The following is a 57,671-nucleotide window of genomic DNA, read 5'->3' as shown; positions in this document are numbered from 1 at the left end:
TAAAGTTGGCGATGACCAGTACACGCTGTTCATCCGTATAGCGCAGATAGATGTATAATAGCTGATCGAAGCCGGGCTGATGCTCATTGGCCATCATCAGCTCATAAAAAAGACCGTTGCTTAAAGCTTCATTTTCTATTACGGTGACCAATAATTTTTGATAGAAACCGCGCAGATTGTTTTGGCTTTCGGACAGGTTTGCTCCGTCAAATGCACCATTATTGAGCCATCTCTGATGCTCGGGCACACTACAGTAATCAAATATAGAGGTGCGACCATCATCACCGCTGAAACCCTGGTTGCCCAGGGCTGGTTCACCCACTTCCTGGCCCGAATAGATCATGACCGGACCGGTGTTCATAGTAGCCGTTACGATCATGCCGGGTACTGCCAGCCAGGCGTCGCCGGCAAAATAATGGGAGGCAATGCGCTGCTCGTCATGGTTTTCCATAAAGCGCAGCATGTGCTGATCGATGCCGTGGCAATGGGTATTCCATACGTTGTTAATTTCCCAGGTACTTGCGCCATAGTCGTTACACGTTAGGCGGCGAATGGCATCATACAAACCTACCTTATCATACAGGTAATCAAAGCCGCCCCTAAAAATATAGTCGCCGTATTTGTTTTTATCATAGGCTTCGCCGATGAATATGGTGCCGGGATAAGCCGCTTTTAACTTGGGGATAACCCAGGCCCAGAATTCGGTGGGCACCATCTCTACCATATCACAGCGATAACCGTCTACCCCTTTTTGGCTCCAATAGTTCAGGATGTCATAGATCTTGTTCCACAGGGGTGGTATGGGATCAAAATGGCCGTAGCGGCCGTTCATATAATCAACGCCGTAGTTGAGCTTCATAGTCTCGAACCAATCGTTGATAGACGGTCGGGAACTGAACACATCGTTACCGGTGGCCTTTGCGGGATTCTCGTCAAAATGCCCATCCTTCAGCGGACTGTGAAACTCATCCCCACCAGGGTTATAGCCCGACGGCACCACAAAAGGCTGACCGGGGATATAGTAAAAATCGTTTTTAGGATCGAAGGCCTTGTTCTTGTCATCATCCTGCCCAAAATCGCGTACATCAGTTGGTTTTACATCCGAGGCGTAGGTACGGGCCACGTGGTTGGGCACCAGATCCATGATCACCCTGAGACCATTGTTATGTGTACGTTGAATCAATGCCTCATATTCGGCTATGCGATTGGGCACATCAACAGCCAGATCGGGCGCTACGTCATAATAATCCTTAATGGCATAAGGCGAGCCTGCCCTGCCTTTCACAATATCCGGATCATCATTGGGTACTTCATGAGCAGTGTAATCGGTCATAGTGGCGTGTTCGATAACGCCTGTATACCATACGTGTGTAAAACCCATAGCCTTGATTTCCTGCAGGGCTTTGTCGGTAATGTCATTTAGCTTACCAACCCCATTTTCCTCAATGGAACCATTGACTTTGTTGAGCGTTTTTGTATTGCCAAACAGACGTGGCAGAAGTTGATATATGATGAGTTTGTTCATTTTTTAGTAGCAAGTAGTTAGTATCAAGTATCAAGACTTTTTTGGGGATTTTGTTTAAAGTAGTTATCTGTAGAGACGCAAATATGCGTATCTGCATTTTTATTTTTCTGGAAATCAATCTACTTTTCAATCAATACTTCGCCACCAGCTCCAATCACGTGCTCCCTGCTATAAACCACTACACTTACTTCTTTATCCGAAGCATTTTTGATCCGCACACCGTCCTTATTTACCTTAATATTCAGCAATGCTCCTCGGAAACCGATATGGAACGAAAATGAAGTCCATTTTGTGGGAATAAACGGTTGGAACGATAGCCTGCCATCGCGCACACGCATACCTCCAAGACCTTCCACTACCGACATCCAGGTGCCAGCCATCGAGGTGATGTGGCAGCCGTCCTCCGTATCATTATTATAATTGTCCAGATCCAGGCGGGCGGTGCGCAGGTAAAACTGATAAGCGCGGTCTTCGTCGCCCAGTTTAGCGGCTAATATAGCGTGCACACAAGGCGATAGCGACGACTCATGAACGGTGCGCGGCTCATAAAAATCAAAATTGCGGCGGATGGTTTCCAGATCGTACCTATCCTCAAAAAAGTAGATACCCTGCAGCACATCGGCCTGTTTGATATAGCACGACCGCAGGATCCTGTCCCAACTCCATTTCTGGTTCAACGGACGGTCGGCCGCGGGCAGGTCTTTTACCAGGATCTGCTCTTTGTCCAGATAGCCGTCTTGCTGTAAAAACACCTGCTGCTTTTCGTCGTAGCCATAGTACATCTTTTCGATGATGTGCCTATACCGCGATGTTTCGGTGGCTTCGTCGAAGCTTATCCTGGCTGCCAGGGCATCGTATTTAGCTTTATCTGTAGCTTTTACTTTTCCAATAACTTCTATAGCATATCCCATGCACCAGGTTGCCATGGTGCTGGTGTACCAGTTGTTATTGATGTTATTTTCGTACTCATTTGGCCCGGTTACGCCCAGCATTACATATTGCTCTTTAGCCTGCGACCAGCTTACCCTTTGCGACCAGAAACGAGAAATAGCAATCAAGACCTCTAACCCATAATCGGTTAAATAGGCCTCATCGCCGGTATAGCGCACATAGTTAAAAATGGCGTAAGCGATGGCCCCGTTACGATGGATCTCCTCAAAGGTGATCTCCCATTCGTTATGGCATTCAGTACCATCCATGGTTACCATCGGATACAGGGCAGCACCGTTTTTGAAACCGAGCAAGGCAGCATTTTCAATGGCTTTACCCAGTTGTTTGTACCGGTATAGCAGCAAATTGCGGGTTACTTTCTGATCGGCGGTGGCCAGGTAAAAAGGTACGCAGTAAGCCTCGGTATCCCAATAGGTGGAGCCGCCGTACTTTTCGCCGGTAAAACCTTTAGGACCGATGTTCAGGCGATCGTCCTCGCCGGTATAGGTTTGGTTCAGTTGGAATATATTGAAGCGGATAGCCTGCTGTGCGGATACATCGCCCTCAATAATAATATCATTATGTTCCCATTTTTGGGCCCAGGCAGCAGCTTGTTCGGCCAGTAGAGTATCAAAACCTTTGGCGGTAATCCGGTTAAGGATATTGTTCAAATGAGCTACCAGGTTTTCGGGTTTATGATTTTGGGAGGACAAGTTAGCCACGTATTTTATTAAGCTGATACTTTGCCCCTGCTGTGCTTGTACGGTTATAGCCGAAGCCACATATTTTTCTTTGGCGATGGTTTCTGCATTGACCGGTACTTGCTGGCCGTTTTGCAACAGACTAAATTTCATCCCCGTAGCTACCTCAAAACCCGTTTTTTTGGTACGCATCACTACATAGCCGCCATCAGGCTGGTTGGCTTTGCCTATCTCGTCCCAGAACTTTTCGTCGTAGTTGGAGTCTTTGTTTACCACATCACCATCGATGGCGGGTGTCAGCGTAATGGTTCCGCCGAAGTTTACCGGGGTGATGGTATATTTTATAGCGGCAGCCTCATCATCAACCATACTGCAAAAGCGGATGGCTTCTACCTTTACCTCTTTGCCGCCCGCTGTTTTGGCTGTGAAATTTCTTTTGAGGAAGCCTTCTTTCATATTAAGTTCCCGGCGAAAGCTGCTTACATCGCATTTAGCCAGGTCGAGCTGTTCGCCGTCCAGGCTGATGTCGATGATCGTCCAGTTGGCGGCGTTGAGTACTTTGGCAAAGTATTCGGGATAACCATTCTTCCACCAGCCTACGCGGGTTTTATCGGGATAATAAACCCCGGCTACATAGTTACCCAGTAGCGATTGCCCGCTGTAAGCTTCCTCAAAATTGGCGCGCTGGCCCATGCGACCATTACCCAGGCTAAATATACTCTCCGATATTTGATGATGATGCGGATCGAAGCCTTCTTCGATAATGCTCCAGGCGTCGGGTTTTATGTAGTTTTTCATTTGTTGCGATTTTCACAAACGTCATTGCGAGGTACGAAGCAATCTCTATACTAAACAGGGCGAACCTACTTATGTAGAGATTGCTTCGTACCTCGCAATGACGCTTTTTTATTATAATTTGTCCAAAGTCATCTCGTTAAGCCCACTCACCACCAAATCCGCTTCATGCAGCACCTTCGGGTCGCCTATGCCAATGGCTTTCATCCCGCCTGCTTTGGCAGCCTCTACACCGGCAATGGCATCCTCAAATACTACACAATATTGTGGCTCGATGCCCAGCGCTTCTGCTCCTTTTAAAAATACCTCCGGATCGGGCTTGGCTTTGGTTACTTTATTACCGTCGATAATAGCATCAAACAGGTTTACTATCTTTAGCTTTTCCAAAATGGTCATGGAGTTTTTACTGGCCGACCCAAGAGCGGTTTTGATACCTGCGTCGCGGCAGCTTTGCACAAACTCGCGTGCGCCGGGCAATATCTCGTCGGTGGTCATCTGATTGATCATTTCCACATACCAGGCATTCTTTTGCTCGGCTAACTGTTCCTTTTCGGCATCGGTTTTTGTTATCCCTCCGGCTTCCAGCACAATCTCCAATGATCGCATCCGGCTTACGCCTTTTAACTGTTCGTTCTGTTCTTCGCTAAAATCAAAACCCAGGGAGTTGGCCAGGCGCCGCCAGGCTTTATAATGGTATATGGCTGTATCTACAATCACACCGTCAAGATCAAAAATACAGGCTTTAATGTTGTTCATTTTATACTGTGTATGTGGACCCTAAAGTATTGTTTTTGAATTGCGGGAACAAAGATTTTTGGAGAAATGACAAAAGAAAAAATCCTTGCTCTTTGCTCCCAAAAACCCAAAATCCATTCTTTTCTACCTTCTTTGTCGTATGTTAATAAAAAATCAAGCGCTTTATTTGGATTAATTATAAATAATAATAATCTTTGTGCCCAAGATATGATTACCACCACTACAACAACTACGCACTGGACAGATGTTTTTAAAACATCGGCAGGAGCTATTTACCAATGCGACATCGAGCGCTGCTGGTATGTTGATTTTGGGGGTAAGGTGGCCAAATTCGATTATCGCTGCCTGTTAAAGCTGCGCAAGTCGGTTTATCATATCGATATTGAGCAAGCCCTGCTCAATACCACCAAAGATCCGGATGTGGAGATCATTTTCATCTGCGCCTGCGATCATTGCTATGTACTTTCTTTACTACAGATCATCGCGCTGAAAGAATTATTGGAAGGTACTTTTGTCATGCTTGAGTTAAATCATATTCTGCATGAACGTCTCTGTAGCATAGCTAGTTAACTATTTAGACTAATACTAAATTCATATTATTTTTAAATTATAGTTATATTAACTTATAGCACTATTATTGCATCATCATACCTGCAACAAGTTATTAATTTAATAAAACTATGAAAGATCTACTCCGCATAAAAAGCCTCATTTCAACAGAAATTGAAGGTCTTTTAAACCAACAAGTAAAAAAAGAAGCCCTGTCTTCATCTATATATTTATCAATGGCTTCATGGTGTAACCGTAATGGTTATGATTTCTCTTCTGATTACTTCTTTAAACAAGCCGAAGAGGAAAGACACCACCAGTTAAAATTTTACAAATATATCCTGGATATGGGCGGCAATGCTATATCTCCGGAAGTTACCGGCATTAAACAGGAGTATAACTCTTTCCGCGAAGTGTTTGAAGAAGCTTTGGATCAGGAGATCAGCGTTACACAATCTATCAAAAACATTTATGCCCGTTGCATGAAAGAGCAGGATTTTGTGACTATGGAGTTTCTGAACTGGTTCCTGAAAGAACAACGCGAAGAAGAATACAAAGCCCGTCGTGCCCTTGAACTGTTTGAAGTTATCGGCGAAGAAGGTACCGGCAGATGGCAGATCGACAAACACGTTGGTCAGATCAAATACGATAGCGAGGCGTAAGCCCCTCCCAACCCTCCCCATCCCGATAGCTATCGGGAGAGCGGGCTATAAAAAAGGTCCTTTTGCCAGCGCAAAAGGACCTTTTTATTTTCAGAAGTCTCCCTTCGGGGAGATTTAGAGGGGTCATATCAGATCCATCAGTTTCAATACATCCTTAGGGTGATATTCCTTCAGCCAGGTGTTACCTGGTTGGATACTGCATACGGGCGCGTACTTACACCTGTCGGTACATTCTGTTTCTATCACTTCTATTTCTTCGGGGCCGTGATGATGTTTGGCGTATGCTTTAGCCAGTTTATACATATCCTTGCCTCCCCTCTTTCCGCATTTGCTACCAACGCATACATATAGCACTTTGTCTGGTATGGTAAATTTCCCCATCAGGATACTTAATTTAGTGTTAACATTAACACAACAAAGATAAAACAATAAAGTTCCATTTGCGTAGCCGGAAGCCTATTGAAAGTTTTTTATATAAACAGCAAGTGGCTCAAGACCAACCTCCTGACGAAGTTTATCAACCCCTTTAGGGTCTTTTAATCGAAATGGTGAATACTTCCCGGTTTTAGTATTCCGCGACAGTTGCGTACCATAAATTTGCTTTTGATTTTTGTTAACCAGGATACGATCGGTTAGATAAGCATATTTCTCTTTGCTGGCATTATTTTTAACCATCTGCCGCTTCATCAAAGCTAATACCTGCTCCTGGAAAGGTATATCATCATCACAGTGCTGAATAACGGCCCAAAAGCTATCGCTCGAACTGCCAACCATGTCATAACCCGGGTAACCGTACTTTTTGATGATAGCTTTTGCTTTCAGTTCGTTAATACGATCGGCTTCCGTCCATTTACTTTGGATAGTTTCATCGCTGTAGGCCGATTTTTCTTTCCGGTACTTTTTAGTAAATTCTATACGCCAAAACTGATCGGTTTTAAACATGGAGTCGATCTGTGTTGTTAATGCAACATTTTGTTTAACAACCTGTGCAGAGGGCGTTATTGCGAGATATCCGCAGAGGAGTGCGATAATGAGCAGTGTTTTGATAACTAATATTCTCATGGGGTAATATTTTCATAGGGGCAATTAACAACTAAAGATATAGTTATTAATTCATTTATTCCAAATAAAAAAATCGATGATCTGCCACGTATTTAAGACCCGGCTGGTAAGGCTTTTTTAAACGCCATTGAAAACAAACAATCGCAAAAAAATCTGCACATTTGAAAAATGTTCAAAAAGTGTCACGCCTGCCTTCTCATCTGCCTCTTCCTGCTATGGGGTTGTAATCCCAAACCCGCTAATCAATACAAAGTAGTTAAGATAAAAGACGGTGACACACTGGGATTGCTGAGCAATGATAACCGGGAAATTACCGTTCGACTGGCCGAAATTGATTGTCCCGAAAAATCGCAGGCCTTTGGCAAAGCGGCCAAAAAATTCACTTCCGATCTTTGTTTTGGTAAGGATGTTACCCTGATAGGTAATACTAAAGACCGTTACGGCCGTACGGTTGCCATGGTCATTTTGCCCGATGGTACCAATGTTAATTATCAGTTGGTAAAAAATGGTTTCGCCTGGCAATACAAAGCTTATTCGCAAAACGCCGAATTAGCCAGCCTGGAGCAAAATGCCCGCGAAAATAAGCTGGGCCTTTGGCAGGATGCCAATCCTACCCCACCCTGGGAATACCGCAAAGAAGGCCGTTCATCAGGCTACGATAATAATCCTTATAAAAAACATTATAAGCGCAAACCAAAGCTTGAGGATGTATATTAAAACTGTAACTTTATGTCCAGTATCAAGTAGCTAGTATCAAGTATCGAGACCGAATAATACATCGATATATCGTGATTTAGCTACTATCAGGATTTCAGAAAACGTAGCTATAACAAAGCAGTCTTGATACTTGATACTAGCTACCTGATACTAAAAAACATATGAAGTTTACAAAAGCGTTTTTTTCCATCGCCTTTACCCTTGCGCTGATTTGGGCGCTGCAGCATAAATTTGGCACGGTACCGCCTCTTGGTGATTTTTTAAGTCCGGCTAATGGATTTTGGCAAAATGCCGAAAGTAAAAATATTTTACCGACCACCCATCTCATGCTGCCCGGCCTAACTGGTAAGGTAACCATTAAGTATGATGAGAACCGCATTCCACATATTTTTGCCGATAACGATCATGATCTGTACTATGCGCAGGGTTATATAACCGCTACGGAGCGCCTTTGGCAAATGGATATACAAACCCGCCAGGCTGCAGGCAGGCTATCAGAAGTGGTGGGCCCTGCGGCATTGGAGATCGATCGCTACCACCGTCGCATGGGCATGGTTTACGGTGCCGAAAAAACTTTGAAAGCAATGATGAGCGAGCCGGTTGTTCGCCAGATGATATTGGCCTATACCGATGGTATTAATGCCTACATCCATCGCCTGCACCCGCGTCAGTATCCCATCGAATTTAAAATGCTGGATTACGCGCCAGAAGACTGGAAACCTATCAACTGCGCGTTCCTGCTTAAACTCATGAGCGAAACCCTGGCCGGCGGCTCCAACGAGTTTGCCATGACCAATATCTTAAGGCGTTTTGGTGCTAAAACCACCAACGACCTGTTTCCGGATTATCCCATGCACGAGGATCCCATCATCCCCGTGGGTACCAAATGGGATTTTAAACCATTGCCTATCCCTCATCCATCGGCCAACTTTTTGGGCTTGATGAACGATAGTGTTAAACGCGCGGTAAAAGAAGAAGGGATTGGCAGTAATAACTGGGCTGTATCTGGCAGTAAAACGGCCAATGGCTACCCTATTTTAGCTAACGACCCTCACCTCGATCTTACTTTCCCCTCTATATGGTACCAGATACAGCTTACATCCCCAACTGTTAATGTTTATGGGGTATCCTTACCAGGCTCACCCGCCGTTATACTGGGCTTTAACAACAATATTAGCTGGGGTATTACCAATGTTGATGCCGATGTGCTAGATTGGTACCAGGTAAAGTTCAGGGATAATAAAAAAGAAGAGTATTGGTACAACAACCAATGGAACAAAACCAACAGGCGTGTAGAGGTGATCAACATTCGCGGCCAGGAGCCTTTGTATGATACGGTGATCTATACCCATCACGGCCCGGTGGTTTATGAAGATAAAACCAAGAAAACAGAAGGCTCGCATGATTTTGTACCCGTGGGTGACGCTTTGCGGTGGATTGCGCATGATGAATCGGACGAGCTGATGACCATGTACATTTTAAACCGCGGTAAAAATTATGCCGACTATCGTAAGGCGCTTACTTATTTCAATGCCCCGGCATCCAACTTTGTATTTGCCAGTAAGGATAATGATATTGCGATCACCCCCAATGGTAAATACCCTTTAAAGTATCGCGATCAGGGTAAATTTATACTGGATGGTACCGACCCTGCCGACGACTGGCACGGCTGGATTCCTTTTGACCAGAACCCCACAGTTAAAAACCCGCCGCGTGGCTTTGTAAGTTCGGCCAATCAATCATCAACAGACCCTACTTATCCATATTATATCAACTGGTCGTTTGCACCTTATGAGCGTGGTAAACGGATAAATGACAGGCTCAGCGTTATGCAAAAAGCTACGGTTGATAGTATGCGGATCCTGCAAACCGATACCTATAGCATCCGTGCACAGGATATTTTACCAACCATGTTAAAATACGTCGACGCCTCCAAACTGGATCAACCCCAATTAACAGCGCTCGGCATTGCAAAAACTTGGAATAAAGATTTCGCGGCTAATTCAGTCGGGGCAACCATACTCGGTAACTGGTGGGCCAAGTTGTATAACATGATCTGGAGCGATGAATTTGCGGCTAAGGACCTGCAGGAAAATTATCCATCTGTTGACAGAACAGAACAACTCTTATTGAAAGAGCCAAATTCTAAATGGTTTGATGATATCCGCACACCAGCCAAAGAAACCTGTACCGATATAGTAACCCAGGCTTTTAAAACCGCAATTAATGAACTAAGTAAACAGTACGGCAAACCTGGCAAAAGCTGGGAATGGGGTTCGGTTAAAAAAATGGAGGTCGTGCACCTTACCCGTCAGGAAGCATTCAGCTCGGGTAATTTTGCTACAGGCGGTACCGGTTCAACCGTGAACGCCTTAACCGGCGGACATGGCCCATCATGGCGCATGGTGGTTCAAATGGGTCCAGCAGTAAAAGGTTACGGCATTTTACCAGGCGGCGAATCGGGCAACCCAGGCAGTTTTTTTTATGATGATATGTTAAAAACCTGGCAAAAAGGCGAACTAAAAGAATTGCTGTTCCTGCAATCGCCCGATGAAATGTCAAACCGTATTAAAACAACATTAACAATAGGCAGTAAATAAATTTAGTATCAAGTAGCTAGTATCAAGTATCACGACATCAGCATTTTTTCGTAATTTCAAAAATCTTGATACTTGATACTATCTACTTGATACTCTAAAGAAAATAAGATCATGTTATTCCTCATCATACTCATATTATCATTTGCAAGCGGTTTCTTTTTGCCCTGGTGGGTAGTGGCCATAGCGGCGTTTTCCGCAGCGTTTTTTATCGGTAAAACATCGGGCCAGGCATTTTGGTCGGGCTTTTTGGCCGTATTTATTGTATGGATAGTTTTAGCATTGTTCAAAAGCATTCCCAATGAACATATAATGGCCAAAAAAATAGCTGTGCTATTTCATTTACCAGGCTGGGGTTATTTGCTGGTGATCACCGGGATAATAGGTGGACTGGTAAGTGGCTTCGCGGCGCTTTCGGGTGTATTGCTACAAAAGGCCTTCGGAAAAGAATAGGCACCAATTACACGAATGGCTTCGAATTAACACAAACAAAAATTGAACTATTCAATTGGTGTAATTCGAAGCCACTCGTATGTAATTAGTGCCTGATTTTAGAACGCGCTTACAGCCTCTTTCAACGTTGCTACACCCTCTTTATCGCTTTTGGCCGAAGCAAAGATATCCTGAGAGGTTGATTTATCGCCATAAAAATTAGCGATCGCCGTTTTATCAATAGCCAGGTTTGAACCATTAATGGTTATACCGGCAAATAAGCCACGGCTGCGCGAATAAGAGTAAACTTCGGCTTCCAGTTTATAATCGGTACTGGCCGAAGAACTACGACCAACCGGACCTGCGGCAGCCGAAATATCTCCGCCGATAGTAAAATCGCCATTTTCAACCTTGGTTAATACACCTTTATGATGGAATACCAGGATCAGATCCACAGATTGTACACCTATTTGCAAACCAAAGCTACCGCCGGTTAAGGTTACAAATACCGGATCGCTCCATTTGCCACCAGCCAGTTTCACCATAGCAACGCCTCTTCCGCGTTTACCGCCAATACCAAAACCGGCATTGATCATTTTAGGGATAATAACAATTCCTTCCGACTGCTCCATTAATTGATGCGGAATAGTCTCCTTCATTTTGCCAAACTCTTTTAATACGTTTGCAGCATTATGTACGCGCTCCGTTTCCTTATCGCCTGCCTTGGCCGATATTAGCACAAAAAACAAGCTTAGGATCAATGGGAACTTCAAAAATTTTAATGTTTTCATGGGGTAAAATTACAATTTGTACAATGTTATATATAACTACTAACCCCCAAAACGCATACTTGTTTACATAATTGTGCAAGCAAAGAGTCATTTGTTTTTTTGTCGGAATCAGAATTAACTCCGTCGAGGGCTTCGCCGTTTACAGAATTGATGAATTCTCAGAATTATTTTTACTCAAAATCTGCACATCATCATATTTGCACATTTCAAATCCGCACATCAATATGCTTATCTTTGCACGCAATGAACACACCGGATAAACAACAGGTATTTTCTATCAACAACACTCACGATTTTGATCGGGCAACCCTGCAGATCTTTCGGCACCAGGCCAAAAACTGTGCCGTTTACCGGCAATTTATTTCGGGGCTAAGGATTGATGCAGATAAAATTACATCGGTTAAACAGATCCCATTTTTACCTATAGAGTTTTTCAAATCGCAGCGGATATTGAGCACGGATGCTCCAATTGAATTAACTTTTACCAGTTCGGGTACCACAGGTATGATTACCAGTAGCCATTTAGTGAGTGATAAAACCTGGTACGAGGATAGTTTCCGAAACGCATTTCAATTATTTTATGGCGATATCAGGGATTATACTGTGCTGGCCCTGTTGCCATCGTACCTGGAACGTGAGGGTTCATCACTCATTTACATGGTTGATGATCTGATCAAACAATCCCAATATCCAGACAGCGGTTTCTTTTTATATAATCACGACGAATTATATCAGCAACTCCAAAAACAACAGCAAGCCCAAAAGCCAACACTTTTAATAGGCGTTACTTTTGGCCTGCTTGATTTTATCGAAAACTACCAGATCAACTTCCCGGAATTGATTGTGATGGAAACCGGTGGCATGAAAGGCCGGCGCAAAGAGATGATCCGCGAGGAGCTGCATGACACCCTATGCGAAGGCTTCGGTGTAAGCCATATTCATTCGGAATACGGCATGACCGAACTACTGTCGCAGGCTTACTCTAAAGGCGACGGTATTTTTGAATGCCCACCCTGGATGAAAATTATCATCCGTGATACTAACGACCCGATCAGTGCGTTAGCAAAGGGCAAAACAGGCGGCATCAATGTGATCGATCTGGCTAATATCAACTCCTGTTCATTCATCGCTACGCAGGATCTGGGTAAGATCAACAGTGATGGAGCCTTTGAGGTATTGGGCAGGTTTGACCAATCGGACATCCGCGGATGTAATTTGTTGATTGCTTAGCGTATTTTAGTATCAAGTAGTTAGTATCAAGTATCACGACATTTTCTGCATGATCATACCGGGTTTCAGAATCTTGATACTTGATACTAACTACTTGATACTAAAATCTTCACTCTTTTAACCGGTATTATTATTATTTTTGCACGCATCATAAATGCTAAAAACATGATTGAGAAATTTTTAAACGAGGAACAAGATCCTAAAGCAGTTGAAAAGGTGTACTCCCGCCTTGTGGATCTGCTGTCTTCTGGTGAAGAGATCATTTATATAGCGGTTCAGAAAAAGCCATTGGTAAACTTATTTCCGGATTGTATTGCCATTACCAACAAACGTGTATTGTTTTTTACCCCGGCTAACCTGGGCTTATCAATCAAGTTTGTTGATTTTGTTTGGAAGGATATTGTTGACGTGCACACCAAAGAAGAGATTATTGGCGCGGTATTCAGCGTAAAAACCACCAATGGCGCCGAAATGGCGGTTGATTACCTGCCCAAGATACAGGGTCGTAAATTATACCAATACGCCCAGGAGCGTAAAGAAATTGAACGTGAGGCCCGTCGCCAGCGCGATCTGGAACAAAAACGTGCCGAATCAGGGTCTATACAGTTTGATAACCCTGCGGCGGCCCGTACTGCTACAACACAGCAAGCTTTTACAGCCCCTGCACCGGTAGTTGTTGAACAGCCTGCGCCTGCCTCCATTGCTCCTCCAACACCAGCACCTGCACCAGTTGTGCATGAAGCTCCAAAGCCTGATGAGCTTACCGAAAAACTAAAAAAATTAAAAACACTGTTTGATAACGGCCTGATATCACAGGAAGAATACAACCACAAAAAGCTCGATCTGCTGAGCGATCTATAATAGTCATTCAGTCATTATAAAAAAGGGGCGATAAGTTAAAACTCATCCCCCCTTTTTTGTCATTAGGTCATTAAGTGTTTTTAGTAATGCCTTAATGACGATTTATCAAATGACCTAATGACCTTCATAATGATGACTAATTTAAAAGTCGGTCGTCAAAGCTAAAAGATTCTTTATTCACTATCCTGATGTTCCTGGCTTCGGGGTGCAACGGGTTAAGTATGTAATTGTACTCTGCCGATACTATGGCCGACGGTACCCGCATGGCCAGGTATTCTTGCTTTTTCAAAAACTCGTCGCCCAATTTTCTTAATGATACCGGCCCCGAAACGTCCTGCCAGTTATCAGGCAACAAATCCGGGTTTAATTCTGTAATGCTGTAATTCGGCACATCAATTTGAGCCAGGCAAAAATTCGCAGGGACAATTAAAGGATCCAAATGTACCAGTACTTCCAAAACCGCCAATGATCGTGATGAGGCCAGGTAAAGCATGGGTTTACCCTCGCTGTTCCAACGACCGCCGTACAAACGGGCGCCGGTTCCGCTCAGATCATCCACATATTGGCATTTCGCTATGCGATATAAAACCATTAGGCAAAAATACCGTGCTCTATACGCCCCAATTCCCTGAAAACCATATCAAAGCCTGCAGAGGTATCCAGTATAGTTACAGGAGCCTCGCCTTTAAATACATAACCCGGGGTTTTTACCCATATTTTAAACTTATCCATGGAGCCGAAAACCTCCTCGCCACGGGTATATAAACGGGCAAGTTCAACGGCCTTTTCGGCGTACTCGGTTTTAATGATAGCGTTATCATCATAACGCTGCAAGGTACGCTCAGATATATGCAATATATTGGCCAGCTCTTGTATATTGAGGGATATTTTTTTGGCTAAAGAAAGTAAAACGCTTTTAGGAAAACCTTTACGGGCCAGGTTAATGATATCAAAATCTGTAGAGAATTTGACAGACTTTGCCCCTTCCAGTAAATGGTAAAATGAAGGAACCGGAGCCTGAACAACGTACGCTGCCATGGGCTCATTCAATTCATTTTTCTTGCTATCAGTTTTTGTTTTGTACGACATATATACAAATATAATTACCATTTGTCGTATTTCAAAATTTACGCCAACAAAAAAGCGATAAGTTTTGCACTTATCGCTTTTTCATCATTAGGTCATTATTCATTGAGTCATTAACCTACTAATGACTTGATGACGCCAAAAGCTAATGAAACAATGACTTAATTTATTCAGCAACAATAAGAAAATAGTTCTTTTTGCCTTTTTGTACCACCAGGAATTTATTATTGATCAATGCATCCGCTGTATACGTATCATCGGCCGTAGCAATTTTTACTTTATTAATGGCTGAGCCACCGCCTTGTATCATTTTTTTAGCTTCGCCCTTCGACGGAAATATTGCCGTTTTCACAGCCAGCAGATCAGTTACATTGATACCTTGTTGCAGGTCGGTTAGGGCTATCGTAAAATTAGGTACACCGGCAAACAGGCCAAGCACTTCGGTATCATTCAGTTCATTTAAAAACTCAATACCTATGTTACCAAATAAAAATTCGGATGATTTAATAGCCTTTTCATACTCTGCTTCGCCATGTACACGTATAGTGATATCTTTTGCCAGAGCTTTTTGTAATATACGTGTATGCGGCGCGGCATCATGCTCCACTTCCAGAGCTTCAATGACATCACGTTCAAACAAAGTAAATATGCGGATATAAGCTTTGGCATCAACATCGGTAGTATTTAACCAGAACTGGTAAAACTGGTATGGCGATGTACGCTCGGCATCCAGCCAAACCGCACCACTTTCGGTTTTGCCAAACTTGGTACCATCAGCCTTTTTGATCAGGTTGGTAGTTAAGGCAAACGCTTCGCCGCTATCTTTACGACGGATAAGCTCGGTACCGGTAACAATATTACCCCACTGGTCGCTGCCACCCATCTGGATGCTGCAGTTATGGTGTTTCCACAGATAGTAAAAGTCGTAACCCTGAACCAATTGGTAGGTAAACTCGGTAAACGACATACCGGTATCTCCTTCCAGGCGTTTCTTTACCGAATCTTTGGCCATCATATAATTAACGGTGATGTGTTTACCTACATCACGGATAAAATCAAGGAAGGTAAAGTTCTTGAACCAGTCGTAATTATTCACCATTTCGGCACTATTGGCGCCGCTGTTAAAATCTAAAAAACGGGTCAATTGTTTTTTAACCGATTCCAGGTTATGTTGCAAAACATCTTCCGACAGTAAATTACGTTCTTGCGATTTACCCGACGGATCGCCAACCATACCGGTAGCACCACCAACCAAAGCATACGGTTTATGACCAGCCCGCTGAAAATGGATCAACGTCATGATCTGGGTTAAATGACCCACGTGCAATGAATCGGCAGTTGGGTCAAACCCTATATATCCCGAAGTCATGCCTTTATTTAGCTTTTCTTCGGTACCGGGCATTTCGGTATGCAGCATACCGCGCCAGCGTAATTCTTCAACAAAGTTCATATTCAATATTTCAAAGGCTGCAAATATAAGAGAATAATTGGCTGAGCCGAATAGCTAAATCCGGCCAATACAGGGTTAACTAAAGGTAAAGTCCATTTCAAATAATTACTTATTTTTTGTACCTTGAGCAAAAGCCACTATTTTGCACCACAGCGTCTATGAATTTTTTATCGCATTATTACTTTGATCGTGATATCAACAACTGTTACCATATTTTAGGTATCGTTTTGCCCGATCTTTTAAAAAATGCCGATAAAAACATCATCCTTCACCCCGAAAAGCTGCACCATACCAATAAAAATGTAAATTCCATTATCGCCGGCTGGAATAAACATCTGGCGGTTGACCGCTATTTCCACTCGTCTGATTTTTTTACTCTTCATTCCCACCAGTTAAAAAAGCAATTGTTGCCCGCTATTGAGGGGTCGCCGGTAAAACCTTTTTTCCTGGGGCACGTGGCACTGGAACTCATCATCGATAACCTGCTGCTTACAACCGGCAAAATACAGGTCGACGATTTTTACGCGAACCTGGCAGCCTGCGAAACTACAGTGATCAGCGAGTTTTTAACTTTTTCTGGATTAGCCGATAGCAGCGTTTTTTTTAAGTTTTATGACGATTTCAAACGCAGTCAGTACTTGCATACCTACGCCGAGACGCACCAGATTGCCTATGCTTTAAAACGTATTTGCATGCGCATTTGGCGAAATCCATTCACCCCGCAACACGAAACAGAAATGAACTCGGTGTTGAGTAATTATCGCGATTATCTGCTGCCCGATTTCATGTCGATATTTGAAGAAATAGCCAATAAGCTCATCGCTATTTAATCCATCAAATTTTATTTAACCTATTGTTAAAAGTCATTTACCCAGGTAGTTTTCAGACTTCAAACGGTAAAAACGCTATGACAAGGCCCGGTTTATATCAAAAAGGCTTAAATATCAGCAATTAACATTAAAATATTCTTTTATTTAATAAAATTATATACCTACCTTTGCAGTCCCAATTAACAAATTGGGAAAAGGAGAAAAATTATTTAATGGCAAAAAAACAAGAAGCAGAAAAAGAATTAAAAGCGAAAGAAGCTGAACTGGGAACAGTTACCGCATCTGGCGAAAAAGAAACCATTGAATCAGAAGCTGATTCAATATCTATCGAAGAGATCAAATCAAAAATTGCAGCTACTCCAAGTGCGGATTTCGACTGGGATGCAGATGACAAAAAATTTGGTAACTATACCGATAGCGACCGTGAGAAATTCGAGAAAATGTATGATGGAACTTTCAGCTCTATCACCAAAGGCGAAATTATCACCGGTACTGTTGTTAATGTTAACAACAAAGATGTGGTACTGAACGTAGGATTTAAATCAGACGGTTTAGTTTCAGTATCAGAATTCCGTGATACACCTGATCTGAAGATCGGTGACAAAGTTGATGTATTTGTAGAGTCACAGGAAGATGCTAACGGTCAGTTAGTACTTTCACGTAAACGTGCAAAAACTCAAAAATCATGGGAGCGCATTAATTCGGCCCTTGACAATGATGAGATCATCACTGGTTTTGTGAAGAGCAGAACTAAAGGTGGTTTAATTGTTGACATCATGGGTGTTGAAGCCTTCTTACCTGGCTCACAAATCGATATCAAACCAATTCGTGATTACGATGTGTATGTAGGTAAAACAATGGAATTCAAAGTTGTTAAGATCAATCACGAGTTTAAAAACGTAGTGGTATCACACAAAGTGCTGATCGAAGACGATTTGGAAAACCAAAAAACAGAAATTGTTGCACGCCTTGAAAAAGGACAGGTATTGGAAGGTACCGTTAAAAACATTACCGACTTTGGTGTATTTATTGACCTTGGTGGTGTTGACGGCTTACTGCACATTACTGATATATCTTGGGGCCGTATCGAGCATCCACGCGAAATTCTTTCATTGGATCAAAAAATCAACGTTGTTGTGCTTGACTTTGATGACGAGAAAAAACGTATTGCTCTGGGCTTAAAACAATTAACCCCTCATCCTTGGCAAAGCCTTTCTGAAGATATTCAGGTTGGTTCAAAAGTTAAAGGTAAAATTGTTACCGTTGCTGATTACGGCGCATTCCTGGAAATCATCCCTGGTGTTGAAGGTTTGATCCACGTATCAGAAATGTCATGGTCACAAAACCTGCGCAACCCTCAGGAATTCCTGAAAGTTGGCGACGAGATTGAAGCACAAGTGTTAACACTTGACCGAGAAGAGCGCAAAATGTCATTGGGTGTTAAACAATTAACTCCAGATCCATGGCAAAATGCTGCTGAGAAATATGCTATCGGCACTCAGCACGTTGCAACAGTTAAAAACATGACCAACTTTGGTGTGTTTGTTGAACTGGAAGACGGCATCGACGGCTTGATCCACATCTCTGACCTTTCTTGGTCTAAAAAAGTAAATCACCCTAACGAATTCACTAAAGTTGGTGAAAAATTAGACGTGGTTGTTTTAGAGCTTGACGTAGAGAACCGCAAATTAAGCTTAGGTCACAAACAGCTGGAAGAAAACCCTTGGGATACTTTCGAAACCGTATTTACCATTGATTCAATTCATGAAGGTACTGTACTGAAAGTAACTGACAAAGGTGCTATCGTAGCTTTACCTTACGGTGTTGAAGGCTTCGCGCCAACCAAACACCTGGTTAAAGAAGACGGTAAATCAGTAAAAGCTGAAGAAACCGCTGAATTCAAGATCATTGAATTTAACAAAGAGAACAAACGTATCGTTATTTCACACTCACGTATCTGGGAAGAAGCTCGCGCTGATGCTCGTGTACAGGAATTTGAAAACCGCAAAAAAGAGGCAAAATCTGCTAGCAACGCGGTGAAAAAAGTGAAAGAATCAGTTGAAAAATCAACTTTAGGCGATCTTAGCGTATTAGCTCAGTTAAAAGAGCAAATGGAAGGTGCTGAAAACAAAGCCCGCAAGGCTGCACCAGCTAAAAAAGCTGAAGAATCTGAAGAAGAAGCGTAAGCTTTAACTGAAGCATATTCTCACAAAGCCCTTCCGAATAAACGGAAGGGCTTTTTTGTTGCTTGTGAAGCATCTTATATACTTTTATAATGGGATCCCGAAATAAATTCTGGGACTTCATATTTTAGTTACTGTACTTCCGTTAACAGCTTTTTAAACTCATCACTCAAAACTCAAAACTATTTACTATTTTTGCCCAAATCCACCCATACGATGCAAAATCTTACACTGCTCGACGGACAAAAATTTCAGATCACCATACAACGTTTATGTCGCCAGTTGATTGAAAATCATGATGATTTTTCACAATCGGTGCTTATTGGTATTCAGCCGCGGGGCATATACCTGGCCAAACGCGTAGCCGAAGAACTCAGAAAAATATTACCCGGCAAAACCATTTTGCAGGGCGACCTGGATATTACCTTTTACCGCGATGATTTCCGCAGGCGCGAATCGCAACTGGTACCCAATCAAACCAAGATAGATTTTATTATTGAAGGCAAAAAAGTAGTGATGATGGATGATGTGCTCTGGACTGGCCGAACCATTCGTGCCGCCATGGATGCCATGCAGGCATTTGGTCGCCCGGAGAAGGTGGAGTTACTGGCACTGGTTGATCGCCGTTACTCGCGACACATACCCGTATCGGCAGATTATGTAGGGATTGAAGTGGATTCCATCGCATCGCAAAAAGTAGTAGTAAGCTGGAAAGATACCGATGGCGAAGATAAAATTGTGCTGGTATCGGAAGCAGCGGAGTAGTATTATAAGAAAGTACATATATTAAAGCGTCATTGCGAGGTACGAAGCAATCTCTAAGCTATACAGGGTCGCTCTGTAAGTTGGGGATTGCTTCGTACCTCGCAATGACGAGAGGGACAAAAAAATAAATTTCAGAATCGAAATTCAGAGAATAAAAAAATCCGAAATCGAACATCCGAAATCCGAAATAAAAAATCATGGCAGGACTAAGCACAAGGCATTTATTAGGCATAAAAGATTTGAACCGGGCAGATATCGAGCTGATATTTGAAACTGCCGATACTTTTAAATCCGTTTTAAACCGGCCGATCAAGAAAGTGCCATCTTTGCGCGATGTAACTATTGCCAATATTTTCTTTGAGAACTCCACCCGTACCCGCCTGTCATTCGAATTGGCCGAGAAGCGTCTTTCGGCAGATGTGGTGAACTTCGCGGCGTCATCGTCATCGGTAAGCAAAGGCGAAACGCTGATCGATACGGTAAACAATATTCTGGCCATGAAGGTAGATATGGTGGTGATGCGCCACCCTTATGCGGGCGCGGGCATCTTCCTGTCGAAACATGTAAAGGCCCAGATCGTAAATGCTGGCGATGGCGCTCATGAGCACCCTACCCAGGCTTTGCTGGATGCTTTCTCCATCCGCGAAAAATATGGTGATGTGGCGGGCAAAAAAGTGGTGATCGTGGGGGATATACTGCACTCCCGTGTCGCGCTTTCCAACATTCTTTGTTTGAAACAACTGGGTGCCGAGGTTATGGTTTGCGGCCCGACTACGCTGATCCCTAAATACATCGGTTCGCTTGGCGTAAAAGTTGAACATAATTTAATAAAAGCCCTAAACTGGTGCGATGTAGCCAACATGCTACGCATACAGCTGGAGCGTCAGGACATTAAGTATTTCCCTTCCCTGCGAGAATACACTATGCTTTTTGGCTTGAATAAAACCATCCTGGATTCATTAGATAAAGAGATCACGGTAATGCACCCCGGTCCTATCAACCGCGGTGTGGAGATCACCAGCGATGTAGCCGACAGTAAGCAATCCATCATCCTTGACCAGGTAGAGAACGGTGTAGCCATACGCATGGCTGTACTGTACCTGTTGGCCGGGCAAACGCCATAAATTTCATTAAGCAGGCAGGTTCAGTTTTCTTAACCCTATTTATATAACAACGCTTGTTATCAGCGTTGATAAGCAAAGTAAAATGATAAAGTTTAAGAATGTTTGCTGTTTATGCCTTTTCATAGCTTCCCTATTTTACGTCGTATCTTCACAAGCTCAAAGTCGCCAGCAGGTGAAAACAGATTCGGTATTCGCGTTAGTACAAAAATACTTTAATGCTCAAAAAACCGATTCACTTTATTCCCTTGGTGGCGAGCTATTTAAAAAGACCTTAACTCCCGAAGGTTTCCGGTCTGTGGCCAACCAGCAGCTTTTCCCACTGGGCGATATTAAAGGTTCATCGCTTGTTAGTTTTGTTAATAACAAAGTAAGTACCTATAAGCTGATCTTCGGCGCGGTTACTTTACAGCTGCAAATGAGTCTTGATCAGGACAATAAACTGGATCTTTTCCTGTTTCAACCATTTAACCAGGTAACCGCCGATAAGCTAAATCAGGCTGCCTCAACCAATAAGTTATTAACCTCCATGGACAAAGCGATCGAATCTGTTGTACGCAGGTATATTCAAAAAGCCAATACCGTGGGCTTAAGTGTAGGCGTTTTAAAAGATGGCCAAATAAGCACCTACAACTATGGCGAAACCACCAAAGGTAACAAGCAACTGCCCACACTTCATACCATTTATGAGATAGGATCTATCACCAAAACGTTTACGGCTACTTTACTGGCTTACTATGTAAACGAAGGCAAAGTAAAACTGACCGATCCTGTTATTAAATACCTGCCCGATTCTGTGGCCAAAAATCCGGAGTTAAAATTGATCACGCTGGAATCATTAAGCAATCATACTTCGGGTTTAGCCCGTATTCCGGATAATATGGAGGCTAGCGCGACCGATGAGCTTAATCCTTATAAAGATTACACCAAGCAGCAGCTGTTTGCCTACCTTAAAACCTGTAAACTGAATAGCCAACCCGGTGAAAGATACGATTACTCCAATTTAGGTGTGGGATTGCTTGGCACCATCCTGTCCAAATTGAGTGGTAAAACATTTGAGCAAATGGTGCTCGAAATCATCTGCCGCCCGCTGGTCATGTCAAGTACTACCCAGCGTTTAAGTCCGGCCCGGTTAAGCAACTTCGCTACCGTATATAATGCCAGCGGTGAAGCTACTCCTGCCTGGGATTTTGACGTTTTAGCCCCTTGCGGGGCCCTCCATTCATCAGTAAATGATTTGCTGGCATATGCAAAGGCCAATATGACACCGGCTCCTGACAAGCTCGGTAAAGCTTTTGAGCTAACTCATCAGATCACTTTCAGTAAGGATGCCAAAATGGGCCTTGCCTGGCATATTATTATTGTTGACGGTGTGGAGTATTATTTTCATAACGGCGGTACCTACGGCAGCAGCAGCTTCCTGGCTTTTAATGCGCAAAAGAGCCTTGCTGTAGTAATACTATCCAACGCGGCAGAAAGTACAGATCTTATAGGTACTAAAATACTGCAGTTGCTGCAAAAGTAAGAGGCAAACAATCCCATCATGCCGAACTTGTTTCGGCATCTTTACCCAATTCTGTCATTGCGAAGCGTGGCAATCTCCTCGCTCGCATATTGAACGCGATGAGATTGCTTCGTCGTTCCTCCTCGCAATGACATGATTAAATTATCTGCTCGTTCGAAATGACATTCGTTTTTTAGATCATGCAGGACAAATCCATCTGTAAAAAAACATCCCACCTTGCCTAAAGCAAAGCGGGATGCAAAACAAAAGTAATCAGTCAACTGAATTAACTCAATCCTTATCCTATCAACTAATTATTTATCTTTTACTGTTGATCCGTTTCTGATTTCGTCTGAGGCTACTTTCACCAGTTTGTCATCGGGTTTAATGTCGCCGTAAACCTCCATCATATTGCCCGATGTTAAGCCTTTTTTAGCATCAACCCATATGGCTTTATGATTTACCACCTTAATTACAAACACCTTTTCGGTTGAAGTGTAAACAGCGGTTTTTGGCACCACATAAGCGCTATCGCCACCCGGCAGGGGCACGTTAACTTCGGCAAACATGTGCGGCAAAAGTTTTTTATCCTTATTGTATACGTCCATTTCTAAACGTTCTGCTCTTAGCTTTTCATCCAAAGCACCGGCCAAACGTTTCACCTGCGCGGTGAATTTTTGGTTAGGCAAAGCTTTCACCGTAAAATCAACTTCACTTTTGTTGCTTAATGAACCGGTAGAGCTTTCTGGTATGGATACTACCAAACGCAGTCTTTTCTGATCCTGTAAAGTAAACAGTGGATCGGTGCTTTTACCACCCGGACCTACATAAGCACCCAGGTTTACATTACGGCTGGTGATCACACCATCAAACGGAGCGCGTATTTCCAGGTAAGCCAGGTTAGCAGCAACTTCTTTGTAAGCCGATTTGGCTGCTTCTACGTTGGCCAGGTCAGAGTTCTTTTTGGCTTCAGCCTGCTCCAGGTCATTTTGCGATACGGTACCGGGAGTTTTGCTGGTACTTAACAATCGGTCATAAGTAGCTTTGCTGGCATAGTAAATGGCCTCCTGTTGCTTAATTCTTGACTGCGCGCCTGCTAATTGTGAGTTGATCTCCGGTGCTTCTAAAACAACCAGTAATTGTCCCTGGTGTACTTCGGAACCGATATCAACCAGCAGTTTTTTCACATAGCTGTTCACCTTGGCATACAGGTCGACCTGCTGATAAGGGATCAGTTCGCCGGGAATGGTAACTGAACCACTCAGTTTTCCTTTTTGAACCGAAACCAGCTCGACCGATGGGGTTTCCACTGCTTCCTGTTGTTGCTCTTCGGCGCTTTCTTTTTCTTTTTCCTCTGAATGACACGCACTCAGGAAACTTATTGCTACCGCTAATACGGCAAGCATAATGGTGGATCTATTTTTAAGCTTTTTCATGATGGTGCAAAGGGACATAAAATTTACTTTCTTTATCTTCTGGATCTAATGAAACTGATTGTGTGGTGGCATTACCTTGTACCCAGGCAAAAACCAATGGTAATATTAACAGGGCCGCAAATGTGGAAGCAATAAGTCCGCCAATAACCGCACGGCCGAGTGGTGATGTCTGGTCACCGCCTTCGCCCAGGCCGGATGCCATCGGAATCATACCCACAACCATCGCCAAACTGGTCATTAATATAGGGCGCAAACGCAGGGCCACTGCTTCACGGGCGGCTTTCAACGCATCCCCGTTGTGTTTACGCAATTCTTCGGCGTTGGTTATCAACAATACCGCGTTGGAGATGGATACGCCTACCGACATGATCATACCCATGTATGATTGCAGGTTGAGTGTTGCCCCGGTTATTTTAACCAATAATAACGAACCGAACAATACCGCAGGCACCGTTGATAGTACCACGAACGACATTTTGAACGACTGGAAATTAGCTGCCAGCATCAGGAATATCACGATAATAGCTACCAACAAACCTGATTGTAAACTATCCAATGTATCGGTTAATGTCTGGCTTAAACCGCGCATTTCAACGGTTAGCCCGTGCGGCAATTTTCCTATAGATTTAATAGCTTCCTGCACATCATGCGTTGCGGTACCTAAATCTTTTTTATTGATATTGGCCGTAACAGACAGGGTTGGTATAGCACCAATGTTATCATCTTCGCCATTAGCTAAGCCGGTTTTCACATCGGCCACATCACCCAGCGTAGGGCGTGCCTGGTTAGCCAATACCGGTATTTCCTTCACATCGTTCAGGCTGGCCATTTGATATTCAGGCACCTGCACCTGTACCAGGTAGCTTAATCCTACGCGCTCATCTATCCAGTTATTTTTTTCGGTAAACCTCGATGATGAGGTAGAAGCGATCAACGAGCGGGATATATCATTTAAACCTACACCCAGTTGCGCTGCTCTTTGTCTGTCGATAGTAATATCTAACGACGGATAGTTAAACGACTGGCCTATCTGTGCATCGCGCAGATATTTGATCTGTTTTAATTTATCCAATATCTTGAACGCGTATTCCTGGTTTTGTTTTTTGTTTTTACCGGCCAGGGTAACTTCTATCGGTGTTGGCGATCCCTGGCTCAGGATCTTGTCAGTCAGTTCTATCGGCTCAAAGGAGATCTTTATGCCAGGCATTTTTTGAGCTATAGAGTCCCTGAATTTTTCTTTCAGATCATCCAGGTTCACTTTATAGTCTTCTGTTAAGCTCACCTGCATAACTGCTTCCTGCGGACCAGCCATAAACATATATATCGGGTTGGTGGAGAACGAAGATGGGTGCGTACCCACCATAGTAGACGTAATAGCAATGTGATTTTTACCCACGATGTTACCCAGTATATGCTGCGCTTTCACCACCTCTATCTCGGTACGCTCCAAACGGGTACCATCGGGCGCACGCAAACGTACCTGGAATGTTCCGGAGTTTACTTTTGGTAATACGTCGCGGCCAATAATGTTAAAGAGCAGGAAGGCTAAGCCAAAAGCAACAACAACATAAACAGTTACCAGGATCTTGCGGTTGGGCAGCATCCTGTCCATGAGGCGCATAAAGCTATCCCTGAACCTGTCAAAACGGGTTACTTCTTTACCCGTATGCTCCAAAGCCCTTTTCATGGCTTTTTCTTTTTGCTCCCATGGTTCGCCTTCATCTTCCAAAGCAAAACCATCTGCATGGCTGTGGTCTTCATGTTTGTTTACCATGATCCAGTTGGCCATGATAGGTACAAAGGTTTGCGCCAGGAAGTAAGATACGATCATGGAGAAACCAATGGCCAGCGCCAGCGGCAGGAACAACGCTCCAGGAATACCTTTCATAGTAAAGGCCGGTGCAAACACTGCCAGGATACAGAACAAGATCAGTAATTTAGGAAAAGCGATCTCCTTACAGGCATCCCATATAGCCAGGGCTTTGGGTTTACCCATATCAAAGTGTTGGTGTATGTTCTCGATCGTTACTGTCGACTCATCCACCAAGATACCAATAGCCAACGACAAACCGCTCAGCGTCATTATATTGATGGTTTGCCCAAAAAGCGAAAGGAAAAATATAGCTGATATAATACAGGTTGGTATAGTTAATATTACGATGAGTGCACCGCGTTTGTCACCCAGGAACAGCAACACCATTAAACCAGTGAGTACCGCACCTATGGCGCCCTCTTCGGCCAAACTCTTTACCGCATTAATTACGTAAACCGATTGGTCAAATACAAACGACAATTTTACGTCATCCGGAACCAAAGCCTGGAAACGGGGAAGCGCTTTTTTCAAATTCTGCACCACATCCCAGGTTGAAGCCGTAGCCGATTTGGTGATAGGCAAATAAACCGAACGTTTACCGTTAATAAGTGCGTAACCGTTGGTGATGTCCGCGCCATCTTCTACAGTAGCTACATCATGTAAAAAAACTGTTTGTACACCATTTTTGTATAGTGGGATATTACCAAAATCCGGAATCTTTTTGATGGTAGTATTTGCCGGTGCCAGGTAGTTATAGTCGCCTATACGTACGTTACCCGCGGGGGTGTTTTGGTTATTCTCACGCAAAGCAGCCACGATCTGATCGGGTGTTAAGTTGTGCGAGCGTAACAATCCAGGATCAACCTTGATTACCACGGTTCGCTGGTTACCACCAAAAGGAGCAGGTGCTACCAATCCCGGAACCGATGTAAATGCTGATCTGATATAAACCAGGGCGAAGTCAAGCAATTCGTTGTTTGATCGGGTAGGACTACTAAGTACCAACTGACCAACCGGTAGCGTAGAGGCATCAAACCTCAAAATAAACGGAGGCTGTGAACCCTGCGGGAATGCCGACTGGGCCCTGTTGGTGAACGCCGTGACCTCCGCCGCGGCTTGTGCCATATTAGTACCTTCGTAAAAAGTAACTTTTATCAGTGTTAAACCCTGTACGTTTTTGGTTTCGATGGTTTTAACACCCGAAACAAAAAGCAGCAGGTTCACATACTGCTTACCAAAATAAGCCTCCATCTGGTCGGGAGTAAAACCTCCGTAAGGGTGGGATACGTAGATAACCGGCAAGTTAAGATCAGGAAAGATATCTATCTTGATAGTACGTACCGCATTGATCCCGAAAAAAAACAGTCCGGCAACTATAACCAATATGGTAATTGGTTTTTGTAGCGCCCCTTTGATCATTCCCATTATAAATGTGTATTACTGTTATTAAAAATTATTAATGAATATGCCGAAATCGCCGGTAGCTGCCGATTTAAACAGCAGTGCCTGCCATACATTGTTTAAGGCAATGTAGCGGTCAACCTCGGCACGGTTCAGTGTATAAAGAGCCTGGGTAAAATCAACAATGTTGGCCAGTCCGTTTTTATATAAGGTATATTTCTGCTTGTAAGCATCGCTCGCGGCCGAAACCTCAACCGGTACCTCGCGGTAGTTCTTCAATGAATTACCGATGCGGGTTTGTGCCAATGCCAGCTGTGCCGTCAGTTGCTGCTGCACCAGGTCGTAGTCATTTTTGAACTGCGCTGAGGTATATTTTTGCGATTGTACCTGGTAATGCACCCTGAATGGGCTGGTAATATTCCAAACCATGGCTACACCAAACAGATAATTGTACCGGGTTGGATTGGCCCCGGCGCCATAACTACTGTTAACGCTGTTTGGGTTGGTGGTATAATCATAATTAAAACCTGATCCCCTGCCCTGGTACACACCAAACAAGGTAAATGTAGGGTAGCTGAAAGTTCTGAGGTATTTGGCCTGCTCATCGCTTACGCCGATGCGGTTCTGCAGATAGCGTAATTGCGGGTGGTCTGCCAGTTGTACCGCGCTTGTAGCATCCAATGTGGTAGGCAGTTTGGTTACAAAGGCGCTGTCCAATAAAAAATCTTGCGCCGGGATGCCCAGGTAAACCGAAAGTTGGTTGCTCTGATCTTGAACAGTTTGCTGCGTATTGGTCAACGAGATTTTGGCGTTGGATACCTCCGCGTTGGCCAAAGCCGAATCCACACCCGGATTCAGTCCATTCTTTACACGGGCCGCCACAACTTTTTGCAGATCCATAGCACGGTTCAGGTTATCCTGCTGTGCCTTTTCCAGTTGCTGAGCCGCCAGTAGATTTAAATAGGTGCTGGCTACACGAACTTCGTGCTGAAATTGCTCTTGTACCAGATCCGTCTCTTCACGGTTAACAATGTTCTTTTGTACTTTGATCCGTTCTTTTGATTTACCGAAGCTGAAAAAATCCCAGCTTACGTTACTTAAATACAAGGAGCCAAATGCCGCGTTCCAGTTTTGATTAGCCTGGGCGGGGCCTGATGATGCTACGGATAAACCACGGTAACCATACAAAGGTCCGTTTTGGCCGTTAGCCGTTCCGTAGTCTTGTTGTGCCGAGATGCTTACATCTGGTAGATATTCTGTACGTGTTTCTTTTAGAAATGCCTTAGCAGCGTTTAACTGATTAGCTTTGGATTTGATGGTACCGTAGTTAGCGAGTGCCATTTGTTCAGCATCTTTGATGTTTAAAACTTTTTGCTGAGCCTGAGCCTGGAAGACAAATAAAACACCTAAAAACAGAAGTAGTTGTTTTGAAGGTAGCTTATACATAACGTGTATTTTATACACGGCAAAGGTAGGGCTATAGGATGTATGAAAAAAATGAATTAATTTTGTCATAATCATTAGTAAAATTCATAATGAACATAGCACTCCACCACTTCCGCTTAGTTGATACCATATCAAAAGAGGGCACATTAACTAAAGCAGCCGAAACGCTGCACCTTACTCAATCGGCCCTGAGCCACCAGTTAAAGGAACTGGAAAAAGAGCTGGATATTGAAGTTTTTCACCGCGAAGGCAAAAAATTACATTTGTCTGAGATTGGCTATCGCTTTTTGCGCAGTTCTGAGAAGATCATTGCCGAGATACGCTCGATGGAAGAGGACATCCGCAACTATAAAAACGGTAAAACCGGCAAGCTCAATATCAGTATGCAGTGCTATACGGCCTACCACTGGCTGCCCGGTGTTATCAAAGATTTTAAAAGCCAGTGGCCGGATATCCATATCAACATCGTATCGGATGCCACCCGCCGCCCGTTGGAATACCTCATGCGAGGCGACCTGGATCTGGGTATTGTACGTACCCAGATGGTGAACACCAAAATAACTTACGAACCTATTTTTGAGGACCGCCTAAATGCTATTTTACCAGCAGATCATCCACTGGCCAAAAAGGATGTAATCAATATCTGCGATTTTCAGGATCAGGACCTGATACTGGCCCTTTATGATCCCAGCTACCAGGATACCCCGCTTATTGAAACCCTGATACAGGAACAACACGTAAAACCCAAAACACTCAACCGCATCCACTACACCGATGCTACCATCGAGATGGTAAACGCGGGCCTGGGCATCAGCGTAATGGCCGACTGGATAGTGAAACCTTACCTGGCCAACCGGAACGTAGTGGCCAAACCATTACACCACAGCGTAGCCAAACGCACTTGGTATGCCGCTACCTGCAAGGATAACCCGGTTATCCAGAATTTCCTGGCCTGCCTGAAACTGTATTTTGCCGAGAATCAAATGTGTATGGAAGAAGAGCATTTTGAAGAATTACTGGAACAGGTGGTTTAACCTCCTTTTTGTACTGGGTATAAGTATTGGAAACCTCACCCCGGCCCTCTCCAAAGGAGGGGATTTGGGTGAGGTCTCCATGCCCTTCCCGCAGCATTACTCCTACACCAAAGGCAGCATCAAACCCAACCACCTGTCCCAACAACAATTGGATAAACAGGTAGAACTATTTTATAATCAGTGGAAAAAGCGCTACGTAAAACCCGGCTGCAAACCTGATCAATATTATATTTGGTTTGAAAGAAAAGGCAAAGAATGTGTATCCGAAGGTCAGGGCTACGGTATGGTTATAACCGTACTGATGGCCGGTTATGATCCATCTGCACGACATACTTTTGACGGCCTTTACCGGTATTTCAAAGCCCACCCGGCTAAAACATCCCCCTACCTCATGGCTTGGGCTCAGGTAAAAGGCTGTAAAGATCTTGACCACAGCACCGCTACCGATGGCGATATGGATATTGCCTATTCCCTGCTGCTGGCTGGCAAACAATGGGGCAATACCGGCAGTATCAATTACCTGCACGAAGCGCAAAGCATCATAGCGGCCATTATGCAGCACGAGATCAACCCCAAGACTTATTCCGTTTTGCTGAGCGACGCCATTGAATATGATAGCGCCGACTACTTCGATATGCGTTCATCCGACTTTATGCCGGCCCATTTTAAAGCCTTTGAAGCCACTTTACATAACGGCAAATGGAAATCAGCAATCGATAATAATTATCACCTCTTCTCTACTATGCAAGCCCAATACAGCCCCGATGCCGGCCTGGTGCCCGATTTTATCCGCGGCATCAATAAAACCCATCATCCGGCACAACGCAATTATCTCGAATCACCATACGATGGTTATTATAACTACAATGCCTGCCGCGTACCCTGGCGAATAGCCAGCGACTATTTATTATATGGTGACCAAAGAGCTAAGATTTTCACCGATAAAATAAACCACTGGATCCGCGAAACCACCAATGGCAATCCCGATAATATTTCGGCAGGATATACCCTGGCCGGGAATGATATCAAAGGCCGGTATTTTGAAGCGCTGAGTTTTATAGCCCCTTTCACCGTATCAGCCACGGTTGATCAGCGTAACCAACAATGGCTCAATAAGCTATGGGATTACCTGGTTGCCTTTAAACTCCGAGATTACGACTATTACGATAACAGCATCAAAATGCTTGACATGATCATCGTATCGGGTAATTACTGGAAAGCATCTTGATTTCGAATTAACTTCGTTGAGGGCGCCGTCGTTTCAGATGTTCGAATTTTGATTTATTTTTAATTTCGGATTCAGCAATCGAATTTATTATTATGTTAATTCTTAAATTCCGTAAATTCTGGTTCAGAATACTTAATTTATAACCAAATGGAACAATACGAGAAACTGTATCTGTATAAACGGATAGTGCAAGCCAAACTATTCATCGACAGTCATTTCTCCCAAAACATTGATATTTCCAACATAGCCGATGAAGCATGCTTCTCCAAATATCACTTTATCAGGCTTTTTAAATCCATATACGGTAAAACCCCGCATCATTATCTTACCCAAGTGCGGATAGACAAAGCCCGCTTATTATTGGCCGAAGGCAATACCATTATGGACGTTTGTGTAAGCATCGGTTTTGACAGTCCCACATCGTTTACAGCCGTATTTAAAAAAGTGGTGGGTAAAACACCTTCAGTGTTTCAAAACAGTCAAAAAGCAAAGCAGCAGGCCATTCGGGCTAATCCCTTATCTGCTGTTCCAAATTGCTTTGCAGAATCGCACGGCTACATCAAAAAATAGCAATTTTCAAGAGGTAATAATGTGATGCATTGCCCATGTTTGTATTGTTAACCAAATACATACAAAAAATGATCACCAAAGTAACGCACATGTGCATTTATGTTCTTGACCAGAACCGCGCATACGATTTCTATGTAAACAAGCTGGGTTTCAAGGTACACACAGATGCCCCCATGGGCGAAGGTACCCGGTGGCTGACCGTAACCCCGCCCGAACAACCCGAACTGGAAATAACCCTGTTCCTGGTTGCCGAAGGTGGCATGTTTGATAAGGAAACCGTACAAACCATGACCCACCTTATCCAAAAAGGAACCTTCGGTGCGGCCGTATTCACCTGCCACGACCTGCTGGCAACCTACGAAGAATTAAAGGCTAAAGGAGTGGTATTCAAAAAGGTACCAACAAAAGAGTTTTATGGCTATGAAGCCTTGTTTACAGACGATTCTGGCAACTGGTTTTCATTGGCACAAATTGAATCTTAAGCTATGAAATCGATCTTCGACCAGCAAACAAGGGATGAACTCATTGGCAGGGTGAATTCATTAAACAGAGACAGCAAGGCGCAATGGGGCAAAATGAATGTTTACCAGATGGTAAGGCATTGCAACCTTTGGGAAGACATGATGCAAGGCAGGCAAAAATACAAACGTGCATTTATCGGTCGTATTTTTGGCCGGATGGCTTTACGCAGGGTTATGAAAGATGAATCGCCCCTGGCGAGAAATACCCCTACTCTTCCCGAACTTAGAATTACCGGCAATGGCGACATGGTATCAGAGCGGACGGAATGGCTCGCCAAGATCAGGGATTATGCTAATTTCTCCAATCCAGGCTTTATACATCCATTTTTTGGTTCTATGACCCGCGAACAGATCGGTCCCTTTGTTTATAAACATATCGACCATCATTTACGGCAGTTTGGGGCGTAAATTAAGTATGTTAATGGATGCCATCACCCGGCTTCATCCTATGGCGCGTTAGGATAATTAAAAAAGCGGGGCATTGAGATTCCTCTCTTGAAGGGGTGTAGGGAATGTTCTGATCACTTCATCAACACCTCTTCACCTCTCATTTAATCGATAACATCTTTTTGCACTACTGACATAGGGCTGTCATGTGGCTCGGTTTTCTTTGTTTCATGAAACAAACCATTCCATCATCAAAAAAAGAGCTACCGTTGCTTTCTTTTAAAACCTCCGCACAATGGGAAAAATGGCTGGACAAGAACTATGAAAATACAGATGGCATCTGGCTGAAGATATTCAAAAAGGACTCGGGCATAAAATCCATTAATTACGCGATGGCCTTAGATGTGGCTCTTTGCTTTGGATGGATAGATGGGATTAAAAAGAAATTGGATGAGGTATCCTTTATTCAAAAATTCACACCCAGAAGGGCCAGAAGTACTTGGTCCTACCGGAACACGGAGCACATCCAAAGGTTAACCACCAGTGGAAAAATGCGCCCTCCGGGTATTGCACAGGTAGATATGGCCAAAGCTGATGGTCGCTGGGAAAAAGCTTACGCTCCGCAACAGGAGGCGATCATTCCGGAGGATTTTATGAAAGAGTTAAACAATAATACAAAAGCCAGGGCCTTTTTTGATACGCTTAACAGAACCAACCTTTTTATTATATACTACCATTTGCATCAGGCAAAAACACCCGAAACAAGAGAAAAGAGAATTCAACGGTTTATAACCAAGCTGGAACAGAGAGAAATGTTGGTTTGATGAGCCTTAGCCGCTTTATACAGGGGCAATCGAAGCCTACTCTTTTAGCCAAAATTGTCATTTCGAACAGAGAGAGAAATCTTATAAAATTGTCAAGGCATTATGCAGAAGATTTCTCTCTCCATTCGAAATAACATCGTTTTACGCTTAATAAATTTATGATATAATCATCTCCGCCACACCCCTTCCGCTGGTCAAAGCAGCTTCTACGGTACCCATGGCGGTGCCTTCATAAAGATATTCGCCAGCAAAAAACAGAGTGTCATCAATTGGTGTGTTTAACGTGTTGCGACAGACAGCCGCGTTAACCGTATCATAAGCATATGAGCCCAGGGTAAATGGTTTGGCTGTCCAGTTTACCACTTTCCATGCTTTAAGTCTTTGCTGTAATTCCTCCACACTCAGCCGGAAAATATTGGCAAGCGACTGCAAGGCCTGCACCAGTATTTCTTCATCCGTCTTTTCTTTTTTGGCTTCGGCATCCGCTCCTCCTATCCAGCCGGTAAATATGTTGGATCGCTCCGGAAATTGCGTCCACCAGGTAGGTATTTCTTCCTGCGAAAGTAGATAGCCCATATTGTCGAGGCTCCGGCCAATGCGTGCTTCGGTTTCTTCACTGTACCAGAAAGCCTCGTCAAATTCCAATAATATTTTGATCACCGAACCAAAACCCATCCCCTGTATAGCTTCGGCGTGCGTTTTAAGCGGCGGATGAAAAGCTATTCCGCCTGTTTGGCCTTCACCAGCTTTCAAAACACCAAGCGGTACAGCCAACACTATTTGTTGGGCGTGGTAAGCTGTACCGTCAGCTGTAATGGCACTTACCTCCCCGGGGCTCCAATAAATATCCTTTACTATGGCGTTCAGAAATATTTGACCGTTATTGGATTTGCATTCACCAGCCAGGTAATTCAGTAAAGTCACGTACCCTCCTGCTACCCGGTGCTGCGCGCTGTCATCTTCGCTTTGCCACTCCTTCCGCAAGGCAAAGCTGCTGGCTTTCTGTGGGTCGGCGGTATCATAGCCTGATACAAATTGCCTCACCGAGGTACGCATCCGCGCATATTCATCATCAGGAAACTCTTTCAGCATAAACTCTTCAATACTGACGTCCTGCTGCAGGCTGTTCAATTTGTCGATCAGCAAATCCCAATGCTCAATAAATGATTCATTTTCTACAAAGGCACCCTCATCATATTGTACCATCTCTGCCGAAGCAGAACGATAAGATATACCCGCCTCGTTCAATAAGCCTATGGTAACCGGCAGATCTCCATGTACAAACTCGGCCCCTAGTTCTGTATATTCTCCGGTTGTAGCATCATATTGTGTGTGGATGCGCCCCCCGATGCGGTTATCCGCCTCCAGTACTATTACCTTTTTACCCGTGTTGGCTAGTTCGCGAGCAGCCATTAGTCCGGCGGCACCGGCGCCTACGATCAGTATATCAGCAGTGTTCATATTTTATAAACAAAGTTAGGTTTTGTATTGATGGCGGCAACGTATCGCCATGGTCAAAACAAAACATGACAAAAGCCATACAACAGGCCTAAAAAATCGTGGATTGTAACTAAAGTCACCAATTTCATATTTCTATTACCTTTACTTTGACCAACAAACATTCATCATTTAACTTATTTGAATTATGTCAGACAGTGTACAACTAATACCAGGTAATTCCCTGATAACCGAAACACCTGAAGAAGGTAGGGCATTAGCCATTAAAATGTCGCGTCTTATAATTAAGATCACCCAGCCGGATGCGGCGGTACGCGAAAGATTACGCCCACAATTTACGCCGAAGATGCTGCTATGCTTATTGCCATAGGTCAAACCGTAGCTATTGAATTTGCCACCATTGCTGCCGCGAATAATTATTGGAAAAAATGAGCACACATCGTTACAACAAGGTAAATTTGCTGCAGATAATGAACTGCAGCAAAAATGGATGAATTTGAAACCAATCTGATAAGCCAATGTCTGGCCGAATTTGGAAAAGATTTGCTCGGCGAACTGATCAGCTTTGGTAAACTTAAATCATTTGAGCCGGATGAATATGTGGTAAGGCAGGGTCAGTTGGTTCGAAATTTGCCCATATTGATCAATGGAACGGTAAAAGTTTACAGCGAGGAGGATGGCTTGCCCTTCCTCCTGTATTACATCAACCCGGGTTCTACCTGTATTTTTAGCTTCGCCCATCTGTTTAATGAAAAAGAAGTGAGTTTTTCGGGTATTACGGAGGAGCGGTCGCTCCTTTTACTGGTTCCTATTTATAAAGCCCGCGAATGGTTGCTCAAATATCCGGCATTCAGCGAGATGATCCTGCATGAATATCAGAAACATTATAACGACCTGCTGGAAACCACCAAACAAGTAATTTGCTATAATCTTGAAGACCGTCTGTTGCAATATTTGAAAACAAAAGTAGCTATAAATAAATCAACCGAGCTGGTGATCACCCATCAGCACATAGCCGCCGATCTGGCCACCTCAAGGGAAGTGATTTCCCGCTTGTTAAAGAAGATGGAGAAAGATCAGAAGATCACACAATCACCTCGTAAAATTAAACTGATTGTATAAATAAGGTGGAGCAAGGATGCCGGTACCAATTTAAGTTTGGCTTATGACTTAATCGCCACAGTTAGTTCAATGCATTAAATAAAAAAGCGCTCCGTATCTCACCCCGGAGCGCTACTCAATGTTCCTACAAACACTGATCAACTAAACTCAGATCTCTACAATCTAAGATTTTTATAGCCAGGCCAACAATAGCAACCGAACCTGTGATGTTTCTTATTCCGTTAAGAACAGTAACCTATCACAACAACTTCGGTCAGCACATTGCTTCCGGCTCGCAAATAGTCCTGATACCATCAGGCCCGCTTTTACTTTAATGTTTTGATATAACAGATGTAGGAAAAAAGGTGCATTACCCAGATTTAAACTCAGCGTAAATTTGCCATTAGTCTTGGTAAAGTGCTTGTAATTGTACCTTTGATAAGTACATACAAATCTGTTCCGGGTAGTGTAAGGAAAAACCAGGGAATCTTTCCTTTTAAGAGTAAATTTTTAAACATGAGATTGAGATTTAGTTGATTAATATCTTTGATTTAAGATTTATGTAGATAAACAAAATTTTAAGTTTGTAATAGGACCATTAATATAAGGATGAATTGCTTATCCGGTACGGAAAACCTAATCGTGTCCCTTTTAAAGTAGCGACATTTAAATTTTGAAGATTGAAAAATTACAGAGTGTAAAGGTTTAATCATATGATCTTCCCGTGATAAATTTTAAACTTATTCCCCGATATCATCCGCTTCTGCTCCTCCTTTTGGGTTGAGCACATTTAAAACTAAAATGTTATAATACTATTAAATTCAGTGTAATTTCTGCTTCTTCAGAAATTTATATTGGCTTCTCAACTAATTTAAAGAGAGTGTATTGTTTACACAAGTAAGAAATGAAGATTTACAAATTAATTATTAGTAAATCATTATAGCAGTTAAACATAGCATTTTGAGGATGTTTTATTAATAAATTACTAACAAAACATTCATTATTATAAAAATGTAACAATGTAAAATTGTTACTGTTAACTATAATAAAACCTAAAAAATCCACAACACCTCATAATAATCCCCAAGTAATACCAAAAGGATCATATTTTTTATTGTTTTCGGGTTGTATTTTTTTCAATTAGCAACTCATTATTAAGTGTCAAAATGCCACACTAAAACATTAATAATGTCATTGCAACATTTAAATAATTATAAAAACCTGCATTAAAAGCATTTATATAAATATATATCCTTTATTTAATTGTTAATTTAACATTTATAAATGCCGGTATATTATTCTCCCTCCTTCTATAAAATTAGAAAGAGCAGCGATATTATAATATCGCTGCTCTTTCTAAATTACCAGGATCAACACCTTCTACTTATCCCACTGTACCGAAGCTGTATGGGTATCGCTGGAGTTTGTACCTATCTGGATAATGAATTTACCCGGCTCCCAATCGTACTTAAGCTGACTGTTATAAAACTTAAGCTCCTCTGGCCTAACCGTAAATGATACCTCTTTTTGCTCACCTGGCTGCAGGCTTATCTTTCTAAAATCCTTCAGTTCTTTTATCGACCGGCTGATGCTGGCTACCGGGTCGCTGATATAAAGCTGAACCACTTCTTCGCCCGCATATTTACCAGTATTGGTTACTGTGACGGTTGCTGTAAGGCTCTCATTGCCTTTGAGCGTTGTTTTGCTGAGTTTAACATCGCTGTATCCAAAAGTGGTATAGCTTAAACCATAACCAAACGGATAAAGCGGATCATTGGAAATATCCAGATAGTTTGATTTGAATTTTGACGGCCCGCTGGTATATGGCCTTCCGGTGTTTTTGTGATTATAATAAATAGGTATCTGTCCTACACTGCGCGGGAAAGTAGCCGTAATTTTGCCAGCCGGATTATAATCACCAAACAATACATCAGCTACAGCATTACCAGCCTCAGTTCCGGGGGCCCAAACATCTAATATAGCGCTGGCATGTTTGTCCTCCCAGGTTAAAGTAAGCGGACGGCCATTAAATAATACGATAACCAATGGCTTACCCAATTTGGCCAACTCTTTCAACATGTTTTTCTGACTTTCTGGAATATCGATATCTGAGCGGCTTGATGATTCGCCCGACATGCTTTGTGATTCACCAACCACAGCCACGATCACGTCCGATTTTTTAGCCGCATCAACTGCTTCTTTCAGCAATTCATCGGCTGGTTTAGGATCGACAGCTACCATCTGTTGGCCAAAAAAGTTTAGCCTTTGTATAAATAAGCTGTCCTCAGTAATATTGGCACCTTTCGCGTAATTAATAGTAACCCCATCACCTACTACATTTTTAATACCCTGCATTACGCTGATTGATTTTTGCCAATCACCGGCAACTACCCAGGTGCCCAACATATCACGCTGATTGTTAGCTAATGGGCCTACTAATGCAATGGAACCTGTTTTCTTTAATGGCAAAATCTGATTGCTGTTTTTTAACAACACAAATGAATGTTTAGTGATATTGCGTGCCTCGGCGCGGTTTTCGGTTGTTAGCACATCCTTAGCTTCACGGCTTGCATCAATTGATTTATAAGGATTATCAAATAATCCCAGTTTGTATTTAGCTTCCAGCACACGGCGGCAAGCCAGGTCAATTTCCTGTTGGGTTACCTTACCCGCAGTTAATGATTTTTTAAGTGTAGTTAAAAAGCCTTCGCCTACCATATCCATATCCAAACCAGCTTTCAGAGCCAGGGCCGATACCGTTTGCAGATCGCCTAATCCATGCGCTGTCATTTCATTAACAGCGGTGTAATCCGATACTACGAAGCCCTTAAAACCCCATTGTTTGCGCAATACATCAGTTAACAGCCACTGATTGCCGGTAGCTGGTACCCCATCAACAGTATTAAAAGAGCTCATAAAGCTACCTGCACCTGCATCAACAGCCGCCTTATATGGAGGCAGATAATCCTGGTACATTTTAATACGGCTCATATCTACAGTATTGTATTCACGGCCAGCCTCGGCGCCGCCATATAAGGCAAAGTGTTTTACGCAAGCCATCACTGCATCGGCATTTTTCATGCTGCTGCCCTGATAACCTTGTACCATGGCCTTAGCTACCTGCGAACCATACCATGGATCTTCGCCCGAACCCTCTGAAATGCGACCCCAGCGCGCATCGCGCGCTATATCAACCATCGGCGAGTACACCCAATTCAAACCTTCGGCGGTAGCTTCTTTAGCCGCGATCTGTGCGGATCGTTTGATCAGGCTCATATCCCAGGATGCTGACAATCCCAGCGGAATAGGAAAAATAGTACGGTGACCGTGGATCACATCCAATCCAAAAATAAGCGGGATGTGTAACCTGGAATTCTTTACCGCCAGGTCCTGAATCTGTTTCACCTGATCGGCTCCCCAAATACCAAACACACCGCCAATGGCGCCATTTTTTATCTTTTCCTCAACCCCCTTATTTACTACAGACCCTGTAGTTGCCGCGCCAATAGTTACCAGGTTAAGTTGCCCTATTTTTTCATCAAGAGTCATCTTACTCAGTAAACCATTAACGTAAGTATTCATTTTGGCATCCTCGGTTTTGCTTTGGGCCGATGCTTTATAAAAAGGGAGCACTGCCACAAAACAAAGCGGAATGACCTTGTTGGCGATTCGGGTTGAAAAACACTTTTTCATTTTTTTAATTTAGATATAATAGAATTGGATAAACAAATATGAACAAAATAAAAGCCATGTAACTGAATATTAATTACTTCTTTTAATTGAAAGTTACTGGTTAAAATTGGTTGCAATAAAACAAAAACAATGGTGTATAAAGTACACAATTGTAATTATTATAATTAAATAATCAAACTTTATTTGTACAATAGCGAAAATGTTAACTAAAGAACAACTTATTGAATACAGCGAAGACGCGCGTAAAAATTATCTCGATCATATTTCTATCGATTGCGTTGTTTTTGGTTTTCATGAAGGGCAAATGAAGGTATTGCTGCTGCTGCCTCATGATGAAAATAAATGGCTTTTGCCAGGCGGTTTTGTACAAAAACAGGAACCTATTGAAATGGCCGCCAACCGTATATTGAAAGAACGTACCGGTCTTGATAAAATATTTTTGCAACAATTTCACATCTTTGGAGATCCTGATCGCGCGAAATTCCATCATGATCTGTACAAAGAAACTGTACCCGATGAACAAAACTGGTTTGCGAAACGTTTCCTATCTATAGGCTATTACGCCCTGGTTGATTTTTTTGGCGTTGTTCCCCAACCAGATCAGTTTTCTGAAACCTGTACCTGGCGCGACCTGGATGATATGCCTGAATTTTTGCTTGACCATGAGCTGATATTCAAAACAGCGTTAGAAACCCTCCGCGTACAACTCAGTTACCAGCCTATAGGCTACAATCTGATGCCCAGGGAGTTTACCATGCCTGAATTGCAAAAGTTATATGAAACCATACTGGATAAAAAGCTGGACCGACGCAACTTTCAGCGCCGTATATTGGGTTTTGGAATCCTGAACCGGGCCGAACAGCCCCGAAAAGGGGGAGCTCACAAAGCTCCGTACCTATACTCCTTTGATCTGGAAAAATATCAAAACGCCTTAACCGAAGGTTTTAAAGGCGGATGGTAGTTTTTTAAGTCGGACGTCTTAGGCTCTAAGTCTTAAGTCAGAAAAACAAAGGCTTTGACCTCCCGATTTTGGACTTAAGACTCGGTTATATACTCCAGTTTTACCTGTATATGCAAGTCTTCGTGCATTTTGGCAAACTGCCGGGGATTACGCGTAAAGTCGGGATCGGTATCCATATACATATTGATAATTTTTACTTCCTCCGGGTGTTTATCCGTACCTATATTATAGGTAAGTCCATCGCCACTTTCCAGCCTTTGTTTTAATTCCAGGTATTGTTTCCCTGTTATCATGATCATTTTTTCTGCGGTCATTGGTTTATTTATATGGGTTATAATAACGGTATTTATCCGTAAAACTTAAATATGTTAAAATCACTTATTTACCCGGCATGCATTGCTGCCTGTTCAGTTTATTATATTTACCTTCAAATATAACTGATATAATTTCGCTTAATGCTTAACCTCAAAAAATTACTCGCCATAGCATGGTTATCTGGTGGTACCATCGCTTACGCCCAGGTCACATTGCCCATAGCCGCGAATCTGCAAAATACTTACACCAAAGGCACACGTACGCAAACGGGAGCTCCCGGCAAAAACTATTGGCAAAATACAGCCAACTACAACATTAAAGTAAACTTTAACCCCAAAAACCTCAATATTACCGGCACTGTAGCTATTGACTATATCAACAACAGCCCGGATACACTTAACACCATTCTATTTAAGCTATATCCTAATTTATATAAAAAAGGCGCTATTCGCGATATGCCAATTGCAGCACAGGATCTGACCGATGGTGTACAAATCAAATCGATAAGTGTCAATAATCAATTACAAGATAGCGCCAAACACCATATGGAGGGCACCAACATGATACTGAACATCCCTTTATCACCAAGGCAAAAGGCTCATTTTGATATCGAGTACAACTATACACTCAATAAAACATCACATATACGTACCGGAAAGGTTGATACCGGTGCTTTCTTCGTAGCTTATTTTTTTCCACGAATAGCCGTTTATGACGACATCGATGGATGGAACGAACTCCCGTACCTGGGCTCGCAGGAATTTTACAACGATTTTTGCCATTTCAATGCCGAGATTACCGTACCCGGCAATTACCAGGTTTGGGCCACCGGAGACCTAAAAAATCCCGAACAGGTATATAACCCCAAATATGTAAAGCTGATAAACCAGGCCGGCATCAGCGATAAGGTAACCGATATTATTACCCAGGCCGATATCCAGGCTGCCGATGTTACTAAAAATAACCCCACCAATACCTGGAAATTTGAAGCTGACAGTGTAACCGACCTTGTTTTTGCCACAAGCAACCATTACATCTGGAAAGCATCAAGTTTGGTGGTTGATCCCAAAAACAATCGCCGCACTCGTGTTGATGCAGTTTTTAACCCCAATCATAAGGACTATTTCGAGGTAATTAACTACGCCCGCAAAACCGTGGAAACCATGAGTTACCAGTTTCCGAAGTGGCCATACCCCTATCCTCATGAAACCGTATTTGACGGGCTCGACCAAATGGAATACCCCATGATGGTGAATGATAACCCAGTAGAAAACACCGCCGACGCCATTGAACTCACCGACCACGAAATATTTCATACCATGTTCCCTTTTTACATGGGTACCAACGAAACCAAGTATGGCTGGATGGATGAAGGCTGGGCTACCATTGGCGAATGGCTTATCAGTCCGGTTATCGATCATTCCATTGTTGACTTTTATGGCATTGCAGCAACCGAAAATGCCGCCGGGAATGAACAGGACGTACCTATCATGACCCTTACCCCCCAGCTTATCGGCGTGGCTAAATTTATTGACAGCTATCCCAAACCTGCCCTTGGTTACCTGTATGTGAAAGATATGCTGGGCGACGAGTTATTTACAAAGGCCCTGCACTACTACATCAGCCAATGGCATGGCAAGCATCCTATGCCTTATGATTTTTTTAACTGCATCAATGCAGGCTCGGGCGTAAACCTCAACTGGTTCTGGAAAAGCTGGTTTTTTGATAACGGGCAGCCCAATCTGGCTATCAGCAAGGTAAACCATCAGCTGCAAAAATATAATGTGACTATTACCAGCATAGGCACCAAACCCGTACCTGTAAATCTTACCGTATATTATAATGATGGCAGTATGCAATTGGTGCATCAAAGCATTGCCTGTTGGGCCAAAGGCAACAAAACTACCAGTGTTGCCTTTGTAGCTAAAAAACCGGTTAAACAATTGGTGTTAGGTACTACCTATGATCCGGATACTGATAAAAAAGACAACACCTGGAAACCATGATCAAAAACTTTTTAAACCTTAAATTTTAACACTTTTTTGATCAAAAGGGTGAAAAAGCGAGCGAAATTTCACCCCAAACCATCGATTTTAACACTTTTTAACAAATTCCAACTCCATTTTGAGGGGCTTTTGAAAATTTAAAAAGTATTAAATAATTAACTATCAAATAACTATATGCAAAACAGTTGATTTTTCTCCTCTGTTTGGCTTAACGCAACAGCCCGGCACGTTTATTAAAAAACGGCCGGGCTGTTACATTTATAAATATACAAAAATCTGCCCACACATTAGGTGACAACGGTTGATAACAGAAAGAGTATGTTTTAAAATCTCAGCGCTTAGCATCCCCATTCTAACCATTAATTTAAACAGCTACAGCAAACTTTTCCTAAGCGTAAGAGCTTAATTTGGCTCAAAAACAACTCAAAGCAATAAAAACCTTACAACAAACAGAAGTTTATAAATTCAAACTACTGATTATCAATACATTAAACAATTTTATTTTTTGTATCTAATTTTTTACAAATTCATCATTTCTTAATAAGAGAGTTGCATTTTGCGCAAAAAAAATCATGAACAAAAACTTTCCCCTAAAGTTTATTCTATTGGCATTGCTATTGCCCATTTTTTCGTGTAAAAAAAGTGATGTACCCCAAAAAACTGTTGAAGTTGGCACACCCGGTCAAACTACACCTGACAGTGTCATTGTAAAGCCCGATTCCGCGGTTTCCATTAACTTATCTGTTAATACCACCGGCCCGGTTGTACCCAATGACTTCTTAGGATTTAGTTTCGAAAAGCTGATATTAACAGACACCACTTATTTTAATGTTTCCAATACTTCTTTTATTAACCTGTTCAAAAACTTAGGTCCCGGGTTAATCAGAATCGGAGGAGCCACGGTAGATAAGATTGCCTGGACAAACAGCAAGAGAAATTCATCAACCCAGGATTTTGTATTTACCAACGATGTTGACCGGTTTACGAAATTTAGCCAGGCCACCGGTTGGAATACTATCTGGGGCCTTAATTTTAATGAGGCGCAATTTAACAATGACGCCCAGGAAACGGCTTACGTAAAAGCAAAGCTGGGAACATCATTAAGCAGCATTGCTATCGGGAACGAGCCGGAATATTTTCCGTTAAATGGTTTAAGGTCTAAAACCTATAACTATAACACATTTATTGATGAGTATAGTTCATTTGCAAACCGTTTAGAAAGCAATGTGCCGGGTATTATTTTTTCGGGCCCCGAAACAAATGAACCTGGCTGGGGGAAACCCTTTTTAAAGGACAGAGCCGGTAAAATCAATCTTTTCTCGTTGCATTATTACCGCATGGGCCCTGCCGGCAACCCCAGTGTTACCATGAAAAAATTAATGATATTTGATACCTGGCTCAAGGATATCATAGAATATTTAAAGCCGGGAGTTATTGCTGATAACATACCTTTTCGCTTTACAGAATGTAATTCTGTATATCATGGCGGCCAAGATGGTATCAGTAACGCTTTTGGTTCATCAATATGGGGTACCGAATTCTTATTCTATTTAGCTCAGCAAGGTATTGCAGGGGTTAATTTTCATACGGGAGGCGGAAGCCAATATGTTTACTCACCTATTAACACCGTTAATAATAAAAATGTAGCCAGGCCGCTGTATTATGCCATGTTACTTTTTCAGCAGGCGCAGATTAAACAATTTCTGAAAACCGATTTCTCCAATGCAGAAAACATGGACGCGTACAGCTTTATCCGTAAAGACGGTAAAAATGCGATGGTTGTGATCAATAAAGATGAAACTAAAGATATTGACCTTTTTGTTAATAGTAAAAGTGCCATAAAAACCACTACCACCTACCTGTTAAATGCACCTTCGTTATCAAGCAAGTCTGGAATAAATATCAACGGTGCATCTGTAGATGATGATGGTACATTTAAAGTAACGGGCGTTGTTACCAATAACTCATTTGGAGCTACAAGTAAAGTGGTTAACATGAAGATTAAGGCAGCCAGCGCCGCTTTAATTATATTTAACTAAGCTTTTTTAAAGCTCCTATACCTGATATAGCCAATAGGTCAAATAAATACATTAGTATTTATTTGACCTATTTAAGGGAATACGATGATACTGTTAAAAATCGTAAACCGTTACCCCTATTCCCTTATTTATAAGTACATCGAAAATTATAGGCTCTATTTTATCCCAAGTACCACCGGCCAAACCGCAGCCAATCCGGGGCATATGTACAGTAGTATTATTTTCAGATGCAAATTCGGCTACTTTTTGAAGGCACTCCCGGATAGCCTCATAACGGATAGGCGGGTTGCCATTTTCGTCCTTGTAAACCTTATGTTGCCCTATCATATTGGCCACCCATATATCCAGCTCAACCTGTACCAGTTGTACCTGGCCCAGCGCAAAACCCTGCTGTGATTTATACCATTCGCGGTATTGTTTTTCGGGCCCCGGCCAGCGTTTGGATATAGCCATTACAAAGCCCTTACCCCAGCCGACAATATCATTACAAACATGTACTATTATCTTGTTCGCATCCCCAACGGGTTTTGTGGCATCACCTTTTAAATAATTAATATCCATGTTTAAAAATAATGTGCAAGATAAAACATCTTTGTTTGAGCGCCCAACACCTGGCACATCAATTTTAGAAAATCCCTCTTCATACCACGTTCGTGATGACAAACGTTCTTTTACTTATTTTACTTCATTTCTAAAATTAAACTCCTTTAAATTGCAGATTTTACTTGCCCGTCAGATAAATTTTATGCACTTTTATAAAAATTAGTATGTATATACATAATGACATATTAATTCCGTTATAAATCAATAAACCAATTATAAAATATTAAATGATGGACTTCTTAAACGCTGTATGGCATCAATTCACAGGCTTTTTTGGCTTTAATCATTTACTGCAGATCCTCAAATCGGGCGATTATGATAAACTGCTTACCTATGAAGGCTTTACCGCTTTGCTGGTACCCATTATGCCTTTTTTGCTGGTGATCGAGATCATCAGGGCGGCATTTTACAAACGTTTTAAAGTGATTAGCTACAAGCTCACTTTTTTCTCCTACGTGTTCAACGCCTTTATTGGCCGGGTAATATCTATTGCCATGGTAGGTATCTGCATTGGCTTGTTTGAAAAGTATGCCATATTTAAACTCACATTTACCTGGTACTGGTTTATTTACGGCTACGTTGTGTGGGAGTTCGGCCATTTTTTATACCATTATTTCGGGCACAAAGTAAGGCTGTTCTGGTGCCTGCACTCCACGCATCACGCTCCCGAAAGCATGAACCTTTCGGTAAGTTATGCCCATTTCTTTCTGGAGGGGCCTTATGCCGATTTTATCCGCACCACTACCTGCATTTTACTGGGTGTGCCACCGGCCATGCTGTTTGTGATTATGTTTATTGATGGTTTTTGGGGTGGCATGATCCACATTGGCGAAAACCTGGTGCATGATGGCCGCCTGGGTTTCCTCAACAATATCATCCTTACCCCATCGCACCACCGCGTGCACCATGCCCGTAACCCACTTTATATGGATACCAATTTTTGTAACCTGCTCAACATCTGGGATAAGGTTTTTGGCACCTATCAGGTGGAGGATCGTAACATCCCTATCGAATACGGCATTAGCAGACCGATGATCAAAAACAGCTTCCTGGATGCTTATTTTGGCGAGATAGTGGCCCTGGCCAAGGATGTATATCGGGCACCGGGCATCAAAAACAAATTCCTGTATATGGTGATGCCACCGGGATGGAGCCATACCGGCGACCATAAAATGACCACTGTGGTAAAAAAGAAATATTTTGAAGAGTTGCAACAACAGCAACCCAGTTCTGTAAGTGATACCGATAAGACCGGTACTCAAAGCAACGAGCCAGTGCTGTCATAAAAGCCCCGCTTGGATTTGCCTTTTTATTAAAATAGCCTTACTTTCATTACCCATAATGAGTGATCCTATATTTAAATTGAACGGCAGGGTTTGGATAGAAACCGGGGATGAAAAGATTCTTGGGCACGGTCGTGTGGAATTGCTTGAACGCATCAAGGCTTCAGGCTCCATCAGGCAGGCAGCCCTGCAAATGAAAATGTCGTACAAACAAGCCTGGGACCTGGTAAACCATATGAACGAACACTTTGGTCAACCACTGGTCATATCGCATCGGGGCGGCAAAGGTGGCGGCAATGCTGTGGTAACAGAACATGGCTTAAAAGTTATCGACCATTTCCATCAGTTGCAGCAAAAACTACAGGCATTTTTAACCACAAATTCCATAAATCTAAGCCTCTAGTTACCTGAAGTATCATTCAGGCAATAAAACGCCTGATTTCCCTTTCAAAAATCAGCTAAAATTGCCATTTTGCGTTATGTTTTATTTTATATAATGAATTATTCATGAAAAAACCTTTACCCTGTTTAATTACTCTTTTAATTTCCTTCATCACATTTCATTTTGCAGCAAATGCCCAGGACAGGGACACGTCCAAACACATTTTTCAGCTTGGACAAGTTAATATCATCGGCACAAAAGATAGTTTACGATCTGATAAGCTCAGCTCGGGTACCATTAACCGGTATAACCGCTTAACTGTATCCAGCGCCTTAAATCTGCTTCCCGGTGTAACCTTGACAGCCGTTGGCCCCAGGAACGAATCGGCGGTGAGTATCCGTGGGTTCGATGTTCGTTCTGTTCCTATCTACCTGGATGGCGTTCCGCTATATGTACCTTATGATGGTTATGTAGATCTGGCCAGGTTTAACACCTTCAATTTATCAGAAATCCAGGTTGCCAAAGGCTATTCTTCGGTTCTGTACGGCCCCAATGCCGAGGGTGGTGCCATCAACCTTATCAGTCGCAAACCGGTAAAACCATTTGAGTTAAACGCCATTGCCGGCTGGTTAAGCGGAGGCTATAGGTTAAATACCAATATAGGCTCCAACCTGGGTAAGGTTTATTATGAGATCTCGGCATCACAGTTAAAACGGAACTGGTACCCATTATCACATGATTTTGCACCTACTAAAAATGAAGACGGTGGCCATCGCGATAACTCGTATAACAATGACATCGCCGTAAGCGGTAAAGTTGGCTTTACCCCTACCACCAACCAGGAATATGCCGTGGGCTACAGCTATCAGCATGGCACCAAAGGCACCCCGGTTTATGCTGGTGACGATGCCGCGAACGCCTTGTTTAAAAGTCCAAGGTATTGGAAATGGCCAAACTGGGATACGCAGAGCCTTTACCTCATCAGCAATAACCGCATCAATAGTACCAACGTAATTAAAACGCGCTGGTATTATGACCAGTTTAAAAACAACCTGCAAAGTTTTGACAATGCATCGTACAGCACCCAAACCAAGCCTTACGCATTTACCAGCATTTACAATGATTACACGTTGGGTAGTAGTATCATGTTTGAGAACACTTCGTTAAAAGACAATAGCTTTAGCGTGGCCGGTCATTTTAAACAGGACGTGCACCGCGAGCATAATGTAGGCGAACCTGTTCGTCGCGACGCGGATAATAACTTTACTATTGGTGCCGAGGATACTTACCATATCACATCGGCCTTAAAAGCCAACGCCGGTGTAAGCTATATGAACAGGCATAGCATTGATGCCCAGCAATATACCAACAATGTAGTGAGCCAGTTGCCTGCCAACAGTAACAGCGCCTGGAATTTGCAAGGTTTGTTGCAGTATGATATTGACAGTACTAATGCCGTTACGTTTTCGGTGGCCCGCAAAACACGTTTCGCTACCATTAAGGATAGGTATTCCTACAAATTCGGCACTTTTATCCCTAACCCTGATCTGAAAGCAGAGAACGCGCTGAATTATGATCTGAGCTATCATACGATGGTAAGCGGCAAACTATCGGTACAGGCATCGGTATTTTACAGCAAGATTGGCAACCTGATACAAACGGTGAACAATGTACAGGTTGATCCTAAAACAGGTACCAACCTGTCGCAGGTTCAAAATGTGGGTCGTGCGGAGTATTATGGTGCCGAGCTGGCTATTGGCTACCCCATTGCCGACCAAGTGCGGATAGATGCCAACTATACTTACCTGAAACGCAAGAACCTGTCGAGCCCATCTATTTATCTCACAGATGTACCGCAGAACAAGGTATTTGGTTCGATACAATACTCGCCCATCAAAAAGCTGTATGTGATGGCTTCGGAAGAGTATAACTCCAAAAGATACAGCACCAGCTATGGAACGATATCCGGTGAATTTGCGCTTACCAATGTAAAGGCGCATTTAACATTGGTTAAAGGGTTTTCGATAGAAGGCGGTGTAAACAACCTGTTCGATAAGAATTATACCCTGGTTGAAGGTTTCCCGGAAGCCGGGCGCAATTATTTTGCGAATGTGATATTTAGTTATTGATAAGTCTTCTTAGTTCCCCTCTTGAGAGGGGGCGCGAAAGCATAGCGCGGTAGCAGGGGTGTGTTTCTTTGTGCAGATGACACACCCCTCCGCCCCTCTTAAGAGGGGAATCGCACGAGGCCATTATTTAAGTAAATTTGTTCATGAACCAACCCAAACATAACCCGCTCTTAAATCGGCACCGACTCAAGAAAGGTCGGGTTATGTTTTTACTATTGATCTTCTTTATCCTATCCGCCTGGTGTTATGTAGATGGGGGCATCGAAACAGGCCCGTACAACCTGGTATATCCGGCCAACTTTAGCAACCGCATCCAGATCCCGGCGGATAACCCAACCACTAAACAAGGGGTTTACCTGGGGCGGATGCTTTTTTATGAAACTAAACTTTCGGCTAATAACAAACTCTCCTGCGGCAGCTGCCATGAGCAAAATAAAGCTTTTACCGATGGACGGGCATTTAGTCCGGGAGTGGATGGCGTGCTTACGCCGCGCAATTCCATGTCGCTGGTAAATTTGCTTTGGGGGCGTAAATTTTTCTGGGATGGCCGGGCCAATGGTCTGGAAGAACAGGCTGTTACCCCGTTGACCAGTACACATGAAATGGGGCAATCCTTAAATGTTTCGGCACAAAAGCTCGCTGCAACGGCCAATTATCCCGCTTTGTTTAAACTGGTTTATGGAGATAACCAAATCACCAGCGACAGGATAGTAAGAGCGATATCACAATTTGAACGTACACTGATATCAGCTAATTCACGTTATGACCAGTACTTACGCGGTGCTTACCAACCTACACCCGATGAGTTAAAAGGAATAGAATTATTTAATACAGCGCCCCAGCCCGAAAAAGGTATCCGCGGAGCCAATTGTACTCATTGCCACGGTGGACCAAAAACATATATGGAATTGTTTCATAATAACGGGCTGGATAGTATGCCCAAAGACTCCGGTATGGAGAAACTGACCGGACTGTCGGCCGACCGTGGCCGTTTTAAAGTACCCACCTTGCGTAATATCGCCCTCACCGCACCATATATGCACGATGGCAGGTTTAAAACACTGGAAGAAGTAGTTGATCATTACAGCGAACACATCGAGCAATCGCCAGCGTTAAGCGCATTCTTGCGCGGCGAATCCAACGAAGCTGGAGGCAAGAGTTTGAAACTACAGCCAGTAGAGAAAAAACAGTTGATCGCTTTTTTGAACATGTTTACCGATTCGGCATTTATCACCAATCCCGCATTTTCCGATCCGCATTTACTCCACACCAAAAACAAAAAACAGTAAATTTATACCCATGAAAAAACAATTCCTGATAGCCTGTTTAGCCTTATTAAGCTTTACAACTATCCCTTTTATATCACAGGCACAAACCATCAAAATAAGCGGTGAGGTAAGTACACCATTAACCGTTGACGCAGCCTATCTGCAGAAATTCCCCCAAACCACCGTGGTGCGTAAAGACCGGGACGGCAAAGACCATACCTATACTGGGGTTATCCTTTCGGAAATATTGAAAGGTGCAGGCGTTACCCTGGGTCCGGAACTGAAAGGCGAAAACCTGACCAAATACCTCCTGGTAGAAGCCAGCGATGGTTACCAGGTGATCTTCGCCCTGGCCGAACTGGACAAAAGCTTTACCGACAGAACCATTATCCTGGCAGATAAGGTTGACGGATCCCCCCTCGCCCCCGCCGATGGCCCCTACCGCATTATTGTACAAGACGAAAAAAAACCCGCCCGCTGCATTAAACAGGTAACAGCCATGCAGGTTCATTTTGTGAAGTAATATTTATCACTGTCATTCTGAGCGGAGCGAAGAATCTATTTTTTTAATCCATTCGTAAATTAAATGTCCAATAATAGATCCTTCGCTCCGCTCAGGATGACAAACTTTTTTGTGTTTATATTCTTTCCTTCCTCCGTCAGCGGATAAGCTTCGGACGAAAGCGGGCAGAACAATGGCGGCCTGTGCGGTTGTAAGGGCATTGCGAACCTTACCTGAAGCTGGGGCAATGAGTGAACGAAGTAGGGGTAAGGTTTGGTCCCGATAGCTATCGGGATGGTTCTGCCCGGTTTGCAGGGCAAAGGCCATGTGCGGCAAAGAAGCATTTCTGCTGACAGCCTTTTTGGTTACTTTTGTGGCGACATACGGCGAAGCCTTCTTGAGTACCAAAAAAAACAAACCACAACGAAAAACGTAACTGGCCCTCCCGCGGCTAAGAGCGGGTATGCGCCATACAACGCGATGATAGATTCTTCGCTCCGCTCAGGATGACAAATAAAAATAACTATTAACCCAATATCTCCGCAATTTCTTCAAAACCCTTTTCACGGGCCAGATCGGCGGGGAGTTTGCCGCCTTCCATGCGCACGTTGGTGATGGCGCCATGTTCCAGCAGCAGGATCAGCATATCGATATTACCGTTTTGCGCAGCCGAATGTATTGGCGTAGCGCCGGCCTGTTGTTTTACATTTACTTCGGCACCGTTTTCAACCAGCAAGCGGGCAATGGCGGTATAATTACCCGCACAGGCCGAATGTATAGGAGCAACCCGGAAACCATTGTTGGATGGCAGGTTAACATCGGCACCGTTGCTTACCAGGTAACGGGCAACTGCCTCATGACCAAAATAACAAGCCAAACCCAGCGGTGTAAAACCATCAGGAGCATAATCGTTAATCGTATCGGGGGCTGTTTCTACAAAGTGGCTTACTACTTCTGTTTTTCCAGCGGCGGCGGCTTCAAAAATACTGATCTGGTTTACGTAGCGTAACAATACATCGGTAACCTCCGGCTTTTTGTAATAACATGACAACATCAATGGCGAAACCTGGTGACTGGTTAGGGTAGCGGCCAGCGCGGGGCTTTGCATCAGCAAAGCTTCCAGCTTACTTAAATCGGCAGTGGTAATATATTCTTCCAGCTTTTCTATACTCATGGCGTACATTGGTGCAAGCCGCAATTACACAGGCTATGCTTTTAATATGGCTCTTTTACGAGGATCGTACCAGATGGTTTTCAATAATACTAAAAAATAAAAATACGATTAAATAATTTGTTTAATCTGCTAACTTTATAGAAGGGGATTTTGGATTTACTCTGATTTGGGATTTCGGATGTAGGATTTCGGATTTATTACGTTTGAAGATAAGAAGCCCCTTTTTATATTTATTGAAATGCGAAATTGCACATCCGAAATCGAACATCCGACATCCGAAATCCCGTGAAATTTTGTGTAAGTTTGCAGTAAAAGGATGTTACATCAGCGATGCCGGTAAAAGGAAATCAGTTTAAATCAAATAGTTTTAAGGACGATAATCAGCCCCGTCAAACGGGAAAAGCTGAAAAAGAACGAGTAGCAAAGCGCAGGCTGCCCAGCATGCCACGCCTGGATATGGAGAATGGCAAGACGGTTAAAATAGCAGGCTTACTGTCGCTTTTAATGTCGATCTTTTTCCTGATAGCTTTCACCTCCTACCTGTTCACCTGGCAGGAAGATCAGAGCTATATATCCACCACAAACGGCGGCTGGCACAACCTGGCCACCGGCAAAACCGTACAGGAAATTGCCGATACCGGCAACCCGCAGATAGCGCAAAACTGGCTGGGTAAATTTGGAGCCCTGCTCAGCAACCAGTTTATTTATGAATGGTTTGGTGTGGCATCGTTCCTGTTTGTATTCATCTTTTTTGTGATTGGTTATCGCCTGCTGTTTAAGGTAAGGCTGTTTTCCATCATCAAAACATTGGGCTATACCCTGTTTAGCATTGTTTTTATTTCCACTACTATAGCCTATTTCCACGCTTTTATTATTGATTACCCGCATTACCTGGAGGGCGGTTTTGGCTATTGGACAAACCGCTTGCTGGATGCGCAGATCGGTCCGGCGGGTACGGGTGGCTTCCTGGTATTTGCTGCCCTTACCGTACTGGTAATTGCTTATAATATTGATTTTAAACTTCCGCAACGTAAAAACAGACCGGCAGCACCAATAGCCGTTGATGAAGTATCGCCCGAGCCTGTTGAATTGACAGAGGAGGAACCCTCTGTTCCGTTAGAATGGCCGCGGGGCAATAACCGCATCAAGGAAACGCATGTAACAACCATTATGCCCGAGCCGAGGCAACAGCAGCAACCATTGGAACAAACGCCGATTTATCATGAGCCGGTTGTGCTTAAGCCTTCATCATCACATGAGCCCGAGGAAGAAACCGAGATTCCGCTTACTATTGACACCAATCGTCCACTGCCTGAACTCAATGTCGAAAAAACCGACGATGACAAGGCTAAGGACCTGGTAAGCCAATTTGGCATTTACGACCATAAGCTCGACCTGGCATCGTACAAAATGCCGCACCTGGAGCTTCTGGAGAACCATGGATCGAACAAAATATCGGTTAACGCCGAAGAGCTGGAAGCCAACAAGAACAAAATTGTTGAAACGCTGAACCATTATAACATCGAGATTGATAAGATCAAAGCTACCATCGGGCCAACAGTTACGCTGTACGAGATCATCCCTGCGCCGGGTGTACGTATCTCCAAGATCAAAAACCTGGAGGATGATATTGCCCTGAGTTTAGCCGCCCTGGGTATCCGTATCATTGCGCCAATGCCGGGCAAGGGAACCATCGGTATCGAGGTACCCAACCAGAACCCCGAAATGGTATCCATGCGTTCTATCCTATCGACAGAGAAATTCCAGAACACCACCATGGATCTGCCCATTGCTTTGGGTAAAACTATTTCCAACGAGGTATTCATTGCCGACCTGGCCAAAATGCCTCACTTACTGGTGGCGGGTGCTACCGGTCAGGGTAAATCAGTTGGTATTAACGCCATATTGGTTTCATTGCTTTACAAAAAACATCCTGCTGAGTTAAAATTTGTATTAGTCGATCCAAAAAAAGTAGAGCTCACACTCTTCCGTAAAATTGAAAGACACTTCCTGGCTAAACTACCTGATGAAGGGGATGCCATTATTACCGATACCAAGAAGGTGGTAAATACCCTCAATTCGCTTTGTATCGAGATGGATCAGCGGTACGATCTGCTAAAAGACGCACAGGTACGTAACCTGAAAGAGTACAATGCCAAATTCGTGAACCGCAAGATCAGCGATCCGGAAAAACACCGTTACCTACCTTTCATCGTATTGGTGATTGACGAATTTGCCGATTTGATGATGACCGCCGGTAAAGAAGTAGAAATGCCGATCGCTCGTATTGCCCAGCTGGCCCGTGCCGTGGGTATACACCTGGTTATTGCCACGCAACGCCCGTCAGTTAATATCATCACGGGTACCATTAAGGCCAACTTCCCATCGCGCTTGGCATTCAGGGTATTGTCCAAGATCGACTCACGTACCATTCTTGATGCAGGTGGTGCAGATCAACTGATCGGTCGCGGGGATATGCTGTTCAGTACTGGCAGCGACCTCATCCGTTTGCAATGCGCCTTTGTGGATACACCTGAGGTTGAAGCTATATCCAACTTTATTGGCGAACAGCGCGGTTATCCTACCGCCATGTTCCTGCCAGAATATGTAGGCGAAGGTGAAACCAGCAGTGCTAAAGAATACGATCCGGATGACCGCGACCCGATGTTTGAAGAAGCAGCACGTTTGATCGTATTGCATCAGCAGGGTTCAACTTCACTTATCCAACGTAAAATGAAACTGGGTTATAACCGCGCTGGCAGAATCATTGACCAATTGGAGGCCGCAGGTATTGTAGGCGCCTTTGAAGGCAGCAAGGCTCGCGATGTGCTTTACCCTGATGAATACAGCCTGGAACGTTACCTGGAAACACTTCAAAAACCTAAAGATTAAACCTATTAAATTTTATTTGCTCTAAACCAATAACTATTCCCCCTGATAGTTGTTGACGTAAAAAACACAATGAAGAAATTATTTTTATATTCCATTTTAGCGATAAGCACTTACAGTACGGCTTTCGCACAAAAAGATACCCAGGCCAAAGCCATACTGAACCAGGTAAGTCAGAAGTACAAATCGTACGATGTGATCAAAACAGATTTTAGTTTTACGCTGGATAATCCGCAGGCAGGCGTTAAAGAAACCCAGAGCGGCACGCTAACTTCAAAAGCCAAATCCGGCAAATACAGGGTAACTTTGTATACCTCTGCCAGTGCCAAAGATGTGGATAAAGAGATCATCAACGATGGCAAAACCCAGTGGACCTACCTTAAAAAAGATAAAGAAGTACAGGTTGGCGATGCGCCAAAAGGTGGGGATGGTATCAACAATCCATCACAAATATTTACTATTTATGAGCATGGCTACAAATACCTGTACACAGGCGAACAAAAAATAGCCGGCAAAGTATACCAGGCCATTGACCTGACCCCCGAAAACGAAAAACAAAATATTTTCAAGGTTCGCCTGCTGATAGACAAAGTAAAAAAACAGATCTACAGCGCGCAACTGTTCGATAAAAACGGCAATAAATACAACTACACGGTACGCAGCTTTACACCAAATGCCCCCGTTACCGATGCCACATTTGCCTGGGATGCCAAAGCACACCCTGGTGTTGAGCTTGTTGACCTGCGATAAGATTAGGTTAGACGTGATACATTTACGTTTTGATATTTAACAGAAAGAGCGATGATTTTATCATCGCTCTTTCTGTTTTTTACCATTGTCATTTCGACGAGGTACGAGGAGAAATCTTATACGCATGGACGAGCAAATTGTACAAGATTTCTCTTCGCCCCCTACGCTCAGGGCGGCCTCTGCTCATCGAAATGACAACCTTTTTATTTATTTCCGATAATTATAGATTGAAGCTAATCAACGGCGCCAAGGAAAAACGTACCACATAAAACGTCCAACGTAAAACCTAACCCCCTACTTCCCTTCCACCTTTGGAGCCCTTTTATCAGGCATGGGGCCGCGTTGGTGAATGATGAGGCCGTTCAGAAAATTACGCAGGATCTGATCGCCGCAGGGCTTAAAGTTGGGGTGGTCATCCGCGCGGAAAATAGCGCCCAGTTCCGTTTTGGTGATACGGAAGTTAACCAGTGCCAAAACTTTTACAATATCATCATCGGTAAATTTCATCGCTACACGTAGCTTTTTCATGATATCATTATTGCTCATGCTCTTCTCAGTTTTATTATCTTGAAATATCTATTTTAACTTTTTTGTTTTTGATCTTCTCGCCTTTTACAGCCTGTACCGCGCGTTCAATGCAGTTACGTTTTACGGCTACGTATGAGGCGTAATCATGAACCTCTATCAGGCCTACATCATCTTTATCCAATCCGCCTTTTTTAAGTAACAGGCCTACAACATCTATCTTATTTACTTTATCCTTTTTACCCGCAGCTATGTACAATGTAGCCCATGGCGATAACGGTGGTATCACCGGGTTTTCGGGCAATTCTTCAATCTCGGGCATTTCTTTTAAGTAAGAAGGTCTTTCATCGGGTGCCAGGATCAGGTATGATGTCCCTTTGGCATGCATACGTGCGGTACGACCGTTACGATGCGTATAAGCCTCCTCATTATGCGGTAGCTGGTAATGAACCACATGTTCAATTTCGGGAATATCCAGCCCGCGGGATGCCAAATCGGTGGTTATTAACAGCCGATGACTGCCGTTCCTAAACTTGAGCAAAGCCCGCTCGCGATCTTCCTGCTCCATCCCTCCGTGAAATATATCGTGCGGTAGGCCACGGTCATACAACAGGTCGCTAATACGTTCAACCGCTTCCCGATGATTACAGAACACCAGTGTAGCATTGTCGCCTATTTTGCAAATAAGGGCAAACAGGGCATCCAACTTATCAGCGGCTTCGGCTATAACAGCTTTTTGTTTGATATCCGGTGCGGAAGCAGCATTGGTAAGATAATCCAGTGTTGTAGGTTTTACCATACCTGTAAAAGCCGGGATCTCGTCCATTTTAGTGGCCGATGTGAGGATGCGTTTTTTAATGGCCGGAATCTGTTTAATGATGTAGGTCATATCCTCCTGGAAACCAAATTCCAGCGCTTTGTCAAACTCATCCAGTATCAGGGTGTCGATAGTGTCTGTACTAAAGCTTTCGCGGCGCAGGTGATGCGCGATACGGCCAGGTGTACCAATTAATACCGCAGGCGGTTGCGACAGATTGTTCCGCTCAATTTTTACGGGATGACCACCATAGCAACAGTTTACTTTAAAACCACTGCCAATGGCCTTAAAAACCTGCTCTATCTGCAAAGCCAACTCACGCGATGGCACCATAATAAGCGCCTGCACGGTAGGAATATTAGTATCCAGCAAACCCAGCAATGGCAATAAAAAACCCAGCGTTTTTCCCGAGCCCGTTGGCGACAGTAGTATTACATCGCTTTTTTTTGCGGCGCTGATAGCGGCCTCCTGCATGGGATTTAACGCGTTTATCTTAAGGTTCAGAAGTGCTTGCTTGATCATTATTTGTGCTGGAGTATGCGCAAAGATAAGCTAAATAAAATAGGCCT

General features: G+C 43.3%; 50 protein-coding genes (1 of these 50 only partly in view). 31 read left to right on the top strand and 19 right to left on the bottom strand.

The window, feature by feature from the left end; genetic code table 11:
- From ACTJKG_RS25815 to pgmB, 3 genes are all read right to left on the bottom strand, one after another.
- On the bottom strand, positions 1 to 1,525 hold the 5' portion of the coding sequence (locus ACTJKG_RS25815) for an alpha-amylase family glycosyl hydrolase (protein WP_172336196.1). 179 nt of this gene lie to the left of the window's left edge; only the first 1,525 of its 1,704 coding nucleotides appear in the window; its start codon is at positions 1,523 to 1,525; its stop codon lies off the left edge, out of view.
- 119 nt (positions 1,526 to 1,644) lie between these two features.
- Positions 1,645 to 3,954, bottom strand: coding sequence for a glycoside hydrolase family 65 protein (locus ACTJKG_RS25810; RefSeq protein WP_172336197.1), 2,310 nt, complete (start codon positions 3,952 to 3,954; stop codon positions 1,645 to 1,647).
- A 111-nt stretch (positions 3,955 to 4,065) separates the two neighbouring features.
- Positions 4,066 to 4,707: a beta-phosphoglucomutase gene (gene pgmB, locus ACTJKG_RS25805; RefSeq protein ID WP_172336198.1), complete on the bottom strand. Its 642-nt coding sequence runs from the start codon at positions 4,705 to 4,707 to the stop codon at positions 4,066 to 4,068.
- A 207-nt stretch (positions 4,708 to 4,914) separates the two neighbouring features.
- On the opposite strand from pgmB, the gene ACTJKG_RS25800 reads away from it, so the two are divergent.
- Positions 4,915 to 5,277: a hypothetical protein gene (locus tag ACTJKG_RS25800; protein WP_440740787.1), complete on the top strand. Its 363-nt coding sequence runs from the start codon at positions 4,915 to 4,917 to the stop codon at positions 5,275 to 5,277.
- Positions 5,278 to 5,387: 110 nt separating this feature from the next.
- Complete coding sequence (locus tag ACTJKG_RS25795) at positions 5,388 to 5,918, top strand: ferritin (protein ID WP_172336200.1); 531 nt, start codon at positions 5,388 to 5,390, stop codon at positions 5,916 to 5,918.
- A gap of 123 nt (positions 5,919 to 6,041) precedes the next feature.
- On the opposite strand, the gene ACTJKG_RS25790 is transcribed toward ACTJKG_RS25795, so the two are convergent.
- Positions 6,042 to 6,299, bottom strand: a complete 258-nt coding sequence (locus ACTJKG_RS25790; protein WP_172336201.1) for a (2Fe-2S) ferredoxin domain-containing protein — start codon at positions 6,297 to 6,299, stop codon at positions 6,042 to 6,044.
- A 75-nt stretch (positions 6,300 to 6,374) separates the two neighbouring features.
- Complete coding sequence (locus ACTJKG_RS25785; RefSeq protein WP_172336202.1) at positions 6,375 to 6,980, bottom strand: DUF6624 domain-containing protein; 606 nt, start codon at positions 6,978 to 6,980, stop codon at positions 6,375 to 6,377.
- A gap of 168 nt (positions 6,981 to 7,148) precedes the next feature.
- On the opposite strand from ACTJKG_RS25785, the gene ACTJKG_RS25780 reads away from it, so the two are divergent.
- The 3 genes from ACTJKG_RS25780 to ACTJKG_RS25770 all read left to right on the top strand — a co-directional run bounded on the left by ACTJKG_RS25780 (position 7,149) and on the right by ACTJKG_RS25770 (position 10,747).
- Entirely contained in the window at positions 7,149 to 7,697 is a 549-nt protein-coding gene (locus ACTJKG_RS25780; protein ID WP_440740786.1) for a thermonuclease family protein, read from the top strand.
- A gap of 161 nt (positions 7,698 to 7,858) precedes the next feature.
- Complete coding sequence (locus ACTJKG_RS25775) at positions 7,859 to 10,297, top strand: penicillin acylase family protein (RefSeq protein WP_440740785.1); 2,439 nt, start codon at positions 7,859 to 7,861, stop codon at positions 10,295 to 10,297.
- Between the two features lie 111 nt (positions 10,298 to 10,408).
- The gene (locus ACTJKG_RS25770; protein ID WP_440740784.1) at positions 10,409 to 10,747 is read left to right on the top strand and encodes a hypothetical protein; all 339 of its coding nucleotides are present in this window, start codon (positions 10,409 to 10,411) and stop codon (positions 10,745 to 10,747) included.
- A gap of 98 nt (positions 10,748 to 10,845) precedes the next feature.
- Here ACTJKG_RS25770 and ACTJKG_RS25765 read toward each other — a convergent pair whose 3' ends face one another.
- Positions 10,846 to 11,517 (bottom strand): lipid-binding SYLF domain-containing protein, encoded by a 672-nt coding sequence (locus tag ACTJKG_RS25765; protein ID WP_172336206.1) that lies wholly within the window; start codon positions 11,515 to 11,517, stop codon positions 10,846 to 10,848.
- A 243-nt stretch (positions 11,518 to 11,760) separates the two neighbouring features.
- Between ACTJKG_RS25765 and ACTJKG_RS25760 the strand changes: the two genes are divergently transcribed.
- Positions 11,761 to 12,747: a LuxE/PaaK family acyltransferase gene (locus ACTJKG_RS25760; RefSeq protein WP_440740783.1), complete on the top strand. Its 987-nt coding sequence runs from the start codon at positions 11,761 to 11,763 to the stop codon at positions 12,745 to 12,747.
- A 165-nt stretch (positions 12,748 to 12,912) separates the two neighbouring features.
- Positions 12,913 to 13,608 carry a PH domain-containing protein gene (locus ACTJKG_RS25755; RefSeq protein WP_440740782.1) on the top strand — a complete coding sequence of 232 codons (696 nt, stop codon included), beginning with the start codon at positions 12,913 to 12,915 and terminating at the stop codon, positions 13,606 to 13,608.
- A 136-nt stretch (positions 13,609 to 13,744) separates the two neighbouring features.
- On the opposite strand, the gene ACTJKG_RS25750 is transcribed toward ACTJKG_RS25755, so the two are convergent.
- The 3 genes from ACTJKG_RS25750 to tyrS form a co-directional block, all read right to left on the bottom strand.
- Positions 13,745 to 14,200, bottom strand: a complete 456-nt coding sequence (locus ACTJKG_RS25750) for an RES family NAD+ phosphorylase (RefSeq protein ID WP_440740781.1) — start codon at positions 14,198 to 14,200, stop codon at positions 13,745 to 13,747.
- Positions 14,200 to 14,697: a type II RES/Xre toxin-antitoxin system antitoxin gene (gene parS, locus ACTJKG_RS25745; RefSeq protein ID WP_172336210.1), complete on the bottom strand. Its 498-nt coding sequence runs from the start codon at positions 14,695 to 14,697 to the stop codon at positions 14,200 to 14,202. The genes ACTJKG_RS25750 and parS overlap by 1 nt, the downstream gene beginning before the upstream one ends.
- A 163-nt stretch (positions 14,698 to 14,860) precedes the next feature.
- Complete coding sequence (tyrS, locus tag ACTJKG_RS25740) at positions 14,861 to 16,144, bottom strand: tyrosine--tRNA ligase (RefSeq protein WP_172336211.1); 1,284 nt, start codon at positions 16,142 to 16,144, stop codon at positions 14,861 to 14,863.
- A 158-nt stretch (positions 16,145 to 16,302) separates the two neighbouring features.
- Here tyrS and ACTJKG_RS25735 point away from each other — a divergent pair, with 158 nt between their 5' ends.
- From ACTJKG_RS25735 to ACTJKG_RS25715, 5 genes are all read left to right on the top strand, one after another.
- The gene (locus tag ACTJKG_RS25735) at positions 16,303 to 16,974 is read left to right on the top strand and encodes a hypothetical protein (RefSeq protein ID WP_172336212.1); all 672 of its coding nucleotides are present in this window, start codon (positions 16,303 to 16,305) and stop codon (positions 16,972 to 16,974) included.
- A 212-nt stretch (positions 16,975 to 17,186) separates the two neighbouring features.
- Entirely contained in the window at positions 17,187 to 19,160 is a 1,974-nt protein-coding gene (gene rpsA / locus ACTJKG_RS25730) for a 30S ribosomal protein S1 (RefSeq protein WP_440740780.1), read from the top strand.
- Between the two features lie 213 nt (positions 19,161 to 19,373).
- On the top strand, positions 19,374 to 19,922 hold the full coding sequence (gene pyrR, locus ACTJKG_RS25725; RefSeq protein WP_166089608.1) for a bifunctional pyr operon transcriptional regulator/uracil phosphoribosyltransferase PyrR: 549 nt from the start codon (positions 19,374 to 19,376) through the stop codon (positions 19,920 to 19,922).
- Positions 19,923 to 20,119: 197 nt separating this feature from the next.
- Positions 20,120 to 21,046, top strand: coding sequence for an aspartate carbamoyltransferase catalytic subunit (locus tag ACTJKG_RS25720; protein ID WP_076374071.1), 927 nt, complete (start codon positions 20,120 to 20,122; stop codon positions 21,044 to 21,046).
- 82 nt (positions 21,047 to 21,128) lie between these two features.
- Positions 21,129 to 22,568 carry a serine hydrolase domain-containing protein gene (locus tag ACTJKG_RS25715; protein ID WP_440740779.1) on the top strand — a complete coding sequence of 480 codons (1,440 nt, stop codon included), beginning with the start codon at positions 21,129 to 21,131 and terminating at the stop codon, positions 22,566 to 22,568.
- A gap of 293 nt (positions 22,569 to 22,861) precedes the next feature.
- Here the strand turns inward: ACTJKG_RS25715 and ACTJKG_RS25710 are convergent, their stop codons facing one another.
- The 3 genes from ACTJKG_RS25710 to ACTJKG_RS25700 are packed head-to-tail and all read right to left on the bottom strand — an operon-like array spanning position 22,862 to position 28,643.
- Positions 22,862 to 23,983, bottom strand: a complete 1,122-nt coding sequence (locus ACTJKG_RS25710; protein WP_440740778.1) for an efflux RND transporter periplasmic adaptor subunit — start codon at positions 23,981 to 23,983, stop codon at positions 22,862 to 22,864.
- Positions 23,970 to 27,221, bottom strand: a complete 3,252-nt coding sequence (locus ACTJKG_RS25705) for an efflux RND transporter permease subunit (RefSeq protein ID WP_172336216.1) — start codon at positions 27,219 to 27,221, stop codon at positions 23,970 to 23,972. The genes ACTJKG_RS25710 and ACTJKG_RS25705 overlap by 14 nt, the downstream gene beginning before the upstream one ends.
- Before the next feature lie 21 nt (positions 27,222 to 27,242).
- Positions 27,243 to 28,643: a TolC family protein gene (locus ACTJKG_RS25700; RefSeq protein WP_172336217.1), complete on the bottom strand. Its 1,401-nt coding sequence runs from the start codon at positions 28,641 to 28,643 to the stop codon at positions 27,243 to 27,245.
- Between the two features lie 89 nt (positions 28,644 to 28,732).
- Between ACTJKG_RS25700 and ACTJKG_RS25695 the strand changes: the two genes are divergently transcribed.
- From ACTJKG_RS25695 to ACTJKG_RS25670, 6 genes are all read left to right on the top strand, one after another.
- Complete coding sequence (locus tag ACTJKG_RS25695) at positions 28,733 to 29,677, top strand: LysR family transcriptional regulator (RefSeq protein ID WP_172336218.1); 945 nt, start codon at positions 28,733 to 28,735, stop codon at positions 29,675 to 29,677.
- Positions 29,649 to 30,905, top strand: a complete 1,257-nt coding sequence (locus ACTJKG_RS25690; RefSeq protein ID WP_440740777.1) for a glycosyl hydrolase family 8 — start codon at positions 29,649 to 29,651, stop codon at positions 30,903 to 30,905. The genes ACTJKG_RS25695 and ACTJKG_RS25690 overlap by 29 nt, the downstream gene beginning before the upstream one ends.
- Before the next feature lie 147 nt (positions 30,906 to 31,052).
- Positions 31,053 to 31,475 (top strand): helix-turn-helix domain-containing protein, encoded by a 423-nt coding sequence (locus tag ACTJKG_RS25685; protein ID WP_172336220.1) that lies wholly within the window; start codon positions 31,053 to 31,055, stop codon positions 31,473 to 31,475.
- A gap of 35 nt (positions 31,476 to 31,510) precedes the next feature.
- Positions 31,511 to 31,957, top strand: a complete 447-nt coding sequence (locus ACTJKG_RS25680; protein WP_440740776.1) for a VOC family protein — start codon at positions 31,511 to 31,513, stop codon at positions 31,955 to 31,957.
- A 3-nt stretch (positions 31,958 to 31,960) separates the two neighbouring features.
- The gene (locus ACTJKG_RS25675; protein WP_440740775.1) at positions 31,961 to 32,404 is read left to right on the top strand and encodes a DUF1569 domain-containing protein; all 444 of its coding nucleotides are present in this window, start codon (positions 31,961 to 31,963) and stop codon (positions 32,402 to 32,404) included.
- A 209-nt stretch (positions 32,405 to 32,613) separates the two neighbouring features.
- Positions 32,614 to 33,207, top strand: a complete 594-nt coding sequence (locus ACTJKG_RS25670) for a YdeI/OmpD-associated family protein (protein WP_440740774.1) — start codon at positions 32,614 to 32,616, stop codon at positions 33,205 to 33,207.
- Positions 33,208 to 33,363: 156 nt separating this feature from the next.
- Here ACTJKG_RS25670 and ACTJKG_RS25665 read toward each other — a convergent pair whose 3' ends face one another.
- The gene (locus ACTJKG_RS25665) at positions 33,364 to 34,668 is read right to left on the bottom strand and encodes a flavin monoamine oxidase family protein (protein WP_440740773.1); all 1,305 of its coding nucleotides are present in this window, start codon (positions 34,666 to 34,668) and stop codon (positions 33,364 to 33,366) included.
- Between the two features lie 184 nt (positions 34,669 to 34,852).
- Here ACTJKG_RS25665 and ACTJKG_RS25660 point away from each other — a divergent pair, with 184 nt between their 5' ends.
- From ACTJKG_RS25660 to ACTJKG_RS25650, 3 genes are read left to right on the top strand one after another with little or no spacing between them, the layout of a single operon-like run.
- Positions 34,853 to 35,035: a hexameric tyrosine-coordinated heme protein gene (locus ACTJKG_RS25660; RefSeq protein ID WP_440740772.1), complete on the top strand. Its 183-nt coding sequence runs from the start codon at positions 34,853 to 34,855 to the stop codon at positions 35,033 to 35,035.
- Positions 35,020 to 35,097: a hexameric tyrosine-coordinated heme protein gene (locus ACTJKG_RS25655; protein ID WP_440740798.1), complete on the top strand. Its 78-nt coding sequence runs from the start codon at positions 35,020 to 35,022 to the stop codon at positions 35,095 to 35,097. Before ACTJKG_RS25660 ends, ACTJKG_RS25655 begins: the two co-directional genes overlap by 16 nt.
- Before the next feature lie 54 nt (positions 35,098 to 35,151).
- Complete coding sequence (locus tag ACTJKG_RS25650; RefSeq protein ID WP_172336225.1) at positions 35,152 to 35,787, top strand: Crp/Fnr family transcriptional regulator; 636 nt, start codon at positions 35,152 to 35,154, stop codon at positions 35,785 to 35,787.
- 1,359 nt (positions 35,788 to 37,146) lie between these two features.
- Here ACTJKG_RS25650 and bglX read toward each other — a convergent pair.
- Complete coding sequence (bglX, locus tag ACTJKG_RS25645) at positions 37,147 to 39,459, bottom strand: beta-glucosidase BglX (RefSeq protein ID WP_172336226.1); 2,313 nt, start codon at positions 39,457 to 39,459, stop codon at positions 37,147 to 37,149.
- 199 nt (positions 39,460 to 39,658) lie between these two features.
- Between bglX and ACTJKG_RS25640 the strand changes: the two genes are divergently transcribed.
- On the top strand, positions 39,659 to 40,420 hold the full coding sequence (locus tag ACTJKG_RS25640; RefSeq protein ID WP_172336227.1) for an NUDIX hydrolase: 762 nt from the start codon (positions 39,659 to 39,661) through the stop codon (positions 40,418 to 40,420).
- Between the two features lie 74 nt (positions 40,421 to 40,494).
- Here ACTJKG_RS25640 and ACTJKG_RS25635 read toward each other — a convergent pair whose 3' ends face one another.
- The gene (locus ACTJKG_RS25635; RefSeq protein ID WP_172336228.1) at positions 40,495 to 40,734 is read right to left on the bottom strand and encodes a hypothetical protein; all 240 of its coding nucleotides are present in this window, start codon (positions 40,732 to 40,734) and stop codon (positions 40,495 to 40,497) included.
- A gap of 141 nt (positions 40,735 to 40,875) precedes the next feature.
- Here ACTJKG_RS25635 and ACTJKG_RS25630 point away from each other — a divergent pair, with 141 nt between their 5' ends.
- Entirely contained in the window at positions 40,876 to 42,741 is a 1,866-nt protein-coding gene (locus tag ACTJKG_RS25630) for a M1 family metallopeptidase (RefSeq protein WP_440740771.1), read from the top strand.
- Between the two features lie 572 nt (positions 42,742 to 43,313).
- A complete protein-coding gene (locus tag ACTJKG_RS25625) occupies positions 43,314 to 44,780 on the top strand; it encodes a hypothetical protein (RefSeq protein ID WP_440740770.1) in 1,467 nt (488 codons plus the stop codon).
- Positions 44,781 to 44,873: 93 nt separating this feature from the next.
- Here ACTJKG_RS25625 and ACTJKG_RS25620 read toward each other — a convergent pair whose 3' ends face one another.
- Positions 44,874 to 45,341: a macro domain-containing protein gene (locus ACTJKG_RS25620; protein ID WP_440740769.1), complete on the bottom strand. Its 468-nt coding sequence runs from the start codon at positions 45,339 to 45,341 to the stop codon at positions 44,874 to 44,876.
- Between the two features lie 269 nt (positions 45,342 to 45,610).
- On the opposite strand from ACTJKG_RS25620, the gene ACTJKG_RS25615 reads away from it, so the two are divergent.
- The 5 genes from ACTJKG_RS25615 (at position 45,611) to ACTJKG_RS25595 (ending at position 50,968) form a co-directional block, all read left to right on the top strand.
- A complete protein-coding gene (locus ACTJKG_RS25615) occupies positions 45,611 to 46,669 on the top strand; it encodes a sterol desaturase family protein (RefSeq protein WP_216650600.1) in 1,059 nt (352 codons plus the stop codon).
- A gap of 55 nt (positions 46,670 to 46,724) precedes the next feature.
- Entirely contained in the window at positions 46,725 to 47,069 is a 345-nt protein-coding gene (locus tag ACTJKG_RS25610; RefSeq protein ID WP_172336233.1) for a winged helix-turn-helix domain-containing protein, read from the top strand.
- A 104-nt stretch (positions 47,070 to 47,173) separates the two neighbouring features.
- A complete protein-coding gene (locus tag ACTJKG_RS25605) occupies positions 47,174 to 49,177 on the top strand; it encodes a TonB-dependent receptor plug domain-containing protein (protein ID WP_440740768.1) in 2,004 nt (667 codons plus the stop codon).
- 203 nt (positions 49,178 to 49,380) lie between these two features.
- Positions 49,381 to 50,466, top strand: coding sequence for a cytochrome-c peroxidase (locus tag ACTJKG_RS25600; protein WP_440740767.1), 1,086 nt, complete (start codon positions 49,381 to 49,383; stop codon positions 50,464 to 50,466).
- Between the two features lie 10 nt (positions 50,467 to 50,476).
- Positions 50,477 to 50,968: a molybdopterin-dependent oxidoreductase gene (locus ACTJKG_RS25595; protein ID WP_440740766.1), complete on the top strand. Its 492-nt coding sequence runs from the start codon at positions 50,477 to 50,479 to the stop codon at positions 50,966 to 50,968.
- 505 nt (positions 50,969 to 51,473) lie between these two features.
- Here the strand turns inward: ACTJKG_RS25595 and ACTJKG_RS25590 are convergent.
- Positions 51,474 to 52,121: an ankyrin repeat domain-containing protein gene (locus ACTJKG_RS25590; protein WP_440740765.1), complete on the bottom strand. Its 648-nt coding sequence runs from the start codon at positions 52,119 to 52,121 to the stop codon at positions 51,474 to 51,476.
- Positions 52,122 to 52,451: 330 nt separating this feature from the next.
- Between ACTJKG_RS25590 and ACTJKG_RS25585 the strand changes: the two genes are divergently transcribed.
- The gene (locus ACTJKG_RS25585) at positions 52,452 to 55,013 is read left to right on the top strand and encodes an FtsK/SpoIIIE family DNA translocase (protein WP_172336238.1); all 2,562 of its coding nucleotides are present in this window, start codon (positions 52,452 to 52,454) and stop codon (positions 55,011 to 55,013) included.
- A 69-nt stretch (positions 55,014 to 55,082) separates the two neighbouring features.
- Positions 55,083 to 55,760 (top strand): LolA family protein, encoded by a 678-nt coding sequence (locus ACTJKG_RS25580; RefSeq protein ID WP_440740764.1) that lies wholly within the window; start codon positions 55,083 to 55,085, stop codon positions 55,758 to 55,760.
- A gap of 294 nt (positions 55,761 to 56,054) precedes the next feature.
- Here ACTJKG_RS25580 and ACTJKG_RS25575 read toward each other — a convergent pair whose 3' ends face one another.
- Together ACTJKG_RS25575 and ACTJKG_RS25570 are read right to left on the bottom strand one after the other, a co-directional pair.
- Positions 56,055 to 56,306 carry a DUF1456 family protein gene (locus ACTJKG_RS25575; RefSeq protein WP_172336240.1) on the bottom strand — a complete coding sequence of 84 codons (252 nt, stop codon included), beginning with the start codon at positions 56,304 to 56,306 and terminating at the stop codon, positions 56,055 to 56,057.
- Positions 56,307 to 56,322: 16 nt separating this feature from the next.
- Entirely contained in the window at positions 56,323 to 57,624 is a 1,302-nt protein-coding gene (locus ACTJKG_RS25570; protein WP_440740763.1) for a DEAD/DEAH box helicase, read from the bottom strand.
- Between the last annotated feature and the right edge of the window lie 47 nt (positions 57,625 to 57,671).

This window comes from Mucilaginibacter sp. 22184 (assembly GCF_052045695.1).
Lineage (GTDB): Bacteria > Bacteroidota > Bacteroidia > Sphingobacteriales > Sphingobacteriaceae > Mucilaginibacter.
The sequence above is the reverse complement of the archived record's forward strand: the minus strand, read 5'-3'. Positions and strand labels throughout refer to the sequence as shown.

Excerpts from the sequence above, each read along its gene's own strand:
- ACTJKG_RS25810 (WP_172336197.1), bottom strand. The coding sequence starts at position 3,954 with ATGAAAAACTACATAAAACCCGACGCCTGGAGCATTATCGAAGAAGGC.
- pgmB (WP_172336198.1), bottom strand. The coding sequence starts at position 4,707 with ATGAACAACATTAAAGCCTGTATTTTTGATCTTGACGGTGTGATTGTA.
- ACTJKG_RS25800 (WP_440740787.1), top strand. The coding sequence starts at position 4,915 with ATGATTACCACCACTACAACAACTACGCACTGGACAGATGTTTTTAAA.
- ACTJKG_RS25795 (WP_172336200.1), top strand. The coding sequence starts at position 5,388 with ATGAAAGATCTACTCCGCATAAAAAGCCTCATTTCAACAGAAATTGAA.
- ACTJKG_RS25790 (WP_172336201.1), bottom strand. The coding sequence starts at position 6,299 with ATGGGGAAATTTACCATACCAGACAAAGTGCTATATGTATGCGTTGGT.
- ACTJKG_RS25785 (WP_172336202.1), bottom strand. The coding sequence starts at position 6,980 with ATGAGAATATTAGTTATCAAAACACTGCTCATTATCGCACTCCTCTGC.
- ACTJKG_RS25780 (WP_440740786.1), top strand. The coding sequence starts at position 7,149 with ATGTTCAAAAAGTGTCACGCCTGCCTTCTCATCTGCCTCTTCCTGCTA.
- ACTJKG_RS25775 (WP_440740785.1), top strand. The coding sequence starts at position 7,859 with ATGAAGTTTACAAAAGCGTTTTTTTCCATCGCCTTTACCCTTGCGCTG.
- ACTJKG_RS25770 (WP_440740784.1), top strand. The coding sequence starts at position 10,409 with ATGTTATTCCTCATCATACTCATATTATCATTTGCAAGCGGTTTCTTT.
- ACTJKG_RS25765 (WP_172336206.1), bottom strand. The coding sequence starts at position 11,517 with ATGAAAACATTAAAATTTTTGAAGTTCCCATTGATCCTAAGCTTGTTT.
- ACTJKG_RS25760 (WP_440740783.1), top strand. The coding sequence starts at position 11,761 with ATGAACACACCGGATAAACAACAGGTATTTTCTATCAACAACACTCAC.
- ACTJKG_RS25755 (WP_440740782.1), top strand. The coding sequence starts at position 12,913 with ATGATTGAGAAATTTTTAAACGAGGAACAAGATCCTAAAGCAGTTGAA.
- ACTJKG_RS25750 (WP_440740781.1), bottom strand. The coding sequence starts at position 14,200 with ATGGTTTTATATCGCATAGCGAAATGCCAATATGTGGATGATCTGAGC.
- parS (WP_172336210.1), bottom strand. The coding sequence starts at position 14,697 with ATGTCGTACAAAACAAAAACTGATAGCAAGAAAAATGAATTGAATGAG.
- tyrS (WP_172336211.1), bottom strand. The coding sequence starts at position 16,144 with ATGAACTTTGTTGAAGAATTACGCTGGCGCGGTATGCTGCATACCGAA.
- ACTJKG_RS25735 (WP_172336212.1), top strand. The coding sequence starts at position 16,303 with ATGAATTTTTTATCGCATTATTACTTTGATCGTGATATCAACAACTGT.
- rpsA (WP_440740780.1), top strand. The coding sequence starts at position 17,187 with ATGGCAAAAAAACAAGAAGCAGAAAAAGAATTAAAAGCGAAAGAAGCT.
- pyrR (WP_166089608.1), top strand. The coding sequence starts at position 19,374 with ATGCAAAATCTTACACTGCTCGACGGACAAAAATTTCAGATCACCATA.
- ACTJKG_RS25720 (WP_076374071.1), top strand. The coding sequence starts at position 20,120 with ATGGCAGGACTAAGCACAAGGCATTTATTAGGCATAAAAGATTTGAAC.
- ACTJKG_RS25715 (WP_440740779.1), top strand. The coding sequence starts at position 21,129 with ATGATAAAGTTTAAGAATGTTTGCTGTTTATGCCTTTTCATAGCTTCC.
- ACTJKG_RS25710 (WP_440740778.1), bottom strand. The coding sequence starts at position 23,983 with ATGAAAAAGCTTAAAAATAGATCCACCATTATGCTTGCCGTATTAGCG.
- ACTJKG_RS25705 (WP_172336216.1), bottom strand. The coding sequence starts at position 27,221 with ATGGGAATGATCAAAGGGGCGCTACAAAAACCAATTACCATATTGGTT.
- ACTJKG_RS25700 (WP_172336217.1), bottom strand. The coding sequence starts at position 28,643 with ATGTATAAGCTACCTTCAAAACAACTACTTCTGTTTTTAGGTGTTTTA.
- ACTJKG_RS25695 (WP_172336218.1), top strand. The coding sequence starts at position 28,733 with ATGAACATAGCACTCCACCACTTCCGCTTAGTTGATACCATATCAAAA.
- ACTJKG_RS25685 (WP_172336220.1), top strand. The coding sequence starts at position 31,053 with ATGGAACAATACGAGAAACTGTATCTGTATAAACGGATAGTGCAAGCC.
- ACTJKG_RS25680 (WP_440740776.1), top strand. The coding sequence starts at position 31,511 with ATGTTTGTATTGTTAACCAAATACATACAAAAAATGATCACCAAAGTA.
- ACTJKG_RS25675 (WP_440740775.1), top strand. The coding sequence starts at position 31,961 with ATGAAATCGATCTTCGACCAGCAAACAAGGGATGAACTCATTGGCAGG.
- ACTJKG_RS25670 (WP_440740774.1), top strand. The coding sequence starts at position 32,614 with ATGAAACAAACCATTCCATCATCAAAAAAAGAGCTACCGTTGCTTTCT.
- ACTJKG_RS25665 (WP_440740773.1), bottom strand. The coding sequence starts at position 34,668 with ATGAACACTGCTGATATACTGATCGTAGGCGCCGGTGCCGCCGGACTA.
- ACTJKG_RS25660 (WP_440740772.1), top strand. The coding sequence starts at position 34,853 with ATGTCAGACAGTGTACAACTAATACCAGGTAATTCCCTGATAACCGAA.
- ACTJKG_RS25655 (WP_440740798.1), top strand. The coding sequence starts at position 35,020 with ATGCTTATTGCCATAGGTCAAACCGTAGCTATTGAATTTGCCACCATT.
- ACTJKG_RS25650 (WP_172336225.1), top strand. The coding sequence starts at position 35,152 with ATGGATGAATTTGAAACCAATCTGATAAGCCAATGTCTGGCCGAATTT.
- bglX (WP_172336226.1), bottom strand. The coding sequence starts at position 39,459 with ATGAAAAAGTGTTTTTCAACCCGAATCGCCAACAAGGTCATTCCGCTT.
- ACTJKG_RS25640 (WP_172336227.1), top strand. The coding sequence starts at position 39,659 with ATGTTAACTAAAGAACAACTTATTGAATACAGCGAAGACGCGCGTAAA.
- ACTJKG_RS25635 (WP_172336228.1), bottom strand. The coding sequence starts at position 40,734 with ATGACCGCAGAAAAAATGATCATGATAACAGGGAAACAATACCTGGAA.
- ACTJKG_RS25630 (WP_440740771.1), top strand. The coding sequence starts at position 40,876 with ATGCTTAACCTCAAAAAATTACTCGCCATAGCATGGTTATCTGGTGGT.
- ACTJKG_RS25625 (WP_440740770.1), top strand. The coding sequence starts at position 43,314 with ATGAACAAAAACTTTCCCCTAAAGTTTATTCTATTGGCATTGCTATTG.
- ACTJKG_RS25620 (WP_440740769.1), bottom strand. The coding sequence starts at position 45,341 with ATGGATATTAATTATTTAAAAGGTGATGCCACAAAACCCGTTGGGGAT.
- ACTJKG_RS25615 (WP_216650600.1), top strand. The coding sequence starts at position 45,611 with ATGATGGACTTCTTAAACGCTGTATGGCATCAATTCACAGGCTTTTTT.
- ACTJKG_RS25610 (WP_172336233.1), top strand. The coding sequence starts at position 46,725 with ATGAGTGATCCTATATTTAAATTGAACGGCAGGGTTTGGATAGAAACC.
- ACTJKG_RS25605 (WP_440740768.1), top strand. The coding sequence starts at position 47,174 with ATGAAAAAACCTTTACCCTGTTTAATTACTCTTTTAATTTCCTTCATC.
- ACTJKG_RS25600 (WP_440740767.1), top strand. The coding sequence starts at position 49,381 with ATGTTTTTACTATTGATCTTCTTTATCCTATCCGCCTGGTGTTATGTA.
- ACTJKG_RS25595 (WP_440740766.1), top strand. The coding sequence starts at position 50,477 with ATGAAAAAACAATTCCTGATAGCCTGTTTAGCCTTATTAAGCTTTACA.
- ACTJKG_RS25590 (WP_440740765.1), bottom strand. The coding sequence starts at position 52,121 with ATGAGTATAGAAAAGCTGGAAGAATATATTACCACTGCCGATTTAAGT.
- ACTJKG_RS25585 (WP_172336238.1), top strand. The coding sequence starts at position 52,452 with ATGCCGGTAAAAGGAAATCAGTTTAAATCAAATAGTTTTAAGGACGAT.
- ACTJKG_RS25580 (WP_440740764.1), top strand. The coding sequence starts at position 55,083 with ATGAAGAAATTATTTTTATATTCCATTTTAGCGATAAGCACTTACAGT.
- ACTJKG_RS25575 (WP_172336240.1), bottom strand. The coding sequence starts at position 56,306 with ATGAGCAATAATGATATCATGAAAAAGCTACGTGTAGCGATGAAATTT.
- ACTJKG_RS25570 (WP_440740763.1), bottom strand. The coding sequence starts at position 57,624 with ATGATCAAGCAAGCACTTCTGAACCTTAAGATAAACGCGTTAAATCCC.